Source organism: Vibrio sp. R10-SG3-ISO3 (assembly GCF_059834225.1).
In genome coordinates this window covers 57,672-113,646 of the sequence record NZ_JCBDHE010000041.1, presented here as the reverse complement: position 1 = coordinate 113,646, position 55,975 = coordinate 57,672, and the positions used below count along the sequence as shown (strand labels likewise).

Below are 55,975 nucleotides of genomic sequence, written 5' to 3'. Positions count from 1 at the left end.
CTTCATGATCGACAAACTCTTCATACACATCAAATCGATGGATGTCGTCAGGATTTTGCGTGACCTCAAAGCACAGGCAGCCCGGCTCATTTCGAGTGAGTCTACAGTGTGTCTCCAGTTCGGCCAATACGATACTACGATCTTCGAAGGGAATAATGATATGGCCGGAGAGTGTGACTTTGTTCATTGTGCGTCCTTGGTAGAAAGTGCCTTCAGCATACCGTGCCCATAGGTGAAATCATAGGGATGATAGCGATAAAAAACGCCCACTAAGAGCGCGTCTTAAGTGGGCGTTAAGTTCGTTAGTCGCGAGCCGGTGGACGGTGCTCACTCATAAATTGCGAGAGTTCCGCCTCGGTGACTTTTCCATCGCCATCGGCATCAATAGAGCTAAAATCACGGGCTAACGGCCCTTTGGCTTCATCAGTGGTGATGTAGCCATCGCTATTTGAATCGATATCGCTAAAACTTGGCGGCGGGCCCTTGCGATCCCCGTCATTTGCACAAGCGGTGGTGATTAACAGAGCGCCGAGTAGCGCGGTACCAATGGTGAGAGTTTTCATCGTATTTTCCTTGTTAACAATGATTGACACACAGCATTGGAGCCGTTGAGTGGGATTTGGTTCGTAGCTTTACATTTTCTTACATTTGACGCTCCCACCAGTGTGAACTGGCGGGAGGGGGAAAGATTAATGGCTGTGACTAAGGGCCTCTTTAAGTTGCTGACGTTCTTGGTCTGTCATATTGGTTTTGTTGAGAAAGGGCATATCGGCCGACTCGACCGTACGCGCTAGAATGCGCGGGCTCCAGCGCTCAATATCTTGCCAAGAGTCGAAGATTGCGCCACTAGGTGCGACGGTGAACACATCGTCAGTCGGTATGGCGCTGTGACATTGGGTGCAGCGCTGCTCAATGATCTGCGTCGCTATTTCGATATAGTGAGTACGATTGATATCATAAGCAAGGCCGGAAGTGCCTCCTTCCGACGCGCTCTGTTGATGCAGGGCTGAGTCCTGAGAAGTGGTCGTTTGCGTGGCCACACTGCTTGCGGTCGCCTCTGCACGCGAGGCTTTATTCGCTTGAACGGATCCCCAACTGACGAAAACCGCGAGAAGCAGCATGGCTATCGAGCTTGAAATGAGTACGCTTGGCTTCGATTTACCCGCATGCTTGAGGTTAAAGTAATGGCGTAAATACGCGCTGATCACCAAAATCAGCATCCCCACTAACCAACTCAGCGAGTGTTGGTAGATCATCGGGTAGTGATTACTGATCATGAGAAAAATCACGGGAAGGGTGAAGTAGTTATTATGGATAGAGCGGCGTTTACCCTCCAGTCCGGGAGTCGGATCGACCGCTTCACCCGCCGCTACTTGCGCCACCATTTTACGCTGGCCGGGAATGATTTTATGGAACACGTTGTTGACCATGATGGTACCCATCAATGCACCCATATGGATAAAGGCACCCCGACCACTAAAGATGTGGGTAAAGCCATAGAAGAATAGCGCACCAAGCGCGATAAGTGCGCCGCAAAATAGCCCAGCGTGACGCGAGAGGGGGGAGCGCATCAATGCTTCATAGACAACAACGCCGAGTGCAATGCCACCCAAGCCCAAACTTACGGCTTGGAGGCTAGTTAAACTCATGACTCTGGGATCAATGAGGTAGGCGGCGGCGTTAAAATAGTACATCCAAATCATTAACGCGGTGCCAGTGATCCATGTCGTGTAGGCTTCCCATTTAAACCAGTGCAAGTTGGTCGGCATGCTTTGAGGTCCAACTTGGTATTTTGCTACTTCGTAAAAACCGCCACCATGCACGGCCCATAAGTCGCCTTTGATACCTTTATCTTTCTTCCATTGCGGTGGATTTTCTAGGCTATTGTCAAGCCAAGTGAAATAGAAACTGGCGCCAATCCAGGCCACTCCACAGATTACATGAAACCATTTGATAAAGAGCGCAAACCATTCGTAGAGTTGTGGCCACATACTGATACATCCTTTTGATAAACTAAATTTCCGTGAACATAAGTGCGTTCGATGACACGCTCATCGCCTAGGGTGACAAGGGCGAAGAGTTGTTCATTCAAATCCTGACAGCGCGCTGTACGCTGCTTGAGCATGGGAAACGCGTTGAGATCTAACACAACAAAATCGGCTTCCGTGCCGACGTTGAAGTTGCCAATACAGTGATCCAGCCCCATCGCGACGGCGGCGCCCTGGGTACACAAATATAAGGACTCAAACGCATCGAGACTGATGCCTTGTAATTGACAGATTTTGTAGGCGTCACTTTGGTTTTTAAGCAAGCTCAAACTGGTTCCGCCGCCGACATCACTGGCAATCGAAATAGGAATACCTGCCTCTTTTGCTTGCTGATAGGGAAACAAACCGCTGCCCAAAAACAGGTTCGATGATGGACAAAATGAGATTGACGCGCCACTGCTCGCCAGCGCATGTTGTTCCCGCTCGCTAAGATGAATCGCGTGACCAAATAGGGCTCTATCACGAACCAAATGGTTGCGCTCATAGACGCTAAGGTAATCGCTGTCGTCTGGGTAAAGCGATTGAACCCAAGCGACTTCGTTAATGTTTTCGCTTAAATGAGTTTGAATGAAGGTATCGGGGTGCTCATTGGCCAGTTGTCCCGCCTTCGCTAACTGCTCCGGTGTGCTGGTCGGCGCAAAACGCGGCGTGATGGCATAAAGAGCACGGCCATTTTTGTGCCAGCGCTCAATCAAGGCTTTGCTATCACGATAGCTGCTCTCAGGCGTGTCTTGCAGTGCGTCAGGACAGAATCGGTCCATCATCACCTTGCCACAGACCATGCGCGCATCGTAGTCTTGCGCGGCGCTGAAAAAAGCGTTGACCGACTGCGGATGCACTGTGGCATAGACACTGGCTGTGGTGGTGCCGTGGGCAAACAACTGTTGCAGAAAAAAGTCGGCTTGCTGCTTGGCGTAATGGGTATCGCTAAAACGAAGCTCAGTGGGAAAGGTGTAGGTGTTGAGCCAATCTAACAGCTGTTTTCCATAACTGGCGATGATCTCAATCTGAGGGAAATGGACATGAGAGTCAATCATGCCAGGAATCAATAAACCGGAGTGAACCTTGACTCGTCCCTGTGTGAGGAGATCTTGGTTGGCAGAGTGGGCGAAGAAGGCGTTGGCATCACCCACATGAACGATTTTGCCCTCTTCGATGACCAATACGCCATCGCGCCAATACTCATAGTGCTTTTGGGGCTCAGATGTCGCTGTTGGAAAGTGCAACAAGCTGCCACGGTGAATCTGTCTAGCCATGATTAACTGCCTCGATAACTGGAGTAAGCGTAAGGAGAGAGCAGCAGCGGAATGTGGAGATGACGCGTGTCTGAAACGCTAAAGTGCACGTCCACATAGGGGAAAAAGGCGTTGGAAAACACGCGTTGGCAGTAGGGCGCGACTAGAAATCGCAGGGTATAACTGCCAGCTGCTAATGTGGTGTTTTCAAAACGGGCGCGGCCATCATCGTCGGTGTGCATGCGGGCGATGGGATCCTGTGCGCCAAGTGGATAGAGTTCCACTTCAATGTTTGCTGCGGGGTGACCACTGGCGGTGTCGAGGATATGGCAACTGAGCGTGTTCATAAATAAGCTTCCATTCTAATTTGACTGATTTTGATCTGTTCTTGCGCAGCTTCGCGCAGTTCCACTTCTCGGCTTCGACCAATCCGCGATTCAAGCAGTGCAAGCATCTCTTTGGCACTTTTGTTGGTCGCGCAGACGATGAAGATGAAGCCGAATTTCTCTCGGTAGCGCTGATTGAGTGTGAGCAATCGCTCTAGGGTCTCTCTATCGGCGCTGGCTACTTGCCTCTGCTCTTTTTCACTGAGTGCTCGGCCTTGCGCGTATTTCTTTTCTAGACTGGCGAGATCGCCGATCATTGGATGCCCGGCAAAGGCCTCAAGCCAATCTTTCTCTTCAAGCTGCTGGAAGGCACGGCTTGCGCTATGGCGCAGTGCTTCACCGTCTTGAAAGGGTGCCGATTCCATCACCAAGGCTTGCCAGCGCAAACTGGCGCAAATCTGACTGAGCGCGAAGCCATCGAGCTGCGCAATCGGGCGTTTACGTGAGGTATCACTTGTGGTTTTAGCTGTGGTCATGCGCATTCCTTTTGAGTTGGGAGGTCACGAGTTGACGAGCGTCGTTGGCCTCGCGCCAAAGCGATTCTGGGCTCGTTTCTATCGGCGAGGATGTGTGGCTGGCAAAGTAAGCATTGAGCTGCGCTGCGACCGAAATAGCCACTTGCATCGGCAGTTTGCCTTTGACATCAGGATGCCCAATCGGGCAGGTGAGGTGCTCAAGCGTGGCCGGGTCGGCCAGTTGCTCTTTCAGGCGATAGCTAAAGCGCTGCTTTTTCCCCTCAGAACCGATTAAACCAACGAAAGCAAACCTGTTGGCATCCAAGGCTTGGCGAGTAATGTCGAAATCGAGGGCGTGATCTTGCGTCATCACCACGATGTAAGCATGGCTAGGTAGCGATGTAAGGGTTTGCGTGACATCCTCGATTAGATGGGTATGAATGTGGGCATCTTTGAGCGGAGCTAACCACTCACTGCGGGTATCGGCAACATGCAGCTGGCAAGGCAGCTCAGTTAAGATCCGACACAGCGCTTGGCCGACATGCCCAGCCCCAAACACGACGACGTGTGGTGTTTGGGTAAGGAAATACTCGAACATCACTTGCACACCGCCGCCGCAACACTGGCCAAGATCGGCGGCGAGAGAAAAGCGTTCGATGGTAAGAGTCGATTGGGATGTTGCGAGCCCTTGACGCGCTTTTTCAATCACTTGGTATTCCAAGTTTCCACCACCAAGCGTGTCAAACTGGGCGCTCTCGGTGATCACCATCTTAGCGCCTTGATTACGAGGTACCGAGCCGACACTGGCAATCACGGTAGCGATGCAGTAAGCCACACCTTGTGTCTCCAGCTGCTGACAGGCACTGAGCCATGAGAGTGAGCGGGAATGGAGAAATGGCGAATTAGTCATGGCTGTGCTCCTTCGCTCGTTGCTCGAGCCAGGTCAGTTGGTCTTCGCATGCAGAGAGAATCGCCTCGCCGGTCGCAGGCGCATGCAGCAAGGCGGCGTGTTGGTGTTCGCTAATGGACGAGATCGCATCAAAAATGGCGCACCAAGCGCTGATGCCGTGCATAAATGGCGGTTCACCCACCGCTTTAGAGCGATAGATGCTAGTTTCTGGGTTGGGTTTGTCGAACAAATCGATGTGCAACTGTTTGGGGTAATCACCAATGGTGGGGATTTTGTAGTTCATTGGGCTGTTACTGAGTAAACGCCCATCGTCTGCCCAGAGCAATTCTTCACAGGTTAACCAGCCTAAACCTTGGATAAAGGCACCCTCAATTTGGCCTTTATCGATGGCCGGATTCAAGCTGTTGCCAACATCGTGGAGGATGTCGACGCGCTCGACGGTCATTTCACCGGTTAGCGTGTCGATCATCACTTCAGAACACGAGGCGCCAAGGGCAAAGTAGTAAAACGGTCGACCGCTCGCGCTGGCTCTGTCATAGCCGATTTTCGGCGTTTGATAGAAGCCGGTCGCGGAGAGGGAAACGCGGTTCATGTACGCCGCTTGTACCAGTTCCGCCCAACTGACTGGCGTTGTGGTACCGATCAATTGACCGCCTTCGATATCGATCTCTGCGACTTGATAATGGCTTTTAGCAAACTCAATCAGCCTTTGTTTGATCTCTGCCGCCGCGTTGTGCGCCGCCATGCCGTTGAGATCGGCGCCCGAAGAGGCGGCGGTCGGTGAGGTATTAGGCACTTTATCGGTGCGTGTTGAGGTGACCAGTATGGCGTCAAGTGAGACGCCCAGCGTTTGCGCGACGATTTGGCCTACTTTGGTGTGTAAACCTTGGCCCATCTCGGTGCCGCCGTGTGAGACCTGTACCGAACCGTCGGTGTAGACATGAATCAAGGCGCCAGCTTGATTGAGGTGCTTGGCAGTAAATGAAATTCCAAACTTCACCGGGGTAAGCGCCAAGCCTTTTTTCAAATATGGATGAGTGAGGTTCCATTGCGCAATCGCTTCTCGGCGCTGACGATAATCACAGCGCGCTTCGAGCGATGTGATCAGTTCTCGCATCTCTTGGTGTTGAGATACTTCCATGCCGTATGGCGTGGTGTGCTTATTCTCGTTATAGAGATTGTTAAGACGCACATCGAGCGGGTCTTGGCCGGTGGCAATCGCTAACTCTTGCATCGCTTTTTCTATAACGATCATCCCTTGCGGGCCGCCGAAACCACGAAACGCCGTATGAGACACAGTGTCGGTTTTTAAGCGATGACCCACGATGGTCGCTTCACCGAGTGAATAGGCGTTGTCTGCATGAAACATCGCGCGGTCGACAATCGCATCAGAGAGATCCGGTGAGTGGCCGCATAGGCCATGAATGGCAATATTGGCGCCTTGAATGATACCGTTGCGGTCGGCACTCAGTTGATAGCTTTGATAGAAAGGGTGGCGCTTGCCTGTTGCTGTCATATCGAGCGCGCGCGGCAAGCGCAGCTTGACCGCTTGTCGAGTGTAGTACGCACCCAATGAGGCTAAGCATGCCCATTGCGCCGCTTGGCTCTCCTTACCGCCAAATCCACCGCCCATGCGGCGCATATCAACGGTGACGCGGTTGAAATCGAGACCGAGCACTTCGGAAATGAGCTTTTGCACTTCAGAGGGGTGTTGAGTGGAACATTGAACAAAAATGCCACCCTCTTCAGTCAGGTGCGCCAAGCTGACTTGACCTTCAAGGTAAAAATGCTCTTGGCCGCCCACATGCAGTTCGCCATTAATCACCACATCCGCGTCTTGCTGCCAGTCGCGCGCTTTGCTTGGGCCCATTTGGTGCACCGGCAGAAGCGGCGCTTGGGCAACTGCGTCTTGGTGGTGGAGTATCACTCGGTCATCGACCTCATACTCCACTTCAGCGAGTGAAGCGGCTCGCCATGCTTGCTGGTGGCTACGTGCCACCACTAATGCGATGGGCTGACCGTGGAAATGAATGTGTTGGTCGATCGTCAGTAGTGGATCGCCGGGAAAAATCGCACCGATGTCCTTATGCGCAGGGAGGTCGCGCTCACTCAGCACGGCGACGACACCGTCCGCCGCGCGAACGCGCTCAACGTCCAAACGTGTGATTCGGCCTTTGCTGACGCTACTGGTGATCACCGCCGCATGCAAGCAACCCGTTGGCGTGGGGTAGTCGTCGACGAAACGGGCTTCGCCACTGACTTGTCGGTCGGCGCTTTCATGCTTGACGGAGCGGCCAACAATCTTGGATGGCTGTCTGTTTTGAGCCTCTTCAAGTACGGTTAATTTACGCATGGTGCACCAACCTCACATCAATGTGTTGTGTTTGCAGATAGAAACGTTTGAGCAGGTTTTGCACTAACTTAACTCGATATTGCGCGCTGCCACGGACATCGGACAGCGGCTGGATAACCTCAGGAACCTTCGCTTGCGCCGCATGGACGATAGACAGGCTCAGAGGACGCCCGACAAAGACTTTCTCTAGTTCGTGGAGGCGCACCGATTTTGCGGCGACTCCGCCAGCGGAAATGATGCAATTCTTGACGCGCTGGTCGCTATCTATCGTCATATTGATGCCTAGGGTGACCGTGGCGATGTCGTCTTCATAGCGTTTGCTTATCTTGTATATTGCATGATGTTGATTGGGCGCGAGTCTGGGTAGGTGAATCGCACTGATCCATTGATGGCCGCGCAATAGGGTTTCACGGTAGCCCGTGATGTAGTCCTCGGGGGCAAACAGCGTTTTCGTCACGCCATCATCCACTTCGATACGTCCGTTGAGGCTCATCAACAAAGGAGCAATATCGCCAATGGGTGAGGCGTGGCCTAAGCTACCGCCAAGCGTTGCGCGGTGGCGAATGGTTAAACTGCCCAGTCTTTCAATCACCTCATCGGCACTGGAGAAATGCTCGCGTGCAAAGGCGTGTACGCGGTCCATCGGCACCGCAGCACCGATACGCCAACCAGAGGTGGTCTCTGTGATGGTAAGAAGATCATCGACATTAGAGATGTCGATCAGTTTAGGTAGTGAGCGACCTTGTTGGGTGACTTCCAATGAGAGGTCTGTGCCACCGGCAATCAGTTTAGCGCTCGGCATTTGGGATTTGGCTTGCGCCAGTTCAAGGCGCGTTTTTGGTCTAGCGTAGTGGTGGCAAGCGGCGTCATCGACACTGGCGATCCAGGTTTTCACTGCGCTGGTGTCTTGCTCCAGCGGATCGTCGATTGACTGGCTTGCGATGGTGTTGGCGACCTCGATCAACGGGCCGTAGCCAGTACAGCGACACAAATTTCCTGCGAGGTAGTCACTCGGGTGTGACACTGTCTGTTTTTGCTTTGATAGTGCGTAAAGGGACATCACAATCCCAGGCGTGCAAAAACCGCACTGGGTGCCATTTTTGTCGACCACCGCTTGTTGCACCGGATGCAAGGCTTGCGCTTGTTTGAGGTGCTCGACGGTAATGATTTGCTTACCATGCAGCGCGTGAACGGGGGTGATACAGGCATTGATTTGTTTGTAGCTCAGTTCGCCGTTTGGGTCTGATTCCACCATTACAACAGTGCATGCGCCGCAATCACCGCTGGCACAGCCCTCTTTTGAGCCGGTCAGTTGTTTGTGTTCGCGTAGGTAGTTAAGCAACATGGTGTCGGCGTCGAGGGACGCAATCTTAACAACCTCACGATTGATCATGAGCTCCAACATAACTTCCTCTGTTCTTATTATCTTGTCCAACTGGTCAACTATTTAGGTAAAAAAAGGCTCGCACCCGTGAGCGAGATGCGAGCCTAGATAGGTTTAGTTAGGAATTTTTGCGTCGATACCTTCGACGTACCAGTTCACGCCCGCAAGCTCTTTGTCATTGAGTGTGTATCCCGCTGCAATGACTTCGTTGCCTTGGTTATCTTTCATCGGGCCGGTAAACGGATGGAACTCACCTGATTTGATCTTCGCCTCGGTTTCGGCAATGGCGTCTTTGATCTCAGCTGGCAGGTCTGGATTGATCGAGACAATTTGCAGCAACTCATCTTTTAGACCACCCCAATAGTCTTGTGGTGCCCAAGTGCCATCCATCGTTCCCTGTACCGTTTTAATGTAATGTGGTGCCCAGTTATCTCGTACCGAGAACATGTGGGCTTTCGGCGCGAAGTGGCTCATGTCGGAAGCTTGTCCAATCCCCATCACACCGCGTTTTTCCGCAGCAATCAGAGGCGCTGGGCTGTCGGTGTGTTGAATAATGATGTCTACGCCTTGGTCGATGAGCGCGTTCGCGGCGTCAGACTCTTTGCCCGGATCGTACCAAGTGTTGACCCAAACAATTTTCAGTTTCACATCGGGGTTGACACTTTTCGCACCAAGATAGACCGAGTTAATGTCGCGGATCACTTCCGGAATAGGGAAAGACGCGATGTAACCAAGGGTATTGCTCTTTGTCGCCATGCCCGCAGCAACGCCAGATACATAACGGCCTTCATAGGTACGAAGAGTGTAGGTGCCAAGGTTTTTCGCCATTTTGTAGCCCGTGGCGTGTTCAAAGGTGATGTTTGGGAAACGTTTGGCGACTTTCAGTGTTGGGTTCATAAAGCCAAACGAGGTGGTAAAGATGACATCGTTACCTGATTTCGCCAACTGAGTGATCACGCGCTCAGCGTCAGCCCCTTCGGGTACGTTTTCGACAAAGGTGGTTTTCACCTTTCCAGCGAAATGTTTTTCCATCTCAATGCGGCCTTGGTCGTGCTCATAGCTCCAGCCATGATCGCCGACGGGACCCACATAGACGAAGCCGACTTTGACTTCATCTTCTGCAAGCGTTGAAGCTGAGAGCAACGAGGTCACTGATAAGGCCACCGCTGTCATCCACTGATTCATTTTCATGAAATTCTCCGTTTTCATTTTTGGTTTGAGTAGTAAGAACCTAAGCTGAAACTGATTCTTATTTATCTGCATAGCAAAAACTTGACCAATTGGTCGTATTTTTAGCCGAAGGGTGAAAATAATCGCGCAACGCCCGTCAAATCTGGTGTGGGGTGAGGTTTACGTGCTTCTTAGTTTCGATGGATTTGAGTGATGCGCGTGGTGGATGAGGGTGGTGTGATTCATTGTTGTGCGAAATGATACCGCCCGTGCACCGTTTTAATGCACGGACGCTATTACCACAAACATAAAAACAATCAATGGCGTTTGGGATCAAACGGTTTACCAAGGCTCATTGGCGTTGCCAATTTTTGGCGTAACTCGTTGGAACTGAGTAATACCATCACAACGATAGTGGCGACGTAGGGGGTCATGGCTAATAAGTTGGGCGAGATGTCTAAACCGACCCCTTGCATCATTAAATGCATAATCGACGTCAAGCCGAACAAGTAGGCACCAAGCATCAAGCGGCCCACTTTCCATGAAGCGAAGACTACCAGAGCCAGCGCAATCCAGCCTCGACCTGCTGTCATGTTCTCCATCCACATTGGGGTATAGGCTAAAGACATGTAGGCGCCCGCCAGTCCTGCAAGTGCGCCGCCCAGTAGCGTGACAAGGTAGCGTACTTTGATCACTTCAATGCCAAGGGCATTGGCCGAATGCGGGTTCTCACCGACAGCGCGGATCACCAACCCAGCGCGCGTCCGACTGAGCACCCAAGCACTAATACCGACCAGAACAAAGCTGGCGTAAACCAATAGATCATGTTGAAAAAGCAGCGGCCCAAGAAAAGGCAGATCGCTAAGCAGCGGAATCGCTATCGGTTGAAAGCCTTCAAGGGTGGACCCCACTAAACTGCCGCCGAGGAAGGCGCTCAAACCAGTACCAAAAATAGTCAGTGCTAAGCCTGTCGCGACTTGATTGGCACTCAGGCTGAGTGTCAGTACACCAAAAATAAAGGCCATCGTCATACCTGCGACCATAGCAAGGAGAACGCCCATCGCGAGGCTGTCGGTGAAATACGCGCCGGCAAAGCCCGCCATGGCGCCCATTAGCATCATGCCTTCTTGGCCCAAATTCAGTACGCCGGTTTTTTCGCAAATCAGTTCACCAAGGGCGATGATGAGTAGCGGCGTCCCGGTTTTTAATGCTGCTATGAGCAGCGATTGGATAAGTAGTGCGTCCATTAGGCGGCTCCTTGGTGGTCAATTGGGTTAGTTTGAGTGCGGGCGAAAAGCGGTTTCACCATCACCAAGCGATAGTTGATCAAAAAGTCGCACGCAAGCAGGAAGAACAGCAAAGTACCTTGGAATAGGCCTGTCACCGCAGTAGGTAAGCCCAGCTCAATTTGCGCGAGATCGCTCCCCATATAGAGCACGCCCATAAACAAAGCCGCAATCACCACACTAATAGGATTTAAGCGCCCCAGATACGCAACGATGATCGCGGCGTACCCATAGCCTGGAGAGACAGACGGGATCAGTTGTCCAATGGGCCCAGTCACTTCCGCCGCCCCAGCAAAGCCCGCAAGCGCCCCCGCGAGAAGCATCACGCCCCAGACGAGTTTCTTTTCTGAGAAACCGGCGTATTTAGCCGCTGCCTTGGCCTCACCTAACACGCGCAATTGGTAGCCGGGTAAGGTGCGAAACAAGGCAAACCCCGCGAGCAGCGCGATGCCAATGGCAATGACGATCGCCATCGAAGCACGGCCGGATTCAAATAGCGGGCTTAGCATGACTGCATCGGCAAACATCACGGACTCTGGGAAACCAAACCCTTGCGGGTCTCTTAGCGGGCCATGTACCGCCCAGAGTAAAATATAGAGACCGACATAGTTGAGCATGATAGTGGTTAAAATGATGTTGGTGTGAAAACGTCGGTAGAGCAGGGTGGGGATGGCCGCCCAACCCGCGCCAGCTAACACACCAGCACCGATGGCGAGTACTAGATGAAGTGGACCTGATTGATCGGTGGCGCTGATGGCAACCGCACTTGCTGCTACTGCGCCAATCAGCAGTTGGCCTTCAGCGCCAATATTCCAAATATTGGCGCGATAGCAGAGCGCCAAACCGACCGCACAGAGCATTAACGGCGTGGATTTCACCAACAACTCGCCGAGGTTATAACTGTCCTCAAACGGCATAACGACAAACACTTCAAAGGCGCGCACCGGACTGACATCAAGCCAGACAAACAGCAGGCTCGATAGCGCAAGCGTCAGCGTTATCGCAATGAACGGCGATAGCCACATCATCCACTGCGAGCTTTCTAATCTGGGTTCCACTTTAACCATGACTCACCCCCTGCGATTCGCTGCTTGCGCCTTGGTGGGAGGATGGCGATAAAAAGCCACCCGCGATCCATTCACCTAGTTGGTCGATAGAGGTGTCGTCGGTCTTTATGGCCGGAGAGACATGCCCTTCATAGATGGCGGCGAGGCGATCACAGATCATAAAGAGTTCATCAATATCTTCTGATACCACCAACACCGCAGCTCCTTGGTCACGCAGCGCAATCAGTTGGCGATGAATGGCGCTGGCTGCGCCGATATCCACACCCCAGGTCGGGTGGGCGCAAATCAGTAACGTCGGGGATTGAGCGATTTCTCGTCCCATGATGAATTTTTGCAGATTGCCGCCCGAGAGGCTTTTTGCTTGCGATTGCTCATTGCGACACTTGACCTGATTATCTTGGATCAACTGCTTGGCGAGTTGTTTGAGTTTGGGAAACTGAATCAAGCTCTTGTGATTTAAGTGGGCGGCGTGAGTCAGTAGCGTGTTCTCTTCCAAGCTCATCTCTGGTACTGCGCCTTGGCCAAGCCGGTTAGCAGGTACATAGGCAAGACCGCGTTTGCGCCTTTGCCCGGCATCAAGATGCCCAATCGCTTCGTCTTGCCATTGGATGCTGCCCTTACTGGCTCGTGTATCTTCGCCGCTAAGCGCCGCTAGCAGTTCTTCTTGGCCGTTTCCCGCCACTCCGGCGAGGCCAAAAATCTCGCCTGCATTAAGGCGAAGAGCGACGTCTTTTAATGCGCAGCCAAACGGGTGAGAGGCCTCGAGTGACAAGCCTTTCGTGTGCAGGACAGGGGCGCCGCCCTGCACTTTGTCATAGTGCTCTGAGAGGGTCGCATGCTCTCCAACCATCATCCTGGCAATGCTGTTGGGCGTTTCTTGGCTTGGGTCACACTCACCGGTCACTTTTCCGCCGCGTAGAATGACGGCTCGGTGGCATAAGGCGGTCACCTCTTTGAGCTTGTGGCTGATGAATAAAATGGCGCAGCCTTCTAAGGCAAGTTGGTTGAGCACCGCAAACAATCCTTCGATCTCTTGCGGCGCAAGTACTGAAGTCGGTTCATCGAGGATCAATAGCTTCACGTTTTGAATCAAACAGCGCAATATTTCAACACGCTGTCGTTCACCGATACTCAGGCTATGGACGTAACGATCGGGGTCGACATGGAGCTGATATTGAAGACTTTTGTCGATGATCGTCTGTCTTAGGTTGTCAATGGTTGCCAGAAAGGCTTTATCCAATCCCAGCTCGATGTTTTCTAACACAGTGAGCGTTTCAAACACGGAAAAGTGTTGAAATACCATGCCGATCCCCATCTCTCTTGCTTGGGTCGGTGAGGCAATCGTGACTTCATGGTTGTTCCATAATATCGCACCGGATGTGGGCGTGTTTACGCCGTAAATCATCTTCACTAGGGTCGATTTCCCAGCGCCGTTTTCTCCAAGTAGCGCGAGAATCTCGCCGCTATGGAGTTTTAAATTCACTTTGTCATTTGCGACGACCCCTGGAAACACCTTTGACAGGTTCCAGAGTTCGAGAAGCGGTGCTGTCATGTTGAGCCAAGTCCTTTTGTTTTTTTTGAATAGTATTGATGGGCTAAATGCAAAAAGCTGACCAATTGTTCAAGCCAACGTTGGGCTAGGCTCGCGATCCATACGGTGACAATCGATGAACTAAATCAGTGCGTATGCCTGCTCTTGGTGCAGATTCACAGGCTTGACAAGGCAATGAAATCGGGTGATTACTGTAAAAAGAGTCAGCATAAAACAAGGAGTCATTTTGAACGTCCAACTTGGGAAGGAAAAGCGCGCATCCTCGGGCGAAATCCGCAGGCGCAACGAACAGTTGATCTTGCAAGCCGCCGCCGATGAGTTTGTTAAGCATGGTTACAAAGGCACGTCGATACAAGCCATTGCAGACAGAGTGTCGCTGCCTAAAGCGAACATCCTCTACTATTTTAAATCCAAGTCAGGACTGTATAAGGCGCTACTGGAAGATATTCTAAACCTTTGGAATGACGGCTTTTCTGAAGATGCCATTCAGCGCGATCCTCAAGAAGTATTGCGGCGATATATCGTAGGCAAAATGCGTTACAGCCGCAGCCATCCGCAAGAGTCGAAAATTTTCGCTCAAGAGATCATCCAAGGGGCCCCCAACATCCGTGCGGCGATCCAATTTCCGGTTGTGGAGTGGAGCAGTGGCAAGGCGACCGTGATCAGCGCCTGGGCCGAGCGGGGGCTCATTCGTGCGGTTGACCCGTACCATTTGCTGTTTCTTATCTGGGGCGCGACGCAATTTTATGCCGACTTTGAAAGTGAGATTGAACTCATTAAAGGAGCTCAGCTCTCCGATGACGAGTATCAGCAGGCGCAAGAGTTTGTGGTCGATATGGTCCTGCGCGGCCTAAAACCGGATCCGGTCAATAAAAACCAATAGGCAGATAAAAATCGAGCTCAAAGTGTTCACTTTTGTTGGTGAAATGGTTATCGAAATAGTGCACGTAAGCCGGGGTAGAACCGAGCTTAAACCCTGACTGTGGCAGCCAACGTTCCAACACTTGACTGATTTGTGGTAGCAACTCCCCATACACGCCGGTCAAGCGAAACACGGCGTGTAACCCACCTGGAATCACCAACTGATTGACCAAGCTGCGTACCTTGATCGGTTTATCGATTTCAATACACGCCACATAGCGGCACTCGTCCAATTCCACCCAAGCGGGGTTGGAGTGGTGCAGGCCAAATTGCACGCTGGCGTCCCGCTGCTCTGAAAGCGCCCATGCATTGAGTACCGTCCATGCCTTTTTGATGGAACGGTTGTAGCCAGTATGACGGATATAGGCCGCAAAGCGCTCAGGCACCTGCTTGATTTGAGGCTCTGGCAACCGCTTATTAGCGGTGCGATGGTAGCCTGCTGCAATTTCTGGGTCCTTTAAATAGGGTTTGTCACCCGCGCGTAGATCTTGCTGACGCCACTCCCCCGGGGAGGCAGAAAACGTCGCTTTGAACGCTCGGCTAAACGACGAGACCGATTGAAATCCACAGCGCGCGGCAATGTCTGCCACCGAGGAGCCTTGGTCAAACATCAACTGGTTGGCCGCATACTCCATGCGGGTGCGACGAATGTACTTGTGTAGCGATTCACCGACAACCTGTTTAAACACGCGATGAAAATGCTGTTCAGAATAGGCGGCGACGTTGGCAAGCGCTTTGCCGGGGAGATCGCGGCTGATGTCTTTGTGGATGTAATACAGCACATCGTTGATACGGGACAGGTGTTGGGCCATGGTTTGAGAAAAATCGCATAAATGGACATGTTGATAAGCATAAATGGACAGCGCAAAATGTGCAACGACAGGTAATATCGAACGCTATAACAGAATATTTCACTGCTCTCACTTGCCGTAAGTGAACAGCCTTTGATTAGGCGCAGCCAAGTGGTTGCGCTCCGAGTTTGAAACGCACAGGGTCCGATATGCACATTGCCAAGTCATTAGCCAACACGCCTTCTTCTTACATTCGCGAAATTCTTGCTGCTGCCTCAGACAAGAGTGTGATTTCGCTTGCGGGCGGTTTGCCCGATGAACAAACCTTTCCTATCGAATTGATGCGGCCGACGCTAGAGAGTTTGCACCTGCAACCTGACGTGTTTCAGTACGGTGCCACGGCAGGTTACGGGCCTTTGCTCGACTATTTAACCGATCACTACGATTTACCGTCCTCACACAGCGCGATGGTCACCACCGGATCGCAGCAAGGGCTGGATTTGATTGCGCGTGCCTACATTGACCCGCAAGACACAGTGGTGATGGAAGCACCAAGTTACCTCGGAGCGATGCAAGTCTTTGGGTTAGTGGAAGCGAATATCGTCACAGTGTCACAGACAGAGCAGGGGCCAGACTTGGCACAGCTTGAACAGGTTTTCCAAACTCAGCAACCGAAAATGTTCTACGCCGTACCGGATTTTCACAACCCAACTGGGGTGTGTTGGTCACTCGATACGCGTGAGCGCGTTGGTCAGTTGTGTGAACAGTATCAAGTCAGCTTGATTGAGGACGCGCCATATCGCGAGCTGCGTTTTGCGGGCACGGCACTGCCAATGGCGTCAACGTTCTGCCCGCAACACTCGATTGTGTTGCGCTCCTTCTCCAAAATCGCCTCACCGGGTCTGCGTGTAGGGGTTGTGACTGGCAATACCACCTTCTTAGCACCACTGATCAAAATTAAACAAGGCGCCGATTTGCACTCCAGCGTACCGATGCAAGCGGTACTGCTTGGTCTGTTGCAAAACCCTGCGTTCAGTCAGCACATTGAGACGATTCGCACCTTGTACCAAGCGCGTTATCAGAGTTTATACCGCTCTCTCAAAGCCTCACTGCCTGCTGGCTGTGATGTACGCCCAGTACAAGGCGGCATGTTCGTCTGGCTCACCTTACCGGAGTGCGACAGCTTTAAGCTCGCTACCCAACTGCTTGAAAATAAAGTGGCGGTGGTCCCAAGTAGCGTGTTTTACCCCGCCGGCGCAAAGGCATTCCCAGCGCTGAGACTTAACTTCACCAATGCAACCGAACAAGAGTTGACCATCGCCGTCGAGCGTTTGGTTGCTGGCCTCACTGATATTCTCAGTTAACCCCCACGTATGTCGCCTGATCTGACTGTGGCGGGTGACGTATCATCAAACATGACCCACTCATAAGATGATACGAGCCGACAGGCGACATGCACAAAAAACTGACCCTTCCCGAAAAAGTCTGCCCTATTTGCCATCGGCCGTTCCATTGGCGTAAAAAGTGGCAACGCTGTTGGGATGACGTGAAATATTGCTCTGCGCGCTGTCGCCGAAACAAGTTCCGTCGCGACCCATAAGTGGAAAGGCTGCTTAACAGCGTGTCATTTTAGCTTTTTTCGTTGAACGTTGAGACCGAAAAAAAAGCCCCGCTATCACTAGCGGGGCATTGTTTATCACAGCTGAATCCGTCGTTAACCGATCAGTGTTTTCGCGGTTTTCACCACGTTTTCTGTCGTGAAGCCGAACATTTTGAACAGTTCGCCCGCTGGCGCGGATTCACCGAAGGTGGTCATACCGATGATCTTGCCGCCAAAGCCAACATACTTGTACCAGAAGTCAGCAATACCCGCTTCGATAGCGATACGAGCGGTCACATCTGATGTCAGTACAGATTCGCGGTACGCAGCGTCTTGCTTGTCAAAGGCATCGGTTGATGGCATTGAAACAACACGCACTTTCTTACCTTCCGCGGTGAGCTCTGCCGCAGCGTTAACCGCCAGCTCAACTTCAGAGCCTGTTGCGATAAGGATAAGCTCTGGCTTGCCTTCACAATCTTTCAGGATGTAACCACCGCGAGCGATGTTCGCGACTTGCTCTTCGCTACGCTCTTGCTGTGCAAGGTTCTGACGAGAGAAGATGAGAGACGTTGGGCCGTCTTTGCGCTCGATCGCGAGTTTCCAAGCGACAGCGGATTCCACTTGGTCACATGGACGCCATGTGCTCATGTTTGGCGTGAGACGTAGCGAGGCCATTTGCTCAACCGGTTGGTGAGTCGGGCCATCTTCGCCAAGGCCGATAGAGTCGTGCGTGTACACTTGGATGTTCTGAACTTTCATCAGAGCCGCCATGCGCATTGCGTTACGTGCGTATTCCATGAACATTAGGAAAGTTGCGCCGTATGGGACGAAACCACCGTGCAGAGCGATACCGTTCATGATAGCTGTCATACCGAATTCACGTACACCGTAGTGGATGTAGTTACCCGACGCATCTTCCGCAGACACTGACTTAGAGCCAGACCACATGGTGAGGTTAGAAGGCGCAAGGTCAGCAGAGCCGCCAAGGAATTCTGGTAGCATAGCACCGAACGCTTCTAGCGCGTTTTGAGACGCTTTACGTGATGCAATGTTTGCAGGGTTCGCTTGAAGGTCAGCGATGATGGCGCTGGCTTTCTCTTCCCACTCGGCAGGTAGCTCACCGTTTACGCGGCGTTTGAATTCTGCTGCAAGCTCTGGATATGCTGCTTCATAAGCTGCAAGTTTCTCGTTCCACGCTGCTTCCTTAGCTGCGCCTGTCTCTGTCGCGTCCCATTGCGCGTAGACATCTTGCGGAATTTCAAAAGGACCGTGCTCCCAACCTAGCTGTTTACGTGTCGCTGCAATTTCTTCAGCGCCGAGTGGTGCACCGTGACAGTCGTGAGAACCCGACTTGTTCGGTGAGCCAAAACCGATGATGGTTTTTGTACAGATTAGAGTAGGACGAGGGTCCGCTTTCGCCGCGATGATAGCTGCGTTGATCGCTTCAGGATCGTGACCGTCTACCGCTGGGATGACGTGCCAGCCGTACGCTTCAAAACGCTTCGGCGTATCGTCAGAGAACCAACCTTCAACGTGACCATCGATAGAGATGCCGTTGTCATCCCAGAACGCGATCAGCTTACCAAGACCTAGCGTACCCGCTAGAGAACAGGCTTCGTGAGAGATGCCTTCCATCAGACAGCCATCACCCATGAATGCGTAGGTGAAGTGGTCAACGATGTCATGACCCGGTTTGTTGAATTGCGCTGCAAGCGTTTTTTCCGCTAGCGCCATACCGACTGCGTTAGTGATACCTTGGCCAAGTGGGCCAGTGGTGGTCTCGATGCCCGGTGCGTAGCCATACTCTGGGTGGCCAGGGGTTTTAGAGTGCAGTTGACGGAAGTTTTTCAGGTCGTCAATCGATAGCTCGTAGCCGCTTAGGTGCAACAATGAGTAAATCAGCATAGAGCCGTGGCCGTTTGAAAGCACAAAACGGTCGCGGTCAGCCCATTCTGGGTTTGAAGGGTTGTGGTTGAGGTGAGAGCGCCACAGTACCTCAGCGATGTCTGCCATACCCATAGGTGCGCCCGGGTGACCTGAATTGGCTTGTTGTACGCCGTCCATGCTCAGCGCACGAATGGCATTGGCTAAATATTTGCGATCCATAATAAATACCGACTATTAGATGGTTTCTTAAAAAAATGTGAAGAGGGGAACGCAAACGTTCCCCTTTTTAAATTCTGTTGATTAAAGTTTCGCTTCAATCATGGCTTCAAGTTTGCCTTGGTCGACAGCGAAGTTGCGGATACCTTCTGCCAACTTCTCAACCGCCATTGGGTCTTGGTTGTGCTCCCATAGGAATTCAGCGTGTGTCATTGGTGCTGGACGCTCAGCGGCGCCTTTAGAGTCAACCAGTTTCTCAACCACTTCACCTTCAGCTGATTCGAGCTCAGCAAGAAGAGCAGGTGCGATAGTGAGACGGTCACAGCCAGCGAGTTCTAGGATTTCGCCGATGTTACGGAAGCTTGCGCCCATAACGACGGTGTTGTAACCATACTCTTTGTAGTAGTTGTAGATCTTAGTAACAGAAAGTACGCCTGGATCTTCTTGAGCTTCGAAGTCACGACCTTCCTTCGCCTTGTACCAGTCCATAATGCGGCCAACGAATGGCGAGATGAGGAATACACCCGCTTCAGCACACGCACGAGCCTGAGCGAAAGAGAAGAGAAGCGTTAAGTTACAGTTGATGCCTTCTTTCTCGAGGATTTCTGCTGCGCGGATACCTTCCCAAGTAGAAGCCAGTTTGATCAGGATGCGATCGTTGGTGATGCCTGCATCGTTGTACATTTTCACCAGTTGGCGTGCTTTTGCGACACTGCCTTCGGTGTCGTAAGAGAGGCGAGCATCCACTTCGGTAGAGATACGGCCTGGAATGGTTTTTAGGATCTCTTTACCGATGTTAACAGCCAGCATGTCGCAGGTGTCTTGAACTTGTTGCGCTTTGTCGCTGCTTTGAGATTTTGCATAGGCAATCGCGTCATCGATAAGAGGGGCATACTCAGCAATTTGTGCCGCTTTAAGAATCAAAGATGGGTTCGTAGTGGCGTCTTCTGGTTGGTATTTTTTTATCGCTTCAAGTTCACCAGTGTCAGCGACGACAGTTGTCAGTTTACGAAGTTGTGCGAGTTTGTTGCTCATTTCGATCATCCTATTTCTTGGGTGTCCACATCCGTACCTAAGATGTGTGCGGTGCATTGGCAAGCGAGTGCGCGGATCGTCTTATGAATTTGATGCGTTAGTGTCATAAAAAGGCGAACCACGACCACAATGTTTCCAGCGTCTGAGCAGTTGTTGTGAACATTTGCTCTAACGTTGAGTAAATGATGGGTCCATAATTATCTGATCTGGGGTTAAAGTCAATGCTAGATCCTGATGTTCAGTGAGCTTTATCAAGCTTTATTTGTCTTGGCATGACGCCAAAAATTGATGAAACGTTTGCGCAGCCAAAGCTAGCAAGAACACTGGGTTGAACTGGGTCAAAATTCTTGTGAGAAAATGTATCGGCTGTGAGCAAATGTTGGCATTTGGTGAGAGGGTGACATATGCTACGAGCTTGAGCGTTTGTTACAGACGGATATCCATTCCATCTAACTCGGTAAGTCCTGATTGAATTACAAGGACAGTAAAGGTGAAGCATGAGTAAAACACAGCAAGAGGTCTCGGTTGATAGCACCGATTTATTGACAGAAATCTCGGTGGCTTACTATCAAGATGGGGCAACCCAGGAAGAAATATCCAAAAAATTTGCCGTCTCGCGTGCCAAAGTCGGGCGGATGTTAAAACAGGCCCGTGACGAGGGTATAGTTGAAATTACCGTCAAATATCATCCAGTGTTCAGCGCCAAAATTGAGCAACGCTTGATAGAGCGCTTTGGCGTGAAGCGCGCACTCGTCGCGCTCGATCAGCCCAGTGAAGAGTTGCAGCGCCAGCAAGTGGCGGGGTTGGTCTCGCGCTACATGGCGAGCACGTTACAAAATGGCACTGTGGTGACGGTCGGGCAAGGACGCAACGTCTCAGCGGTTGCCCACCATGTCGGTGTGATCCCACAACGCGAGGTGAAATTTGTTTGTGGGATTGGCGGTATACACCCGCGCGGTGGGATGTTTAATGCTGACCACATTTGCCGTCAGTTTGCCAAAAGTTATGGCGGCAGTTCAGAAACCCTCTACGCCCCCGCTTATGCAGAGAACCGCGAACAAAAACTGGCGTTTATGCAAAACGGTACGGTAAAACAGACGTTAGATCTCGCCCGCAAAGCTGATGTCGCCCTAGTGGGCATCGGTGACATGAGTGAAAACAGCTATATGGTCGATTTGGGCTGGTTCAGTGCCGAAGAAGTCGTTCAGGCGCGTATGCAGCAGGGGATCGTCGGGGATTTTGCTGGCTATGACTTTTTTGACATCCACGGCGTAAGTGCGACCACAGTGATGAGCGACAGGGTGATAGGGCTGGGCATAGAAGAATTTAGGCCCATTTCGCAGGTGATCGCCATAGCGGCAGAAAACAGTAAACCTTTGGCCCTGCTGGGTGCATTGCGAACCGGCGTTATCGACGTAATCGCGACCAGTGTTAGCAATGCTTTGACCGTATTGAACTTGGATGAACAAATGAACCCAGCGGGGAATTCAAACTAGCACCACCGCGTCAGGGCGCGGTGGTGTTTTACGTGTTTGCGAACTGGATTAAGCGGTCTTAAACCGTTTCATTTGCATGTCGAGGTATTGCGCCACTTCAGCCAGTTCAGTAGCGGAAATCGCAATGTGTTTGATGGTTTCGCTGTTATCTCGAGTGATGTTGGCGGTTTCAGTGATGTTTTCGCTCACAGAATTGGTGACCATGCACTGCTCTTCGACCGCCGCGGCAATTTGCAGATTCGAGTCTTCGAGTTCACCGATGGTGCCATGAATCGCATTGAGCTTACCGGAGGTGACCTGCGCTTGGGTATTGACGTGTGTGACTTTATCGTGGCTCGAATCGATGGACTTGCGAGCCGATTCTGCGCCAGATTGCAATTCGCGAATCATGGTTTCGATCTGGCCCGTCGCATCTTGAGTACGTTTGGCAAGTGTTCTTACCTCATCAGCCACGACAGCAAAACCACGTCCTTGCTCACCAGCACGAGCCGCTTCAATCGCTGCGTTCAGGGCGAGTAAGTTGGTTTGTTCGGCAACGCCGTGAATCACTTCCAATATCGAGCCGATGTTCATGGATTGATCATAAAGCGCGAGCACTTGCACAGAGCCAATGGACATGGCTTCATCCGCGCTTTCAATGGCCTGCAACGTTTTCTCAACGTCACCTAGGGTTTCACTGATGTCTTGACCCGCGCGCTGAGTGAAACTGGCTCCGTCTGTGGCGCTCTGCGATATTTCTGTCGTGCTGGTGGAAAGCTGCTGCACGGCTGAGGCAATTTGATCCATTTCGGCGCGCAGACGATCCGCGGACTGGTCTGTGGTGTGCGTGATCGCCTGCAACTCTTCTGACATGTGACCGACTTTGATACACGAGTCCGCGACCGTCGCAACAATATCGCGCAGTGATTCAATGGTGTTGCGCATGTTACGTAATAGCTGCGCAATTTCATCTTTACCTTTGACCTCGACCTCAATCGACAGGTCGCCCTCTGCCAGAGAAGTAGAAACCTCTTGCACCTTCATCAACCCTTGTCGAATCGCTCGCGTTATCACCACAGCTGCGGTCAGTGACACCAGAATGGCAAGCAGAGTAAGAATCACGATCATTTCAATGGTTTGTGCTTTGTGTTCACTTAACACCTCGGTGAGGGTGACTTGCTGGTCCATCGATTCAAGCTTGATCGCTTCGAGCTCATGAGAGATAGCTTCGCCTAGCTCAAGCATGCTCTTTTCTGCTTGGTGCTGAGTGTCTCGCAAGGTAATCACTTGCTCAAAGCCTTGTTCATAGGCTTGGCGCTGCACAATGAACTCAGCGAGCAGCGCCTTATCCTGGCTAGAGGTAATGAGATCAGCGAAACGTTTTTCAAGCGCTGGGATTTTAGTTTGAAAATAGGCTCGAATGGTCTCGATGGTTTCCGGTTTCTCTTTGTGAAGGTAATTGAGCACTTCAATATTAGCGAGTAAGAATTTCTCCATCACCATCGACGAGTAATACTCAATATCAGCGTCGCCGTTGCTGTGCGCAGATTCAATCATGGATTCGAGGTCGTATAGGGCCTTTTTCTCTAACGCCACCATGTCAACAAACACTTTCTGTTCCACTTGCTCGGTGGAGCGCTTAACCACATCAAACGCTTGGTGGAATTGTTTTGCCTCGTCGAGCACCGCATTGAGGTGCTTGGTACGCAGCGGATCATCGGTGAGCTTCAAATCATCTGAGATGATGCTGATCAATTTGTTGTAGCGTTGGTTGTAGATATCAAGTTGCTTGGGGGAGAGCGTGTTGGCGTATTGCAGGGCGCTTAAACGGACTTTGAGAAAATTGGCTTGTATCTCACCGGCCAGTGTCGTTTCTTTGGCAAGGTGACCGTACTGTTTGAAGTTTTGACTGACGCCTGTCATACCCTGATAGCTGTACCAGCCTGATATGGCGAAAAATATCAAACAAGTGGCAAACGCAAGCCTCAGTTTGTTTGCGATCGTCAGGTTGTTCATGCCGCTTCTCCGCATTAATCCGTTAAACCTCAATTAAGCGTATACGCAAATAGGAGAAGCGCCATGTTTGAACAAATAAAACTTTAGTTTAGAAACGAATTGCCACTAAATAGTGAGTGGGTTAGCACTCGATAGGCAGGTCAGGGCGACTTCCCCATTCCGTCCATGAACCGTCATAGACCTGCAGTTGGCGATGGCCTAGCTCATACGCCGCGAGGGCTAAAATGCAAGCGGTGACTCCAGAGCCACAGCTGAATATTAACGGTTGGTTGTTGTGGTGCGCGGCAAGGCGTGATGCAAATGCCGAAGCGAGAGCGTCACGATCTTTCATTTGCCCGTTGTCGATGAGTAAAGAAAAAGGCAAGCATTGAGAGTGTGGAATATGACCACTACGTATCCCTTCTCTGGGTTCCGGTACTTGGGCATCAAATCGGGCTTGTGAGCGGGCATCAAGTATAGTGGCGCTTTTTGCGTTAGCAAACTCTAGGACAGCATCCGCATGAATAAATCCAGCTTGGCTACGTTGGCCCTCGAAGTTACCCAACCCTTTGGGTGCGTTGTGGGTTGGTTGTGTCGCATAACTTTGCGCTATCCAAGCTGGTAGGCCGCCGTTAAGCACATAGACCTGCTCGTGGCCCATGCATTTTAGCATCCACCACGCTCGCGGCGATGCGAAAGTGCCCGTATTGTCGTACACCACAATCACACTGTCTTTATTTAAACCCAATGCTTGGGCTTGACGGTTAAAGGCGCTTTCACTAGGCATCATATGCGGTAAGCCATAACTTGGATCGTGAAAATCATCATCATAGTTAAAGCGCAGTGCCCCGGGGATCACTTCATCAAGCACTGGCGCAGGGGTATTGGGGATCTGGAATGAAATACTGGCATCCAATACCACCAGCTCTGGGCGATGAAGGTGCTCACGGAGCCAGTGGGCGTTAACGAGTGCTGACATTGACTTTCCTTATTCGTTTTCGGTGCTGATTTAGGTGCGCCTGTTAGATGTGATTTGAGCCTCGTCCAGACAGGCGGTTACTGCTGTGAGCCGCAGACCTGACAATCAGGTTGTTTCATGAGTGCCATTTCACGCCAGTTGAGCGTCAGGGCGTCAAACATGAGGAGTTTACCTTCACAAGGCTGACCAAAATGGGTGATGACTTTGATCGCCTCGAGTGCCTGCATCGCGCCGATAATTCCGACCACGGGAGACATAACGCCGGCCTCCACGCAGCTCAGCGCATTGGCGCCAAATAGCGCGCTCAGGCACTGGTAACACGGTTTACGCGCGTCTTGGTAAGTGAAAACGCTTACTTGTCCTTCCATGCGGATCGCTGCGCCAGAAACAAGTGGAACTTTATGAGTAAAACAAAGGCGGTTTAGCTGATTGCGTGTTTCTACGTTGTCACTGGCATCGATCACAAGAGAATGAACGCCGATCAGCTGGGAGAGACGAATGTCGTCCAAACGCGACTCGACGGTATGCACGACGACGTGCGGATTCAATTGGCGTAGAGACTTCGCCGCAGATTGGACCTTTTTCTTGCCAATGTCTTGGTCATGATGGAGCACTTGGCGCTGAAGGTTCGACAGCTCAACCTCATCATCGTCAACCAAGGTCAAGGTACCGATGCCTGCGGCGGCGAGATATTGACTGGCCGCGCAGCCAAGGCCCCCGGCGCCCAGAATGAGGACAGAGGCCTCTTTGAGCGCTTCTTGACCGTCAAAATCAAAATCGCGCAAGATAATTTGGCGATTGTAACGGAGCATTTCTTGATCAGATAACATCACCAAGTTCCCCCCTTATCAGTACAAGGTTGAATTAAAGAGCTGAATGTGAACGGTTTCGCCTTCTGCAACATTGCCCCGTTCGCGCTCCAAAATCACGAAACAGTTAGCAAGACTCATAGAACGAAAGGCGCCTGAGCTCTGATTACCTGTCGTTTCAACCACAAATTGCCCATTTTCGATGCGGTAGATACCACGTTGATAGTCTGTACGTCCCGGCGATTTTTTGAAGGCGGTTTTGGTTACGGCGGGAATCATTGGCGGCGCCTGCCACTGCGTGTGTCCGGCTAATTTCGCCAACATGGGTTGCACCAGCACGTATAGGGTCAAAACCGCAGAGACGGGGTTACCCGGCAGCCCACAAAACCACGCACTGGAGAGCTGACCAAACGCGAACGGTTTGCCCGGCTTGATCGCTAGCTTCCAAAAACCAATTTCGCCGAGCTGTTCGAGGATATCTTTGGTGTAGTCCGCTTCACCGACACTGACGCCCCCCGAGGTCACCACAACGTCAGCCAGTCTTTGTGCCTGTTCAAATGTTGACGCCAGCTTTTCAGGGCAGTCGGGTACTATGCCTAAATCAATCGGCTCACAGCCAAAATTTTCAATCAGCGGTTTGATGCCGTAGCGATTGCTGTCGTAGATTTGTCCGTCAACTAGAGGTTCGCCGAGTGGCCTCAATTCATCCCCTGTGGAGAAAAACGCCACGCGAGGTTTACGTACCACATCAACATGACTTACCCCCAGCGTCGCGATCATGGGAATATCGCGGGCCGTCAGTCTCGCCCCTTTGGGTAACACCACATCGCCTTGGCGAATATCATCTCCGGTCGGGCGAATATTGTTGTTGGGTTTGACATCGGTTTGCAGAAAGCGGATACCCTCTTCACTCACTTCGGTGTTTTCTTGCATGACCACGGCGTCGGCACCGTCAGGAATTTTTGCACCAGTCATGATGCGAATGCAGCTTCCTGCTGGCCATTCACCTTCAAACGGTTGACCTGCAAAAGATTTACCCGCCAGTGGCAAGATCGCTTGCTTGGACAGATCCGCACGCCTGATGGCATAGCCATCCATCGCAGAGTTATCAAAAGGGGACACATTAATAGGCGAGAGAATATCTTGTGCAAGGACAAAACCGATCGCGTCGGCGAGCGGTAAGCGTAGGGTGGTTTGAATCGGCTTAATCGGCGAAAGCATTTTTTCCATCGCTTCTTCAATGGGCATTAGGCCCGGTGCGTCACAGCATCCCATAGAGTAAATTCCGTTGTTTTGATTATTATTCACCCCAAATAACCACAGGCGTTTAGGGTTGACGTAATGGTTGACACTCTACCATACAAAAAGCAGCACAAATCAATCCCCCGTCAGTAAAATGTGGATGTAATTATTCAAAAATCCGAGTATCCTTGTCAGCCATCCGAAAGGGGTAATTATCCCGATTTGACGGCAGTTAGAGTATTAAGAGGAAGTCGAATGTCAGGTCTTAGCGAGTCTGCGAAGTTAGTAAAAGAGGCGCTAGAACGTCGCGGGTTAGAAACCCCGATGGTGCCCAACGAATTTAGCCGAGACGAAAAAAAGCAGAAGATCGAGCATCATATGCGTGAGATCCTCGCCCTGCTTGAGTTAGACCTAAGTGACGACAGTTTGGAAGAGACGCCGCATCGCATCGCCAAAATGTACGTGGATGAGATTTTCTCTGGCTTGGACTACGCTAACTTCCCTAAGATCACCGTGATTGAAAATAAGATGAACGTCAGTGAGATGGTCCGTGTTAAAGACATCACCGTGACGAGCACTTGTGAGCACCACTTAGTGACGATCGATGGTCGTGCAGCGGTGGCGTACATTCCGCGCGGTAAAATCATCGGTTTGTCCAAAATTAACCGCATCGTGCGTTTTTTTGCTCAGCGTCCACAGGTCCAAGAGCGAATGACTCAGCAGATCTTGGTGGCCTTGCAAACCTTATTGGAGTCGGACGATGTCGCGGTAACGATTGATGCCACTCACTATTGTGTCAAATCTCGCGGCGTGATGGACGCGACCAGCGAAACCACCACCACGGCGTTGGGGGGGATTTTCAAATCGAACCCCGCGACCCGACATGAGTTTTTACACGGTATTCGATAGATAAGTAAAAACCGCTTCTTGTGAAGCGGTTTTTCGTTTTACCCATTTTAAGCGTTACGAGCGCAGACCAAGCGCTTGTTACAGTCGCCACCGCGCGAACCCATATTGAAACAACAAGGACACCAGAGTGAACCTTTCATTTGACCAACTTAACCTCAAAACCGAACTCAAGCAGACCCTAGACTCAATGGGTTACACTGAGATGACGGCCATTCAGCAGCAGGCGTTGCCGCTTATTCTCGACGGGCAGGATGTCATTGGTCAGGGGAAGACGGGCTCTGGTAAAACCGCGACCTTTTCTCTTGGCGTGCTGAACAATCTGAATGTGGGTCGTTTTCGTGTTCAATCATTGGTGCTGTGTCCTACTCGAGAGCTGGCTGACCAAGTGGCGACCGAGATCCGCACGCTGGCGCGAGGCATTCACAATATCAAGGTACTGACGCTGTGTGGCGGCATGCCAATGGGCCCTCAAATTGGCTCATTAGAGCATGGCGCGCATATTTTGGTCGGTACACCGGGGCGTTTGTTGGATCACCTCAGCAAAGGTCGTATCAATCTTGATGAGCTGAACACTCTCGTTTTAGACGAAGCGGACCGCATGCTGGACATGGGTTTTGAAGAGGCCATTGATGCCATTTTGGCTGAGGCGCCAACAGATCGTCAAACCTTGCTGTTTAGTGCCACTTTCCCAACCAACATCGACAGCTTGGCGCACAAAGTGATGCGCGAGCCTAAGATCGTTAAAGTCGAGTCGACCCACCAAAGCAGCACCATTACTCAGCAGTTTTTCCAACTGGAGAGTACCGAGCAAAGAGACGATGCCCTTGAGGCATTGCTTCTGACGCATAAACCTGAGTCGTCAGTGGTGTTTTGCAACACCAAGCGAGAAGTGCAAAACGTGACGGATGAGTTGTCTCAGCGAGGTTTTAGCGTGGTCGAGTTACACGGCGATATGGAACAGCGTGAACGTGAACAAGCCCTGACTCGCTTTGCCAACAAGAGCATTTCTATCTTGGTTGCCACCGATGTGGCGGCGCGCGGATTGGATGTCGATAACCTTGATGCAGTCGTCAACTTTGAGCTGTCACGCGATCCTGAAGTGCATGTTCACCGAATTGGCCGTACCGGTCGTGCGGGCGCAAAAGGGATGGCATTGAGCTTTTTCAGTGAAAAAGAGCAGTACCGCGTGGCGCGAATTGAAGAGTACATGGACATAGAGATCACGCCAAATTCGGTGCCGGAAAAGCCGATGGAAAGACCCTATTACCCAGCGATGCAAACCATCCAAATCCTCGGCGGTAAGAAGCAAAAAGTGCGCGCTGGCGATATCTTAGGAGCGTTGACCAAACAAGCGGGCATTGATGGCAGTAAGATTGGCAAAATCAACATACTGCCTATGGTGTCGTATGTTGCGGTGACGCATGATGCCGTCAAAACGGCACTAAAACAGCTACAAACCGGCAAGATGAAAGGCCGCACCTTTAAAGCGCGTGTGATGAAATAATCGTCATTACACTCGATGGAAAAACAAAAATAGCCAGCGTCTTTGCTGGCTATTTTTATGGCGATTCAATCAACCTTCGAATAAATAGAGATAGTTCTCGTAGCCCTGTTTAGCCATCTCCTCAAGCGGAATAAATTTCATCGCCGCTGAGTTCATGCAGTAGCGTAACCCTGTTGGCGCCGGCCCATCTTTAAAGACGTGACCTAGGTGAGAGTCAGCGAATCGACTGCGTACTTCTGTTCTTGGATAGATGAGCTTAAAGTCGGTTTTAGTGACAATGTAACTCTCATCGATCGGCTTGGTAAAGCTCGGCCAGCCTGTGCCCGATTTATATTTATCGGTTGATGAAAACAGCGGTTCACCAGTGACGATGTCCACATAGATACCTGCTTGTTTGTTGTCCCAATATTCGTTGTCAAATGGGCGCTCAGTCCCTTCCTCTTGGGTTACGTAGTATTGCAGATCGGTTAGGCGAGCTTTGAGTTCGTCATCGCTCGGTTTTACGTAGGTTGTCACCTCTGATGTCGAGCCACTGGCTTGACCGGAACTTTGGTCGATCATCTCACGTAGCGTCACTGGGTTTTCGTTGCGGTCTTCACCAAAAATCGAGTCCAGATATTGGTCGCGTCCAGATGCGTAACGATAGTAGTTGTAACGCACTTTACTCTTTTTGTAGTAGTCCTGATGGTACTCCTCTGCAGGCCAGAAGGTATCAAACGCAATGAGCTCTACTTTCAGTGGTTTTTTAAACACGCCTAACATGTCCACCTCGGCGAGGAATTGGTTTGCAATATCTCGCTGTTGGGGGTTGTGATAGAAAATGGCGGGGCGATAGTGACGACCTCGGTCAACAAATGAGCCCTGGTCATCGGTAGGATCAATATGGCGCAGCAGCTGATCGAGCACTTGCTCATAGCTTACTTGAGAGGCATCAAAGGTCACCTGAATCACTTCGATATGCCCGGTTTTGCCTGAAGAGACTTGTTTATAGGTCGGATTGTCGAGCGTACCACCGGAATAGCCGGACACTACATCAATCACACCGTCCAACTTTTCCAGATCCGATTCCGTGCACCAGAAACATCCGCCTGCGAGCGTTGCGGTTTCTATCTGAGCGGTATTCTGAGCGGCGCTCGTTGAGGGGCTATCTTCCGCGCTTTGTGTATGACCAAGAAAAGACGTCGCCACTGCCGCAATGGCAATAAGGGCTAAGGTCACGTGACTGTTCAGTTTCATATCAACCTCGTTGAATTTGACTATCTCTACACAAGACAGAGCCAGTTACGAAAAACTTTCACATAAAATCGTCTCCCTATACTCCTATTCCACCCCCAACGATCAAACTCGCTCCCACAACCCACAACCCACAACCCACAACCAAAAAAAGGCAGCCACGCTGCCTTTCCATCATCCATAATCACTGACTATTAATGTTGCTTAACCCAGAGCCGGGAGCCAACCTGCAGTGATGAGCACTTGCGCGCCGACAATGATAAGTCCAGTCAGCCCACATATGTTCAGCGCTATGTTGCCACCAATGACTTGATAGCCCGCGCTTTGATGCGTTTGCCTTGAGCGCTTCACCATCCATACTGGTAGGAATATCGCCAATACCGCTAAGGCTATCGCCGCGTAACCGAGCGCCATAATAAAGCCTTCAGGATAGAAAAGGGCAAAGCCCATCGGCGGCAAGAAGGTCACGACGCCGATCACCCAACGATTAGGGCGGCGTGTCGATGTCGTAAGCGAATCGCCAAGGAACTCGAACAAGCCTAAACTGACACCGAGGAACGAAGTCAGCAGTGCAAGGTCAGCAAACAGGCCGATAGTTTGCGCCAAGTTAGATTGATGGACTTGTTCGCCCAAGGTGCGAATTAGCGCGCTCAGGCCTTGGTTGTCCATCAGCGTACTTTGACTGACAACGCCCAGAGTCACCAACTGCCAAAATAGGTAAATCATCAAGGGGATCGCAGAGCCAATCATAATTGCTCGGCGCAGTGAGATCGTGTGGCCGTCCAAGTAATTCACAATGGCGGGAATACTGCCGTGAAAACCGAATGAGGTGAAAATCACGGGAATAGCGGCGATGATCAAACCTTGCTCAATCGGGAGGCTCAGTAGGTAAGATTGTGTCACATTGGGTGCTAGGAAGGTCAGCACCAACGCCATCGCTAGCAGCTTCACGCTAAAGAGTACGCGATTGACTTTATCCACGGTGCTTGTGCCAATGGTCACCACGACAGCAACAATGAGAGTAAATACAATGGTGGCGACAGCAGGGGAGACCTCAATTGCTGCAATTTGCGCTATACGCTCACCAAACTGCGCGCCACCCCCTGCGATGTAAGCAGCGCAGAGTGCATAGAAGAGAAACATCATGGCAAAACTGGCGAGCCACTTGCCTCGCTTACCGAGAAATTGCTCGGCCAATGTGTGCAGTGTCGCTTTGGCGTCGGCGTGTTGATGTAACTCGACCATCAACAGTGCGGTGTAAGCCATCAGGGCCCACAACACGAGCATGATAAGTAGAGAGGTGGAAAATCCGATCCCAGCGGACGCAAGTGGCAGGGCCAGCATGCCCGCTCCTATGGTGGTACCAGCAATGATCAAAGTACTACCGAAAACCTTTGATTTAGACATGTATGAAATTCTTTACGTGTTATTGGTGTTTGGTTAGAGAATAATGGCGTTAATAAGGGCAGGGTTAGTGCTTTATTTAACTTGATGGCGATTATGTTGGAGCTTTCCCTTGAGATCAAGAGAAATGTACAGATAAAACTCCATTGTTGTACATTATTGTTTACAGTTGGCTGTGTAATGCCTATTCTGGCAGTCATGCAAACGTTTTGCACTGGATCTCAGTGCGCTATCGAGTGCCAAGGGGTTTTACTTTTCAAAAAAGTGTCATATAACAGACGTATAAAGGAGACCTGCTTGAGGCTCGAGCAGGGGAAATGAAGAATAAGGAGGTCCTATGAGTGACCAAGCAATCAACGAAGAGAATCTTGAACTCCTCGATGCGATGGAAATCGGGTTTGATTTATCGAACTACGATGAAGAAACCCTCGAACTCGCCAAAGAACTTTTTGGTCAGTAAGTGTTACCCAACCCTCTTTTAGAGAATAGCCAGTGCGGATGCGCTGGCTTTGTGTTTTATGAACTACCTCGCTCACCTACATATCGCGACCGCGTGTGAGTCAAACCTAATGGGAAACTTGCTCGGGGATTTTGTTAAAGGCAATCCCGAGGGGCGTTTTCATCCTTCAGTGGTGGATGGCATTAAGTTGCATCGATTTGTCGATTCGTACACCGATCGCCACCCATTAACCGCGCAGGCAAAGTTGCTTTTCGCCCGTGAAAAAAGGCGTTATGCGCCCATCGCGTTAGATATGTTCTGGGACCATGCGTTAGCCTGCCGCTTTGATGAGTATCATCCCGTCTCGCTTGAGCAATTCAGTCAATCTGCCATGCGCACCGTTCTACGCCAAGCTCAGCAGACAGAGCAGCCACTACCTGAACGTTTTATGCGTGTTGCTAACGCAATGCACCAAGGTCAATGGTTGAGCTCGTATCAAGAGCTCGACAACATCCGCTTTGCACTGAGCCGAATTGCTCAGCGCTCGCCTAGAATGACGCCATTGGGGCATTGCGGTGAGGATTTAAGCCGAGAATCTGCTCACTTAATGGCGATTTTCGACCAATTGTATTCAGACGTGCTCAACGCTGCGCAGAGTTTCTGATAGAATCGCCGACCCGACTCTATTTGGAATTGCACAATGTCTCTATTTACTCAACTTGGTCTTGATTCTTCGCTTGTCGCAGCGGTGGAACGTTTGGGTTTCGATACGCCCACAGCCATACAAGAGCAGGCCATTCCAAAAGTACTGCAAGGGGTCGATTTGTTGGCCGGTGCGCAAACTGGTACGGGGAAAACCGCCGCGTTTGGTTTGCCGATTATCCAACTTTTGAGCCAAGCGGCGTTAAAGCGCGATCCACAAAGCAACGATGTGTTGGCGCTGATCGTGGTGCCAACGCGTGAGTTAGCGCAGCAAGTGTACGACAACCTCAGCGCGTACAACCACACCAGTGAGTTGCACATTGTCACCGCCTATGGCGGCACAAGCATCAATGTACAAACGCGTCACCTCGCCAATGGCTGTGATATTTTGATCGCTACGCCTGGGCGCCTGCTTGATCACCTTTACTGTAAACACATCCAACTTAAGAAAACACGTTACTTGGTGTTGGATGAAGCGGATCGCATGTTGGATATGGGCTTTATGCCGGATATTCAACGCATTCTCAAAGCGACAAACCCGGAGCGTCAAACGCTGTTTTTCTCTGCCACTTTTGATAAACGCATTAAAACGCTGGCGCACAAAATGCTCAATGATCCGCAAGTCGTGCAAGTGTCTCCGGCCAACAGTACCGCTGAGAAAGTGGAGCAGATGGTCTATCCGGTCGACAAAAAACGCAAAGCGGAATTGTTGGCCTATTTGATTGGATCTAAAAACTGGCAGCAGGTGTTGGTCTTTACCAAAACCAAGCAGGGCAGTGATGCGTTGGCCAAAGAGTTAAAGTTAGATGGCATTAAGGCTGCTTCTATCAACGGTGATAAAAGCCAAGGGGCACGCCAACAAGCGCTAGACGATTTCAAATCAGGTAAAGTGCGTGCGTTGATTGCCACAGATGTCGCCGCGCGAGGCTTAGACATTGCGCAATTAGAGCAGGTGGTGAACTTCGATTTACCTTACAAAGCGGAAGACTATATCCACCGGATTGGCCGTACGGGCCGCGCGGGTCAAGCCGGGCTAGCGGTCTCTTTGATGGCAAAAGACGAAGAGTACCTGCTTGAGGCGATTGAGCGTTTGCTTGATCAGCGCTTACCACAAGAGTGGCTGGCGGGCTTCGAACCGAGTCTGATTGAAGAGATGGAACCTGATCGTGCGCCAAGGAAAAAAAGCCGTTCATCGGAAAAGCGTAAAATGAAAGCCAAGCTGAAAATTCATGCGGGACGCGGTAAGAAAAAGGGTTGATCACAGGCGTTAGGTCATAGTGTGGAGTGAATAAAGAATCCTTATCTAGACGATAAAAATAAGTCTCTTTTCTTTTGCCCATTTCCTATTGCACTGACCGACTCATGACCTTACTATCGCCCTGCTTCTTGATGATAGCCAATCCGAGTACATCACATTCTGTTTTGTGGCAAGGCGATAGAGCAACTATCCAAGAGTGACTTTGACTGCGCGTATTGCGCTTTATTGACGCTCCATTGTTCATCGATTTGCTTACCCCCCCAATAGGGCAGCGCGACGAGCAATGCCTAAATTGTTGGAGAAAGCTATCATGGCTAACACACACTCAGTACTCGGTTTTCAATCTTTTGCTTCCCCTGCGATGGCAGCGAGTGAAGCGCAATTCATCGAATCAACGGTGAGCCAATATGGCGCACCTTTGATGCTCCTCGATTGCGACATCATTCGTGAACGCTACCAAGCGCTAAGCCGTGCACTGCCGAATGTCACCTTGCACTTCGCACTTAAGCCACTGCCACACCCTGCTGTTGTTCGCACTCTGCTTGAAGAAGGGGCGAGTTTTGACCTTGCCACTACCGGCGAAGTGGAATTGGTGGCCGAGCAGGGCGTGCCTGCTGAGCGCACGATTCATACTCACCCAATCAAACGTGATGCCGATATCCGTGATGCCTTAGCGTACGGTTGCAACGTGTTTGTGGTCGACAACTTGAACGAATTGGCGAAGTTTAAGCCTTATCAAGATGAAGTTGAGCTGCTAGTGCGCTTGAGTTTTCGCAACAATGAAGCGTTTGCCGATTTGTCGAAGAAATTTGGTTGCACGCCAGAGCAAGCACTCGTGATCATTGAGACAGCGCAAATGTGGAATATTCGCATTAAAGGACTCTCTTTCCACGTGGGTTCACAAACGATGAACCCGCAGAAATACGTCGACGCGATTCACGCCTGCCGTGATGTCATGGACAAAGTGGTGGCGAAAGGGCTACCGGCACTGAGTACCTTAGATATCGGCGGAGGTTTCCCAGTGTGCTATACACAAAAAGTGATGCCGATTGATGAGTTTTGCCAACCGATCAACCAAGCGCTTGCTACCCTACCAGAAACAGTGCAGGTGATTGCTGAGCCAGGACGTTTTATTGTGGCAGAGGCAGTAACCAGTGTGGCATCGGTGATGGGCCAAGCGGAGCGTGAAGGTCAGATGTGGTACTACCTAGACGATGGTATCTATGGCTCGTTCAGTGGTCTCATGTTTGATGATGCGCCTTACCCCATGGCGGTACTGAAGCAAGGTGGCGAGATGATGCCAAGCGTACTGGCAGGTCCAACCTGTGACAGTATTGACGTGATTGCGGAAAACATCATGCTACCGATGCTCGAAGATGGTGACTTGGTGGTGGGCCGCATGATGGGTGCGTACACCAGTGCGACCGCGACCGACTTCAACTTTTTCAAACGTGCGACTACGGTGTTGATCAACGAGCATCGTGTACAAGACGAGCGTATGATTGGCTAATAGCCAGAGTGCGGCTTGAGCGGTACTCTAATCAAGACAACCATTATCGAAACATGAATACAACAAAGGGAGCGTCAGCTCCCTTTGATCATTTAAGGCTTTTAGTTTAGATACTTTAGACTGAACAAAGTGTTCTGATTAGGCGTATTGAGCGATCTGTCCTTCCCAGCGACGTTTTTGTGCGGCGAGATCCTGTTTCAACTGTTGATAGCGCAGTTTTAAGAGGGATTGCTCGTAGCGCTCAACCATGTTGCTTTTCTTCGCTTCGAGGACCTGCTTCTTCACCTCGTAGTAGTCGGTCATTTTGCTCATCAACTGCTCAAACTCTTTGTTGAGCGTATCGCTGATGAGGCTCGCATTTGGCATAGAGCGAATGTTAGATTTGGCGCGCTCTAGCGTCATTTTTGCGCGCGCTTTCTCTATCTTAATCTTTGGAGTTACGCGAAGTTTCTCTGCCAATCCTACCCATTCACAACTTTTTATCAGCCACTTAGTTGGATCGTACTGCCACCAATGAATACCATTGCGGTAGTCATTTTCAAAAATGTGGTGGTAGTTGTGGTAACCCTCGCCAAACGTGAAGAACGCGAGAATCCCGTTGTCACGTGCGGTGTTCTTGTCCGTGTAAGGTTGAGCGCCCCAGATGTGCGCCAATGAATTAATGAAGAAGGTGGAGTGGTGACTCAGCACCAAACGCACGACGCCCACCATCAACACCATGCCCCAAACATCGCCATATAGAAGGCCAAGGCCCACAGGAATACCAAGGTTGGTCACCAACGCGAGTAAGAGATAGTGTTTGTGTTGCCACATCACGATCTTATCTTTCTGTAAGTCGCGGCAGTTGGCGTAATCGGTGTAGATCTCTTGATTGTAGTTTCTTAGCATCCAGCCAATGTGAGAAAACCAAAACCCGCGTTTGGCCGAGTAGGGATCTTTGTCATTGTTGTCGACGTGTTTGTGGTGGACGCGATGGTCAGAACTCCAATGGAGGATACTGTTTTGCAGAGCAAAAGCACCACCGAGCGCAAACAGCAATCGGATAGACCAGTGACCTTGGTAGGTTTTGTGGGACCACAAGCGATGATAGCCTGCAGTAATGGAGAGATTACAAAACGAGTACGTCACCACCAGCCAGAACCAGTGTTGCCACTGATAACCAAACTCGATGCCATACCACGGAGCGGCAATCGCAGCGACTAAAAAGGTAGAAATAAACAGTAAAACATTGACCCAAATAAGAGGCGGCTTTTCCTTAATCGACATGATGCAAACCTTCAGCTAACACGTGTTCGCCAGAATAGTCAGCGTACACGTGTAAGTCAAACGAAAGTTGAAAGGACTGAGAGCTAAATCTGTAACAGAGTAATTCACTGTTTTGTTTGCAAAGTGAACCAAATAGGCCCGGATTTATTGCTTATCTTTGACAGGATGTTTGGCTTTTTGTTAAATGTTCAATAGTATGAATGTGTAATTCATCCTTACAGGAAGTAATAAGGAACTATAAATGGAAATAAAAGTAGCGGAATATAGCGACTTCGAGCGTATAGCAGGATTGCATGCAAAAAGTTGGCAACGCTTCTATTCTGGCATCCTATCTAAAGCGTATCTCGGAGAAGAGGTACAATCCGAACGTAAAATCATCTGGCAAACGCGCTTAACCAATCCACCGTTCAATCAAGCGGTGTATGTGATTGAGGAAGGTGGGCTATTGTGCGGCTTTGTGTGTGGTTTTGGTAATCATGATTTTGAGCGCGGCACTATCATTGATGCCCTTCATGTGGATGACTACTTTCGCGGCCGCGGTATTGGCCTGACACTACTCAAAGCGATTGCCGATTGGGCACGTCAATATTTCCCTGATAACGGCGTGTATCTTGAAGTACTCAAGGGGAATCAGCAGGCGATTGATTTCTATGAGCATATTGGTGGTCAGTTAGCACAAGAGAGGCTATGGAATGCCCCATGTGGTACTCAAGTTCCAGAACTGGTTTATACCTGGCCATCGCCCGACGTTTTATATCAACAAGTTGATAACTTATTGCAAAGGCGTTTAGTTACAAACTGATACACAATACGGTATCGCTCTGATACTTCTCGGACAGAAGCGATGTGAATTGTGTTTATGTTCATGATGAACCTATTTCATTTCATTAGCGGTTTATCATGAAAAAGACGTTAATCATCACTGCGCTCACCAGTGCGCTTTTTATTACAGGTTGCAACGATTCTTCTACGGCTGCCCAAGGTGGATCAGCGCCGTTAGTGGTCGTTGAACCTGTCACTGAAATTTCCTACCAAGAAAGCAAATCCTACATTGGCCGCGTGGAGGCGGTGGAAGACACCAACATCACGGCACAAGTGACAGGCTACCTTAAAGCGCGCCATTTTGACGAAGGGCAGATGGTGGCAAAAGGTCAGCTGCTTTTCACTATCGAACCTTCTTCATTTGAAGCGCAATTGGCGAGTGCTAAAGCAAGCTTGGCGCAGGCCAACGCCGCGCTGAAAAAAGCGCAACTCGATTTCGAACGCGGGAAAAACCTCTTGCCCAAAGGCAGCATCTCGCAGTCAGAATTTGACAATTTGAATGCCAACTTGCTTGGCGCGCAAGCACAAGTTGAAGCAGGCAAAGCGCAAGTCAACTTGGCTAAGGTCAATCTCTCGTATACCCAAATTCGCGCACCGTTTTCGGGCCGCATCAGCGAGAGCCACTTCAGCACCGGCGATCTGGTCTCTCCGCAAAGTGGTGTGCTGACAACGCTCGTCAGTCTTGACCCTGTCCACACCGCGTTTAGCGTCAGTGAACGTGAACGCTTAGCCCTCGGGATGGATTCAATCAAAGGCGATGGCCGTGAAGGGGCCCACTCTGTCGAAGTACAGGTGCTGCTTGAAAACGGTCAACCTTTCGACCACTTTGGCGAGCTGGACTATTTAGGGAATCGTATTGATCTCAACACAGGCACTATCGCGATGCGCGCGCGTGTGCCAAACCCTGATTATCGCTTGCTTCCCGGGCAACATGTTCGTGTTGAGTTGCGAGAGAAACAAGCAAAGCCGGCGGTAGTGGTTGCAAGACGTGCAGTACAAACCGACTTAGAAGGGCACTTTGTTATGATCCTAGCAAAGGGGAATATTGCTGAGCGCCGCAACGTGACGCTTGGTCAGCAAACACCGCAAGGGGTGATCATTCGAGATAGCGTGATGGCTGGCGAGCAAGTGATTACCCAAGGTCTGCAACGTGTCCGTAATGGCGTGCCTGTCCATGTTTCACCGCAAGATGAAACGTCGACAAATGCGACGCAATCGTAAGGGGGCAGGATGCTAAGTCGTTTCTTTATCCAGCGCCCTAAGTTCGCGCTGGTTATCTCGATCATATTAACCTTAGCTGGAGCGATTGCGTTAGCAATCTTGCCTGTTGCTGAGTACCCGAAAATTAGTCCTCCTTCGGTCAGCGTGAGCGCGTTTTACACTGGGGCGAGTGCCGAAGTCGTTGAGCAAGCCATTGCCGATCCGATAGAAACCTCGGTTAACGGCGTTGAGAACATGATCTACATGTCATCAAAAAGCGCTAACGATGGTTCGTACAGCCTCAATGTCACCTTCGACGTCGGGACCGATCCAGACATGGCGCAGGTAAATGTCCAAAACCGCGTCTCGCAGATTGAGTCAAAGCTACCCCAAGAAGTCCGTATGGTCGGAGTGACGGTGAAAAAGCGCTCGCCAGATTTGCTGATGGTGCTCAACTTCTACTCACCCGATGGCAAGTATGACGATCAGTTTTTGATCAACTACATCAACCTCAACGTCAAAGATCAGCTCGCGCGAGTGAAAGGCATCAGTGAAGTCAACGTTATCGGAGGAGGCGAATACGCAATGCGTGTTTGGCTCGATCCAGACAAGATGGCTAACCTGAAACTGACCACATCGGATGTCTACGCCGCGCTCAGTGAACAAAATGTGCAAGTGGCTGCCGGGCGAGTGGGCGCTGCTCCGTATAGCGAAACTCAGGAAGTGCAGTTCAACTTGGTCACCAAAGGCCGCTTGGAGAGCGTTGAAGAGTTTGAGCACGTGGTGCTGCGCGCCAACCATGATGGGTCGACTGTCTATCTGAAAGACGTGGCAAGAGTGGAACTGGGCAAAAAGTTTTACGACGGAAGCGGTCAGTTCCGTGGCCGCGATGCGTCGATTGTCGCGTTGTCACTGCAATCGGATGCCAATGCGCTAGAAAGTGGTCAAGCGGTGATGGATTTGCTTGAACGCATGAGCGCCAACTTCCCAGAAGGCATGGCGTATGAGACCAGTTATGACACCACAGTGTTTGTCGCTGAATCGATCAAAGGGGTGGTCAAAACCTTAATTGAGGCGATTTTGTTGGTGATTGCGGTGACCTACCTGTTCTTAGGCAGCGCGCGAGCCACCTTAATTCCCGTGTTTGCTATTCCAGTCTCCTTGATTGGTACTTTTGCCATCATGCAAGCGACGGGCTTTACGATTAACACCGTCACCTTGTTTGGTTTGATTCTGGCCATCGGTATTGTGGTTGATGACGCGATTTTGGTCATCGAAAACGTGGATACCACGATGGCGAAAGACCCGACCATTTCCCCGCGTAAAGCCACTTTGCTGGCGATGAAAGAGGTGACAGGGCCGATCATTACCTCGACGCTGGTGTTGCTGGCGGTGTTCTTACCTGTTGCTATGTTGCCGGGTATTACCGGCATTATGTACCGTCAGTTCGCGTTAACCATCTGTATCTCTGTGGTGATTTCATCCATCAACGCGCTGACCCTCTCGCCGGCACTCTGTTCTTTGGTGCTAAAACAAGGCGGAGGCAATACCGCCCGTTGGTTTAACGTCTTCAACCGCGGGTTAGATAAAGTGACGCATCGCTATGGTCAAATCGCGGGTTTCTTGGTGAAAAAGACCGTTTTATTGACTGGATTCTTTGTTGTGGCCGTGGTAACGGTCGGCTTTTTCGCTAAAACGACCTCTACCGCTTTTGTTCCCCAAGAGGACAAAGGGATCTTGTTGATCAATGTCCAGTTGCCTGACTCTGCGTCTTTGTCGAGGACAGAGGCGGTCACGGGTTCGCTGATTGATTTGGTCAGCCAGGAGCCGGGCGTAGATGGCGTGACGGTAGCGAATGGCTACTCCTTTATGACCGGTGCCGCAGCGTCAAACGGTGCATCTCTGTTTGTTAAACTGCATGATTGGGATACGCGCAATGCGCTCACAGGTGATCACAGCGCCAACGCGATCGCCCAGAGGATCAACGGTAAAGCAGCGATGACACTACCGCAGGCGGTTGTATTCGCAATGGGACCGCCTGCCGTGCCAGGCATGGGCGCCGCGTCTGGATTTGAGTTCGTCCTCGAAGATACGTTGGGACGCAGCCGAACCGATCTGGCGCTGGTCATGGGGCAGATGATTGCAGAGGCCAATCAGCAACCTGAGATCGCGTATACCTTCAGTACCTTTAGGGCGAACGTACCGCACTATTACGTCGATATTGATCGCGAAAAAGCGCAGCAATTGGGTGTACCGTTGTCGTCAGTATTCCAGACGCTGCAAGGCAACCTGGGTTCACTCTATGTCAACGACTTCACCATGTTCGGTAAAAACTTCCGCGTCACGATGCAAGCCGATGGCGAGCATCGCCGCGGCATGGACGATTTGCAGCGTTTCCATGTGCGCAGTCAGTCGGGAGAGATGGTGCCGCTGAGTACTTTGGTTAGCTACGAGCAGGTGTTTGAGCCCGATGTGGCATGGCGTTACAACATGTACCGCAGCGCCATTATTCAAGGACAACCGGCACCGGGTTACTCCAGTGGCGATGCGATTGCAGCGATGGAGCGAGTCGCTGCGGAAGTGTTACCACAAGGCTACCAATACGAGTGGACAGGCATGGCCTACCAAGAAGTCTTAGCCGGTAACCAAGCGATCTTCGCGTTCGCGCTGGCGTTGATTTTTATTTACTTATTCATGGTGGCGCAGTACGAAAGCTGGAGTATTCCACTGGCGATCATCTTGGTTGTGCCGGTTGCAACGCTCGGATCTTTCTTGGCGTTAAACCTTGCCGGAATGCCACTCAATCTTTATGCGCAAATCGGACTGGTGCTGCTGATTGCCTTGGCGGCGAAGAACGCCATTTTGATTGTCGAGTTCGCTAAGGTCGAGCGCGAAGAGAAAGAGTCACCGATCGATGAGGCGGCAGTTCAGGGCGGTAAGCTGCGTTTTCGCGCCGTTAATATGACCTCTTGGTCGTTTATCTTAGGGATCTTCCCATTGATCTTTGCCAATGGCGCGGGCCATATCAGTCAAAACTCGTTAGGTGTTTCTCTTATCGGCGGGCTGTTGTGTGTTCTACTCGCAGGTACTTTCTTAATCCCAGGTTTCTACGCTTTGGTGCAGAGGCAGAGGGAAAAAATACATGGTGGTCCGACGAAATTAATTCCGCTGGATGATGAATAACTTGTATTTTACATACGGTTGAATGCATAAAAAAACGCTCTGCCATGTGGCAGAGCGTTTTGCTTTGAATGAACTTATAACGAGTTAGGCTAATTACTTAGCTGTCGCCGCTTCAAGCTGCTTCAGTTTTCCTTGAAGCATCATAACGTTCTGGTTGAAGTTACCTGGGTTCAACACTTGGCTTGCTTGGAACGGGTACTGGTTGATTGTTGCCAAGAATGGTGCGATCTGCTGTTGTACCGGAACAAACAACCACATGTTATCTGCCATCCAACGTAGGTACAGACCAGATTCGTGTGGTGCTTTTTCAAATGGGTCAGCACGTAGGTGAACAATTGAAGGCCAGTTGGTTTGGAAACGTACGCCGTCAGCGATGTTACCTTCCATATGTGCAAACTGAACTTTAAAGTCATTCCAACGAACAGCATCTAAGTCACTGTTAGCTGAGAAGTAAAGTAGAGACTCACGAGGACCTTTCTCTTCTTTGCCTTCAAAGTAAGGTAGGAAGTTGTAGCCATCTAGGTGTACACGCCAGTTCTTACCGTTGTATTTCGCACCCTTATCTGATTTTAGTTTATCTACGACTTTGTCATCGCCAGCCGCTGCAAGTAGCGTTGGGATCCAGTCTTTGTGAGACATAATGTCGTTGATCTTGGTACCAGGTTCGATCACACCAGGCCAACGAACCAATTGAGGTACACGGAAACCACCTTCCCAAGTGGTACCTTTTTCACCGTGGAAGAAAGTTGCACCGCCGTCTGGCCATGTGCCTGTTTCCGCACCGTTGTCGGTTGAGTAGATAACGATCGTGTTGTCAGCAACACCCAGTTGATCGAGCTTATCTAGTAGCACACCAACGTGATCATCGTGCTCTAACATACCGTCAGCGTAGATAGAGATGCCTGATGCGCCTTGGTATTTCTCTTGTAGACGAGTCCAAACGTGCATACGTGTGGTGTTGTGCCAGATGAAGAAAGGTTTGTCCGCCTTCACTGCACGCTCCATGAAGTTCAATGATGCTTCTAGGAACTCTTCATCTGCCGTTTCCATACGCTTACGCGTCATTGGGCCTGTATCTTCAATCTTACCGTCAGCCGTTGACTTAATAACGCCACGTGGAGCGTATTTTGCGCGGAACTCAGGATCTTTCGGGTAGTAGTAGGTCTCTGGCTCTTCTTCTGCGTTTAGGTGGTAAAGGTTACCGAAGAATTCGTCAAAACCGTGCGCAGTAGGAAGGTGTTTGTCTTGGTCACCCATGTGGTTCTTACCGAACTGAGCAGTCATGTAGCCCTGTTCTTTAAGAAGATCTGCAATGGTTGGAGCCCAATCAGGAATACCGTGATCTGAACCTGGCATACCGATAGTCAGAAGACCAGTACGGAACGGTTCTTGACCTGTCAAGAAGGCAGCACGACCTGCAGTACAAGATTGCTGACCGTAGTGGTCAGTAAACAGTGCACCCTCGTTAGCGATACGGTCGATGTTTGGGGTTTCGTAACCCATCATGCCGTTGTTGTATGCACCGATGTTGAAGATACCAACATCGTCACCCCAGATCGCTAGGATGTTCGGTTTATCCGCAGCGACAGCCATGGTAGACGTAGCGATTGCCGCGACACCCATAGCCAGTTTGCTTAGATGGTTAGCCATAAGGACTCCAATAGTTATGTGAGTTGTGTAGAACAAAGACTTTGCTCTTATCGCCATACAATAGTAGCCAAATTTGTGAAAGTCTCTTTATAGTTAATATAACCTAAGGTTATGCGCACTTTTTAAGTTGCTGATTTAACGGCATTAAATGATTAATTGACCTTTCGTTCTGTAAAGTTAATGGCGAGATGTGAGAGCAGGTTCAATTATTTCGGTGATGAAGTGAAGTCGAATAACCTTAACGCGTATGATTTAAATAGATTTATTTGAGGTTGGAGAAACTATGTCCATAGGGATATCAGTAAGCAACAAACTGAGATGTTTTTTACAATGTTTGACCCATTTGGGACTCATGATGACTGGCGCTCTCTCATTTCCCTCCAACGCAGAGTTCCAGTACGTTGGCTCTGAGGCTTGTATCGATTGTCACCAAGAGCCTTATACTGCATGGCAGGGTTCTCACCATGATATGGCGATGCGCCATGCTAAATCCGATTCAGTGCTCGGTGATTTCCAAGATGCGAGCATGACGCACAATGGGAAAAAGTCTCGGTTCTACAAAAAAGACGAAGAATATTGGGTCACCTTGGAAGGACCAAACGGTGAAATGCAAGATCATCAGATTCTTTATACTTTCGGTTTTGACCCTCTGCAGCAGTACATGGTTGCCTTTGATGATGGCCGAGTACAACTGATTCCCTATGCATGGGATTCAAGACCTAAATCAGATGGTGGACAGCGCTGGTTTCATCTTTACCCAGATACGACGCCTACCGATGAGTTCTATTGGACCAATAGTGGCCAAAACTGGAACTTTATGTGCGCTGATTGTCACTCTACTAACCTCAAGAAAAATTATGACGCCGAGAGCAATCAATACAACACGACTTGGTCTGAGATCAATGTCGGCTGTGAAGCGTGCCACGGCCCGGGAAGTGTACACGTTGAGCAAGCAAAGCAGTATGCCAATCAGCCGCGCAGCGAATGGTCAAAGCACAGTGCCCACCTTGGCTTTGATCGTGATTTAGGCCAATCAGTCGCTAATTGGGTTTATCAAGAAGGGCATTCGACCTTACAGCCAGACGCAATCGTACCGACAGCGCAAGTGCAAACTTGTGCCCAGTGCCACAGTCGCCGAACCCAGTTAAATGAGACGGGCGATCATGTGAATGGCTCATTTTTTGACAAATACCGCTTAAGCTTGATCACACCAGAGCTTTATCACCATGATGGCCAAATTTACGATGAAGATTATGTATACGGGTCGTTCTTGCAGTCGGAGATGGCGAGAAAAGGTGTAACGTGCAGTAATTGTCATGAGCCACACAGTGCGACATTGAAAGTGGCGGAAGAGGCCGTTTGTGCACAATGCCACCTAGCTTCTGAGTATACCCCAGAGAAGCACACCTTCCATGCTGCAGGCAGTGAGGCGTCGAAATGCACGACGTGCCACATGCCCGAGACGACGTACATGCAGGTCGATCCACGGCGCGATCATAGTTGGCATGTGCCACGTGCGGATATCGCCAAACATATTGGTACACCCAATGTGTGCACTGCTTGTCACACAGATCAAAGTGCGCAGTGGGCGGACGAGCAAGTCGCTGCATGGTTCCCAGACTCTCCTTATCGAAATCAGCAACATTTTGCCGTGGCTTTTTACGCCGATGAGATTGGGCATCAAGGCAGCGCCGATGCACTTGCTTACAGCGCGCAAGATGCCTCGTTGGCGCCAATTATTCGCGCCTCTGCACTAGAGCGTATGGCGGGAAATCAGAGTCAAAATACGTTGATTTCGCTCGCGCGAGCAGTCAAACACGACAATGAGATGATTCGCCTTGGCGCCATTGAAGGGGCATCGGGGTACGAGTTTGCTGATCAGTGGAAAATACTCTCACCGCTGCTTAGTGATCGAGTCCTTGCCGTGCGAACCGAAACCGCCGCCGCGTTAGTCAGTGGCTATTTGTCGATGAGTGCGGAACAAAAAGCGCAATTGAAACCGGCGCTTGAGGAGTATATCGAGATTCAACGCTTTAACGCCGATCGCGGCTTTGGTCGTGTTAATCTTGGCAATGTGCACCGTCAGATGGGCGACAGTGGGCAGGCCGAACGTTTGTATCAGCAAGCCATCCAAATTGAGCCCTATTTTGAGAACAGTTACATCAACTTAGCCGATCTTTACCGCACTCAAGGCGACGAGAGTAAAGCACGTGAGGTGCTGCTGAGTGGTCTTACTGCGCAGCCGAACTCCTCGATCATCCCTTACAGCCTAGGGTTATCCTTGCTTCGCAGCGGCGATCGAGCAAAGGCCAATGATTATCTGGCCATGGCAGCCAAAGGCGCGCAAACCAATGCCCAATATTGGTATGTGTACGGTCTTGCCCTTGAGGGCAGTGATGTAATGGCGGCCAGTCAGGCGCTCAATCAAGCGTATCAAGTGGGCGGAAACCCTCAACATCTTTATGCCCAGTGTGAAGTGTTAGCGCGCAACCGACACAGCGCTGAGGTAGACGAAGCCCTCAAGGCGTGTCTGGGCACATTGGCGCAAGTGGTCCCCCCAGAGGTGGTGGGGCAACTGCGCGCGCGGCTTGGATTAACGCCTTAGTAAGGGGCGAAGTATGACAGGTATAACCAATAGTTATAGGGTAAATCGCTAGGATAGGGCAGATGCCATACGGTCTCATTGGAGACGAGCGAGTAGCAGCAACATTGCGGTTAAATAGAGTGGAGCACAAAATGAATCAAGCACAGCAGGCCATTGCCGCCCTGATTGAACAAACAGAGAAGAGTGTTATCGGGCAAAGCCACGTCGTACGCGCATTGGTGATTGGTTTATTGACCAATGGTCACATCTTGTTAGAAGGCTTACCGGGTACGGCGAAAACACGCTCGGTCAAATCGCTGGCGAACCTTCTTAATACACGCTTTGGCCGCATCCAATTTACGCCAGACTTGTTGCCTTCCGATGTGACGGGCACTGAGGTGTATCAAGAAATCGATGGCCATCACCAACTCCACTTCCAACCGGGTCCGATTTTCAATTCGATTGTTTTGGCTGATGAAGTGAACCGCGCGCCGGCAAAAGTGCAGGCGGCGCTCCTTGAGGCAATGGCCGAGGGCACGATCACGGTCGGCGATAAAACGCACACCTTACCTGAGCTATTTATGGTGCTCGCGACGCAAAACCCCGTCGAGCAAGAGGGGACCTACCCCTTACCAGAAGCGCAAATGGACCGCTTTATCATGAAAGTGACGGTCGACTATCCAGAAGACGAAGCGGAGCGAGACATTATCCGCCTTGTACGCAGCGAGGAGTTGGGTGCGGCCAATCGTGCGACCCCAGATTTAAATACAATTGAAGTCAAGCATGTGTTGGACGCGCGCAAACAACTGCCATCCATTACCGTCGGCGAGATGGTAGAAAATTATATCGTGGCACTGGTGATGGCAACGCGTAAACCCGAGCGCTACGGAGAAACAAACCTCGCTCAGTGGATCGAGGTGGGCGCGAGCCCACGTGCGTCAATTGCGCTTGATAAGTGCGCGCGCGCAAGCGCTTGGCTCGCAGGACGTGACCACGTCACGCCAGACGATGTGCGAAGCGTTGCACCTGCGGTGCTCGGTCACCGCTTTACCTTGACTTATGATGCGTTGGCCGATGGTGTTGATCATCAACGCGTGGTCAATGAACTGCTTGATTGTGTAGCGATTGGATGAGTAAGGGGCAGTGATGGCTAAGCCGACATTAGCACCGAAATCACAAGGGCTCGACCCAAGGCTCTACAGTGATTACGCCACGTTAGTACGCCTGCAAGCTCAAGCACAATCCTTCACGCTGCTGCCGCATTTAAAATCGGCCAGCGTATTGGCGGGGCGCAATACGTCACTGTTTCGTGGCCGTGGGCTCAACTTTGAAGAGCTGCGCCATTATCAGTTAGGCGATGACATTCGCAACTTGGATTGGAAAGTGACCCTGCGCACCGGTAAGCCTCATGTACGAAGCTATACCGAAGAGAAAGATCGTAACGTGATGATCTGCGTTGACCAACGCAGTTCGATGTATTTCTCTTCTGTGCAGGTGATGAAATCTGTGGTGGCCGCGGAAGTGGCTGCCTTGTGTGCTTGGCGCGTCCTTAAAGATGGCGATCGGGTCGGTTTTTCCCTCGCCTCTAGCCAGTCTATTGTGCACAGCAAATCTCAGCGCAGCCAAAATCAACTGCTTGGTCAGCTCAAACACCTGGTTAAGGCCAACCAAGCGCTCAATGTGGACAGTACCGATACTGCGTCCGTGAGCTTTTCCCATTGGATGGAGCAACTGCAACGCATGCGCTTAAAACAGACCACTATTATCATGATCAGTGACTGGCACGACTGCCAAGATCATGATGTTGATCGTCTTAAGCAGCTCCAACAACACAATGATGTGCTGGCGGTGATGGTCAGTGATCCCTTAGAGCAATCACTGCCGTCCCGATTGGCCACAATGAATTGGGTGGTTGGCGATGGCGAATACCAGTTGAATCTCGATAGTCGCAATAAGCTATCTCAAGCCAATGTAGAGTTGGAGCAAAGGATGAAGAATCAACGTCAATCGCTCAGTCGTTTGATGGCGTCGAAGACCTTGCCGTACATTGAATTGGCCACCGACGGTGAACACATTGCGCAGTTTCAGCGCCGTGTAGGAGGGCGAGGATGAGTATGACACATACGCCACCAAGCACCTACATTTTGCGTGATTTGCACGACGTCGCTGTGCCCGCGAGCATCAGCTGGTGGCCACAAACCTTGGGTTGGAAACTCGTCGCGCTGTTTATCCTGCTCGCTGCGCTGTATGGCGGCTACCGCTATGCGCGCTTTTGGTGGCGCAATCGCTACCGCCAAGAAGCGCTGAACGCCATTGCAAGGCTTGAACTGAACGACCCCCAGTTTGCTGCGCAGCTCTTTCACATCATTAAAGTGGTGCTGGTCTATCTAGATAGCCGCAACAGTCCGTTATTTGGCGCCCCCTTTACGGATAAGCTCAATGCCATTTGCTTGGATTCGCCGTTTGACGCCTCGCTTGCTGAGCGTTGGATGAATCATTTAGTTAATCCCGCTGCGCCACTTGGCGATCACGACAAACAAGCGCTGATTGCGCAATCGAAACAGTGGCTGAGTCGTCATCAGGAGCGCGCACGATGAATAGTTGGCAAGGTCTTTTATCCATTAGTGGCTTTGAGTTCTCTTATCCCGCTTGGTTTGTGGTGTTGCCGCTGCCACTGTTGATCTATTGGTGGGCACCGGCTTATCGCACCAAGCAGATGGCGACCAAAGTGCCGTTTTTTACCCTTTTGGTTGAATCGATGGGCGAGGCGCCAAGTCAAGGGGCAAGCCAGCTTAAACCGACTTGGTGGCAGCGTGCGACGTTGCTGCTCTCATGGGTGTTGGTGGTGATGGCACTCGCTAAACCGACAGTATTGGGCGAACCACAAGTAAGAGAAAGTATCGGCCGTGATGTGATGGTGGTGGTCGATTTATCCGGGTCGATGGCTGAAACCGACTTTACCAGTGCCTCAGGTCAAAAAGTCTCCCGTCTTGATGCCGCAAAAGAAGTTCTGGAAGAGTTCGCGCAATCGCGCCAAGGGGATCGACTAGGCTTGATTCTGTTTGGTGACGCAGCGTTTGTGCAAACACCGTTTACCGTTGACCATGACGTGTGGCTTGAACTCTTGTCGCAAACCGATGTGGCGATGGCAGGGCAGAGCACCCACCTTGGCGATGCGATGGGTTTGGCGATCAAAGTGTTTGAACAAAGTGACAGTAGCACGCAAACAGCAGACGAGGCTCGCGCACGCGAAAAAGTGGCGATCGTCCTCACCGACGGGAACGACACGGGCAGCTTTGTTGAACCCATCGATGCGGCAAAAGTCGCCAAAGCAAAAGGGGTTCGTATCCACGCTATTGCGATGGGCGATCCGCAAACGGTGGGTGAAACTGCGCTGGATATGGAGGTGATCGAACGGATCGCCAGTGAATCCGGTGGACGTGCGTTTGAAGCGCTTGACAGGGCGGCGCTTAGTGATGCCTATCAGATCATTTCAGACATCGAACCCGAACTGTTTGAAAGCCTGACCTATCGGCCGAAACAGAGCATTCATCATCAGCTCATCGCCGTGGTTGTGGTGATCTATTTACTCGCGTTTGCGCTGGCGACAAGCAAGCGCATTCATCGAGCGCGCCGCTCACAGTCAGGAGGTCAAGGTGTTCGATAGCCAGCTGTGGGTACAGTTTTTTACCCAGTTTCATTTTATTCGTCCTTTCTGGTTGTTGGCATTGGTTCCAATGTTGCTTTTGCTTTGGCTGCGTTGGCGTGAAGAGAGTCAACCGAGTTGGCAGGAAGTCTTACCAGCGCACCTTAGAAAGGCGTTAACCATTGGTGATACAGGGTGGCGCAAGCAGCTACCCCTCAAACTGTTGGTGATGATCGTCACTTTGGCGATTGTGGTGTGCGCAGGCCCTTCATGGCAGCGCGAGGCGTCGCCGTTTGGCGAAGATCGTGCAGCGATGCTGGTGGTGCTCGATAGCAGTGACACCATGCTGGAAACCGATGTCGCGCCAAGTCGACTAGAACGTGCAAAACATAAAATTCGTGACTTGTTAGCCCTTCGAAGTGGTGGCAGCACGGGACTGCTGGTCTTTGCGGGTAGTGGTCACACTGCAATGCCCCTGACGCAAGACGTCGCGGTGTTTGCGCCATTTTTAGCCGCGATCGAACCAAGCATCATGCCCGAATCGGGCAAGAACGCCGATACCGCGTTGGCGCTTATCGACGATCAGCTCAATCAGCAACCGGGCTCAACAGTGTTATTGGTGAGTGATGGCGTCACGCCGAGTGCTATTGATGCCTATCAACGCTTTTTTGCTGAGCGTCCTTACCAGCTCGTCATTCTGGCGGCGGGCAATGAGCAAGTGGCGAGCACCAGTCAGGCGAAATCCCCACTCGACCTTCAGTCACTCAATCAGTTGGCGGATGCTGTCGGTGGAAGAGTGGTTGAAATGAGCATTGATGAGAGCGACGTCGAGCGGATCAACCGTTACGTTGAGCGTAATATGCAAATGAACGGCGATTCGGCGATGCCTTGGCAAGATATGGGGTATTGGCTTTTGATTCCGGTGATGTTGCTGATGTTGTTGTGGTTTAGAAAAGGCTGGCTGGTCCAGTGGTGTTTGGCCCTAACATTGCTTGGCTCGGTAGGCTTGCCATCGCCAGTGCTGGCGCAAACTGTTTCGACGCATGCCGAATCACCCGTAAACGTTGAAGTACCGACGATGCTTGATGAGGCGGCGCAGTGGTGGTGGGATCTCTGGTTAACCCCAGATCAGCAAGGCCAGCGCTGGTTTAACCGCGGCGACTATTTACGTGCAGCCAAACATTATCAAAGCCCGTTGCATAAAGGCGTCGCCTATTACTACGCCGCTGAGTACAAGCTCGCCCACACGGCGTTTCTTTCGATGCAAAATGATCAGCGTGATGAATCGCACTATCTCGGTTTGTATAACGCCGCCAGTGCCTTGGCGCGTCAGCGGGAATATTTAGCCGCGCGCAACTTGCTCAATAGTTTGCTTGATGACGAGAATCTGCCCGAAGCGCTAAGAAAAGACGTGCTCAATAACCGCGATGTGTTGGCTGGGATCGTTGAGGAGATCAACCGCTTAAGCGAGAGCCAGACCAGTGTGTCGGATGGGTTGGAAGACTCGTATGAGTTGTCTGATAACCCTCAAACCGCCGATGGCGCCGAAGAGAATACCGTTGAAGAGCTGCTCAACAAAGAGAGCTTAAACGCCCGCGAGATTTTAGGCAGTGATGAGCTCGCGGATAAGTGGCTAAAACGAGTGGAAGCGGATCCCAAACGTTTCTTACGCACGAAATTTTATCTTCAGCAGCAATCGGCGCAGGGAGAGTCTCAATGAAATCCATCATGGTTTGGCTAACGTGTGCCTGTTTCGCCGCTTTAATGTCGACAAGCGTGCATGCCCAGACGTTTGGCGGTAAACAGCGCAGCGCACAAGTCGAAATCCGCGCTTGGCTAGGTGACGAACAAGCGCCAAGCGCAACGCCACAGTTTACAGTCAACGAACAGATTGTCATGACAATTGATGTCAGTACGCCGCGTTGGTTTACGGCAGGGACGAATATTCAAAACGTGGAGTTGGCAAATGTGATTGCGATGCAGCGTAACCCGAGAGCCACCAACTACACGGAGCGTCGTAATGGCGAAACCTGGTCACACCAACGTTGGGAGATCACGCTCTATCCTCAAGTGTCGGGAGATTATGTCGTACCACCGTTGGCTTTGGCTATCACTGTGTCGGCGGAAGATGGCAAGCCGTTGTCCGGGACGCTGCAAACGCCACCGTTACCTTTTCAGGTTATATTGCCTTCTGGTCTGAGAGACACGCAAAAGAGCTGGTTTAGCGCTAGTGCGGTTGAGGTTTCCCAACAGTGGCAACGCTCCAATGAAACGCTTCATGTCGGGGATAGCATCACGAGAACGGTAAGTATCACGGCCAATGATAGCCTCTCCGTTTTGCTGCCCGAACTTCTCGATGGGTCGCGATCGGATTTTTACCAAGCCTACTCACAACCCAGTGCCCTCGACGATACACAGCAGCGAGGTAACTATCGTTCAGAGCGTAAAGAAGAGGTAGTGTATGTCTTGCAGCGAGGTGGAACCTTAACCTTGCCCGATATCGAATTCCAGTGGTGGAACAGTGAGACGAAGCAACTTGAGCATATGACGATTGAGGGGCAGAGTTTTGTGATTAAACATACGCTCAGCTCTTGGCTTAAAGCCTACGCGCCTTGGTTGATTGCGCTGCTTGTTGTCTTGTTGAGCGTTACTGTGTTTGCTCTGCTAACGCTGCGTTACTATCGCACGCCCCCAACACCCACTTGGCTCGTGTTTAGACGTACGCTGAAAGCAAAAGAGTGGGGCGCCGCTAGAGCATTGATTTATCGCGAACACCGCGCACGAACGGGCCGACGCACACTGCTTTCTAGTCAGCCGCTTTCTGACGCGAAACAGGACGACGAGTGGCAGATGCAAAGCAGCGCTTTGCAAGCGGGGAGCGACGCGGTCAATGTCTATCAAGCGTTATGGCGCCTTATCCGTCAAAGCACAGGCCGTTTTAGTGCGAGATTCAATCGCGTCGCCTTGCCTAAAGCACTCCCTGATCTTGCTAAGAACAAGCGTGATTCTTGATGGAAACACGCTTTGTGTGGGTGATTTTCGCCATATAGACAGCATTTTGTGTGTTTTCATTTCGATACCGAGTGGTATTTTCGTTACAATAACGCCTTTCCTGCCCAGCCTGTATCGATATGAAAACCACAGAACTTAATCTTATCCCCATTTTTGTTGCGATCTTCGAAGAACAGAATTTATCTCGTGCGGCCACACGCTTGGATATCAGCCAACCTGCGGTGAGCAAAGCGTTGGCGCGCTTGCGAGATATTTACGACGAGCCCCTGTTCCATCGCAGTACCAGTGGGGTAGAGCCTACCAGTTTTGCCATTGATATCTATCCTGCGATGTCGGCCGCGCTAAAAAACTACACCTCGACGCTCTCAGCGTCGCGCGAATTTGACCCGAAAGTCACCAATCGCACCTTTTCGATAGCCTCTGTTTCTGTCCCGAGTTACCAGTTGTTGCCCTTGCTGCTCAAGCAGATCAGACAGCATGCACCCAATATCGCACTTGAGATTCACCCTCTCTTTACTGAAGACTACGAAAGTGATTTGCGTCTGCAACGCTATGATTTGATTATTGATATTGAGCCTAGAGACCGCACGAAACTCAAGTATGAGCAGCTATACAGTGAAGAGATGATCGTGGTTTGTGCGAAGGATCACCCGCGCATTGGCGATACCATTTCGATCGAAGGATTCTTGGAAGAGGAGCACGTGGTGGTCTCGCGCTGGCAAAGCCGCACTAGTTTGCTCGGTGAGCATATTACCGAACTGGCAAAGCGCAAGGTGGCGTACCGCGCGTCAGGCGCTTTTGAAATGCTGCCTGTTATCAGTGGCGGTGAGTACATTGGTATCTGGCCGTGTCGTGCGTTAAAAAGCTTTACTGAGCAATATCAGTTGAAGGCGATCCCATTACCTTTTAGTAACGCTGAGCAGAAACTCAGTATGATCTGGCACCCGAGCCGCACTCAAGAAAGCGGACACGAATGGCTAAGATCGCAGTTGAAACAGGCGGTGAAGGCGTTAGGGTATTAGTGCTTTATGCCAAATTTAAAAGGGCTTCAATGCAAGCCCTTTTCCTTAGAGTTCTTGAACGGTTACTTCTTCACTTCCGTTAGCACATGCCCAGTGGCGCCGCTCGGTAGGGTGATGCCTAAGTAGTTAGATAGCGTTGGTGCGATGTCGTAAGGCGTCACGTCGCGGTTGATGACTTGAGCTGGTACCTGATGGCCAGCAAAGATCACCGGAACGTGAGTGTCGTAACGCCAAGGTGAACCGTGGGTTGATGCGATGGTGAGGCCATCCATGTCGTTGATGTAAGTACGCGGTGCGAACACCAAGTACACATCACCAGAGCGATCTGGGTGGTAGTTGTTTTTCACCATATCAAAGACACGCGTATTGGGTAGGCGGTTCGCTGCTACGTCGCTTGATGTGACCGCATAAGCAACGCCTTCCACTTTGCGAACTTCTTCAGCAATAGCGGTTTGGACATCCGCCAGTGCGATTTTCTTCTTCGCAATCACGTCGTGATCAAGATAGATGTATGGTTGCGCGTAAAGGCGTACGGCTTCTTTACCTAAACCGAACTCGTTCTTTAATCTTGCTAACACGTTGTCATTGATGATGTTGTTAACATCAAAGTAGCTTGCTTGACGAAAACCGAGTTGGCTAGCGTTTGGTGACACTTCAGGCACACCGTGGTCAGCTGAAAGGATAATCAGTGTGTTCTCCAGACCAATGTGGTCATCGACGGTTTTAAATAGTTTTGCCAGAGTGCGATCTAAACGAATCAAGTTGTCTTCGGTTTCTAGGCTGTCAGGTCCGTACAGGTGGACTACGTAGTCGTTCGAAGAAAAACTCACCGCGAGATAATCGGTAAAGCTACTTTGTCCAAGGTGCTCTTGACGCAGCAGGGTTTGGGCAAAATCGCCCGTAATTTCATCACCTGCTGGACTCACTGTTAGCATGGTGGAGAAATATTTAAAGCTTGACGGCCCGTATGGGTGAGGGAAGGTGCGAGCGAACCCTGCCAAATCGAGTTTGTTCTCTTGGCTGATTTCATCCAGTGTGTATTGATCGCGCTCTAGGCTGAGCTCCCAGCGTTGACCACTATACTGGTTCGGGATCTGTTTTTCGTTCCAGCGTGACACCCAGTTTGGGTATTGATCGTAGTAGTAGTCACTGGTGACAAATTCAGACTGCGATTTAGAGAACCAAAATGCTTTCCCGGTGTGACCTGCTAAAGAAATCGCACCACGGTCTTTAATCGAGACAGAAAAAACTTTTGCTTGCCCGTTTGATGCTACAGTCAGTTCATCACTGAACGAGCTCGCGAGGATAGGCGCGGGAGATCGACCGTCCTGCAGCGCAGTTTTCTGTGTGGGATCTATTTCAGTGGATTTATCGACGCCAGCACCAGCAGAGAGCATGGAGTAGTTCGCGTCTTCGACGTTGTACACCAGTCGTTCTAATTGTCGATCATACCAAACATTACCTACCATACCGTGAACAGAAGGCGGTGCACCGGTCGCGAGTGACACGTGCCCCACAATCGTCTCCGTGTTGCCATGTTGGTAATGGGCGTTGGTATAATGTGTACCTTGATCCATCAGATAGCGGAAGCCACCCTCACCAAAGTTCTGTTTGTAGCGCTCTAAGAGGTCACCACGTAAACCATCAACGGTGACTTGTAACACCAATTTTGGCTTAGCCTCTTCGGCCAATACCGTAAACGGTGCAGAAATCAAAAGTGCACTGGCGGCACCAAGCCATACTGTTTTCATACCATTCCTTTTATCGTAGGGTTAATCTTTCGCCAATCTCAAACCCATGTCAGACATAATGATGGTTTGACTAGCGAAGTCGCG

General features: G+C 50.9%; 47 protein-coding genes (1 of these 47 running past the window's edge). 21 read left to right on the top strand and 26 right to left on the bottom strand.

Translation table 11 applies throughout. The features are described from left to right. The 13 genes from AC6R1A_RS11250 to AC6R1A_RS11190 form a co-directional block, all read right to left on the bottom strand. A partial coding sequence (locus AC6R1A_RS11250) for a putative quinol monooxygenase (protein WP_500646179.1) occupies window positions 1-187 on the bottom strand: 187 nt, incomplete at its 3' end. A gap of 115 nt (window positions 188-302) precedes the next feature. Further along, window positions 303-563 carry an EF-hand domain-containing protein gene (locus tag AC6R1A_RS11245; protein ID WP_500627243.1) on the bottom strand — a complete coding sequence of 87 codons (261 nt, stop codon included), beginning with the start codon at window positions 561-563 and terminating at the stop codon, window positions 303-305. Window positions 564-689: 126 nt separating this feature from the next. Further along, window positions 690-1,991, bottom strand: a complete 1,302-nt coding sequence (locus tag AC6R1A_RS11240) for a urate hydroxylase PuuD (protein WP_500638859.1) — start codon at window positions 1,989-1,991, stop codon at window positions 690-692. Beyond that, complete coding sequence (guaD, locus tag AC6R1A_RS11235; protein WP_500633088.1) at window positions 1,937-3,304, bottom strand: guanine deaminase; 1,368 nt, start codon at window positions 3,302-3,304, stop codon at window positions 1,937-1,939. Before guaD ends, AC6R1A_RS11240 begins: the two co-directional genes overlap by 55 nt. Window positions 3,305-3,306: 2 nt before the next feature. Further along, a complete protein-coding gene (gene uraH / locus AC6R1A_RS11230) occupies window positions 3,307-3,630 on the bottom strand; it encodes a hydroxyisourate hydrolase (protein WP_500633087.1) in 324 nt (107 codons plus the stop codon). After that, complete coding sequence (locus AC6R1A_RS11225; protein ID WP_500633086.1) at window positions 3,627-4,145, bottom strand: 2-oxo-4-hydroxy-4-carboxy-5-ureidoimidazoline decarboxylase; 519 nt, start codon at window positions 4,143-4,145, stop codon at window positions 3,627-3,629. The genes uraH and AC6R1A_RS11225 overlap by 4 nt, the downstream gene beginning before the upstream one ends. Further along, a complete protein-coding gene (gene xdhC, locus AC6R1A_RS11220; RefSeq protein ID WP_500633085.1) occupies window positions 4,132-5,034 on the bottom strand; it encodes a xanthine dehydrogenase accessory protein XdhC in 903 nt (300 codons plus the stop codon). The genes AC6R1A_RS11225 and xdhC overlap by 14 nt, the downstream gene beginning before the upstream one ends. Next, window positions 5,027-7,387 carry a xanthine dehydrogenase molybdopterin binding subunit gene (gene xdhB, locus AC6R1A_RS11215; RefSeq protein ID WP_500633084.1) on the bottom strand — a complete coding sequence of 787 codons (2,361 nt, stop codon included), beginning with the start codon at window positions 7,385-7,387 and terminating at the stop codon, window positions 5,027-5,029. Before xdhB ends, xdhC begins: the two co-directional genes overlap by 8 nt. After that, on the bottom strand, window positions 7,380-8,792 hold the full coding sequence (gene xdhA, locus AC6R1A_RS11210) for a xanthine dehydrogenase small subunit (RefSeq protein ID WP_500633083.1): 1,413 nt from the start codon (window positions 8,790-8,792) through the stop codon (window positions 7,380-7,382). The genes xdhB and xdhA overlap by 8 nt, the downstream gene beginning before the upstream one ends. Window positions 8,793-8,885: 93 nt before the next feature. Next, complete coding sequence (locus AC6R1A_RS11205) at window positions 8,886-9,962, bottom strand: BMP family ABC transporter substrate-binding protein (RefSeq protein WP_334551951.1); 1,077 nt, start codon at window positions 9,960-9,962, stop codon at window positions 8,886-8,888. A gap of 296 nt (window positions 9,963-10,258) precedes the next feature. Continuing rightward, window positions 10,259-11,188: an ABC transporter permease gene (locus AC6R1A_RS11200; RefSeq protein ID WP_500633082.1), complete on the bottom strand. Its 930-nt coding sequence runs from the start codon at window positions 11,186-11,188 to the stop codon at window positions 10,259-10,261. After that, entirely contained in the window at window positions 11,188-12,294 is a 1,107-nt protein-coding gene (locus AC6R1A_RS11195; protein WP_500633081.1) for an ABC transporter permease, read from the bottom strand. The genes AC6R1A_RS11200 and AC6R1A_RS11195 overlap by 1 nt, the downstream gene beginning before the upstream one ends. Continuing rightward, a complete protein-coding gene (locus AC6R1A_RS11190; protein WP_500630808.1) occupies window positions 12,287-13,846 on the bottom strand; it encodes an ABC transporter ATP-binding protein in 1,560 nt (519 codons plus the stop codon). The genes AC6R1A_RS11195 and AC6R1A_RS11190 overlap by 8 nt, the downstream gene beginning before the upstream one ends. Window positions 13,847-14,072: 226 nt before the next feature. Between AC6R1A_RS11190 and AC6R1A_RS11185 the strand changes: the two genes are divergently transcribed. Further along, window positions 14,073-14,729: a TetR/AcrR family transcriptional regulator gene (locus AC6R1A_RS11185; RefSeq protein WP_500633080.1), complete on the top strand. Its 657-nt coding sequence runs from the start codon at window positions 14,073-14,075 to the stop codon at window positions 14,727-14,729. On the opposite strand, the gene AC6R1A_RS11180 is transcribed toward AC6R1A_RS11185, so the two are convergent. After that, on the bottom strand, window positions 14,713-15,579 hold the full coding sequence (locus AC6R1A_RS11180; RefSeq protein ID WP_500633079.1) for an AraC family transcriptional regulator: 867 nt from the start codon (window positions 15,577-15,579) through the stop codon (window positions 14,713-14,715). The genes AC6R1A_RS11185 and AC6R1A_RS11180 overlap by 17 nt on opposite strands. A 188-nt stretch (window positions 15,580-15,767) precedes the next feature. Here AC6R1A_RS11180 and AC6R1A_RS11175 point away from each other — a divergent pair, with 188 nt between their 5' ends. Together AC6R1A_RS11175 and AC6R1A_RS11170 are read left to right on the top strand one after the other, a co-directional pair. Then, window positions 15,768-16,922, top strand: a complete 1,155-nt coding sequence (locus tag AC6R1A_RS11175) for an aminotransferase-like domain-containing protein (protein ID WP_500633078.1) — start codon at window positions 15,768-15,770, stop codon at window positions 16,920-16,922. 89 nt (window positions 16,923-17,011) lie between these two features. Then, the gene (locus AC6R1A_RS11170) at window positions 17,012-17,158 is read left to right on the top strand and encodes a DUF2256 domain-containing protein (RefSeq protein ID WP_500633077.1); all 147 of its coding nucleotides are present in this window, start codon (window positions 17,012-17,014) and stop codon (window positions 17,156-17,158) included. Window positions 17,159-17,272: 114 nt separating this feature from the next. Here the strand turns inward: AC6R1A_RS11170 and tkt are convergent, their stop codons facing one another. After that, entirely contained in the window at window positions 17,273-19,264 is a 1,992-nt protein-coding gene (gene tkt, locus AC6R1A_RS11165) for a transketolase (RefSeq protein WP_500633076.1), read from the bottom strand. 81 nt (window positions 19,265-19,345) lie between these two features. Then, complete coding sequence (gene tal / locus AC6R1A_RS11160; protein WP_500628224.1) at window positions 19,346-20,296, bottom strand: transaldolase; 951 nt, start codon at window positions 20,294-20,296, stop codon at window positions 19,346-19,348. Window positions 20,297-20,793: 497 nt separating this feature from the next. Here tal and AC6R1A_RS11155 point away from each other — a divergent pair, with 497 nt between their 5' ends. Further along, a complete protein-coding gene (locus AC6R1A_RS11155; protein ID WP_500628225.1) occupies window positions 20,794-21,792 on the top strand; it encodes a sugar-binding transcriptional regulator in 999 nt (332 codons plus the stop codon). A gap of 48 nt (window positions 21,793-21,840) precedes the next feature. Here AC6R1A_RS11155 and AC6R1A_RS11150 read toward each other — a convergent pair whose 3' ends face one another. The 4 genes from AC6R1A_RS11150 to moeA form a co-directional block, all read right to left on the bottom strand. Further along, entirely contained in the window at window positions 21,841-23,787 is a 1,947-nt protein-coding gene (locus AC6R1A_RS11150; protein ID WP_500633075.1) for a methyl-accepting chemotaxis protein, read from the bottom strand. A 121-nt stretch (window positions 23,788-23,908) separates the two neighbouring features. Beyond that, window positions 23,909-24,745: a sulfurtransferase gene (locus AC6R1A_RS11145; protein WP_500633074.1), complete on the bottom strand. Its 837-nt coding sequence runs from the start codon at window positions 24,743-24,745 to the stop codon at window positions 23,909-23,911. A 77-nt stretch (window positions 24,746-24,822) separates the two neighbouring features. Next, the gene (gene moeB, locus AC6R1A_RS11140; protein WP_500633073.1) at window positions 24,823-25,581 is read right to left on the bottom strand and encodes a molybdopterin-synthase adenylyltransferase MoeB; all 759 of its coding nucleotides are present in this window, start codon (window positions 25,579-25,581) and stop codon (window positions 24,823-24,825) included. Window positions 25,582-25,593: 12 nt separating this feature from the next. Further along, window positions 25,594-26,829 carry a molybdopterin molybdotransferase MoeA gene (gene moeA / locus AC6R1A_RS11135; RefSeq protein WP_500633091.1) on the bottom strand — a complete coding sequence of 412 codons (1,236 nt, stop codon included), beginning with the start codon at window positions 26,827-26,829 and terminating at the stop codon, window positions 25,594-25,596. A gap of 222 nt (window positions 26,830-27,051) precedes the next feature. Here moeA and folE point away from each other — a divergent pair, with 222 nt between their 5' ends. Together folE and dbpA are read left to right on the top strand one after the other, a co-directional pair. Continuing rightward, complete coding sequence (folE, locus tag AC6R1A_RS11130) at window positions 27,052-27,705, top strand: GTP cyclohydrolase I FolE (RefSeq protein WP_334551936.1); 654 nt, start codon at window positions 27,052-27,054, stop codon at window positions 27,703-27,705. 187 nt (window positions 27,706-27,892) lie between these two features. Continuing rightward, entirely contained in the window at window positions 27,893-29,209 is a 1,317-nt protein-coding gene (gene dbpA / locus AC6R1A_RS11125) for an ATP-dependent RNA helicase DbpA (protein ID WP_500633090.1), read from the top strand. A 69-nt stretch (window positions 29,210-29,278) separates the two neighbouring features. On the opposite strand, the gene msrB is transcribed toward dbpA, so the two are convergent. Further along, window positions 29,279-30,445 carry a peptide-methionine (R)-S-oxide reductase MsrB gene (gene msrB, locus AC6R1A_RS11120; RefSeq protein WP_500638814.1) on the bottom strand — a complete coding sequence of 389 codons (1,167 nt, stop codon included), beginning with the start codon at window positions 30,443-30,445 and terminating at the stop codon, window positions 29,279-29,281. A gap of 201 nt (window positions 30,446-30,646) precedes the next feature. Further along, window positions 30,647-31,849, bottom strand: a complete 1,203-nt coding sequence (locus AC6R1A_RS11115; protein WP_500633127.1) for an aromatic amino acid transport family protein — start codon at window positions 31,847-31,849, stop codon at window positions 30,647-30,649. A 334-nt stretch (window positions 31,850-32,183) separates the two neighbouring features. On the opposite strand from AC6R1A_RS11115, the gene AC6R1A_RS11110 reads away from it, so the two are divergent. The 4 genes from AC6R1A_RS11110 (at window position 32,184) to AC6R1A_RS11095 (ending at window position 35,755) form a co-directional block, all read left to right on the top strand. After that, a complete protein-coding gene (locus AC6R1A_RS11110) occupies window positions 32,184-32,306 on the top strand; it encodes a hypothetical protein (RefSeq protein WP_334551932.1) in 123 nt (40 codons plus the stop codon). Window positions 32,307-32,364: 58 nt separating this feature from the next. Next, a complete protein-coding gene (locus AC6R1A_RS11105) occupies window positions 32,365-32,949 on the top strand; it encodes an acyl carrier protein phosphodiesterase (protein WP_500633128.1) in 585 nt (194 codons plus the stop codon). Between the two features lie 36 nt (window positions 32,950-32,985). Continuing rightward, window positions 32,986-34,245 carry a DEAD/DEAH box helicase gene (locus tag AC6R1A_RS11100; protein WP_500633129.1) on the top strand — a complete coding sequence of 420 codons (1,260 nt, stop codon included), beginning with the start codon at window positions 32,986-32,988 and terminating at the stop codon, window positions 34,243-34,245. Between the two features lie 310 nt (window positions 34,246-34,555). Next, window positions 34,556-35,755, top strand: a complete 1,200-nt coding sequence (locus AC6R1A_RS11095) for a type III PLP-dependent enzyme (protein WP_500633130.1) — start codon at window positions 34,556-34,558, stop codon at window positions 35,753-35,755. A gap of 138 nt (window positions 35,756-35,893) precedes the next feature. Here the strand turns inward: AC6R1A_RS11095 and AC6R1A_RS11090 are convergent, their stop codons facing one another. Continuing rightward, a complete protein-coding gene (locus tag AC6R1A_RS11090; RefSeq protein ID WP_500633131.1) occupies window positions 35,894-37,021 on the bottom strand; it encodes an acyl-CoA desaturase in 1,128 nt (375 codons plus the stop codon). Window positions 37,022-37,262: 241 nt separating this feature from the next. Between AC6R1A_RS11090 and AC6R1A_RS11085 the strand changes: the two genes are divergently transcribed. The 3 genes from AC6R1A_RS11085 to AC6R1A_RS11075 all read left to right on the top strand — a co-directional run bounded on the left by AC6R1A_RS11085 (window position 37,263) and on the right by AC6R1A_RS11075 (window position 42,226). After that, window positions 37,263-37,823, top strand: a complete 561-nt coding sequence (locus tag AC6R1A_RS11085) for a GNAT family N-acetyltransferase (protein WP_487901456.1) — start codon at window positions 37,263-37,265, stop codon at window positions 37,821-37,823. 98 nt (window positions 37,824-37,921) lie between these two features. Further along, a complete protein-coding gene (locus AC6R1A_RS11080; RefSeq protein WP_500633132.1) occupies window positions 37,922-39,064 on the top strand; it encodes an efflux RND transporter periplasmic adaptor subunit in 1,143 nt (380 codons plus the stop codon). A 9-nt stretch (window positions 39,065-39,073) separates the two neighbouring features. Beyond that, window positions 39,074-42,226: an efflux RND transporter permease subunit gene (locus tag AC6R1A_RS11075; RefSeq protein ID WP_500633133.1), complete on the top strand. Its 3,153-nt coding sequence runs from the start codon at window positions 39,074-39,076 to the stop codon at window positions 42,224-42,226. Window positions 42,227-42,319: 93 nt separating this feature from the next. On the opposite strand, the gene AC6R1A_RS11070 is transcribed toward AC6R1A_RS11075, so the two are convergent. After that, window positions 42,320-43,876 (bottom strand): arylsulfatase, encoded by a 1,557-nt coding sequence (locus AC6R1A_RS11070; protein WP_487901459.1) that lies wholly within the window; start codon window positions 43,874-43,876, stop codon window positions 42,320-42,322. A gap of 352 nt (window positions 43,877-44,228) precedes the next feature. Here AC6R1A_RS11070 and AC6R1A_RS11065 point away from each other — a divergent pair, with 352 nt between their 5' ends. From AC6R1A_RS11065 to AC6R1A_RS11030, 8 genes are all read left to right on the top strand, one after another. Next, complete coding sequence (locus AC6R1A_RS11065; RefSeq protein ID WP_500633134.1) at window positions 44,229-46,481, top strand: multiheme c-type cytochrome; 2,253 nt, start codon at window positions 44,229-44,231, stop codon at window positions 46,479-46,481. Window positions 46,482-46,612: 131 nt separating this feature from the next. Then, window positions 46,613-47,593 (top strand): AAA family ATPase, encoded by a 981-nt coding sequence (locus AC6R1A_RS11060; protein WP_500631254.1) that lies wholly within the window; start codon window positions 46,613-46,615, stop codon window positions 47,591-47,593. Window positions 47,594-47,606: 13 nt separating this feature from the next. Beyond that, window positions 47,607-48,572 (top strand): DUF58 domain-containing protein, encoded by a 966-nt coding sequence (locus AC6R1A_RS11055; RefSeq protein ID WP_500631255.1) that lies wholly within the window; start codon window positions 47,607-47,609, stop codon window positions 48,570-48,572. Then, a complete protein-coding gene (locus AC6R1A_RS11050; RefSeq protein WP_500631256.1) occupies window positions 48,569-49,057 on the top strand; it encodes a DUF4381 domain-containing protein in 489 nt (162 codons plus the stop codon). The genes AC6R1A_RS11055 and AC6R1A_RS11050 overlap by 4 nt, the downstream gene beginning before the upstream one ends. Beyond that, the gene (locus AC6R1A_RS11045) at window positions 49,054-50,127 is read left to right on the top strand and encodes a vWA domain-containing protein (protein WP_500633135.1); all 1,074 of its coding nucleotides are present in this window, start codon (window positions 49,054-49,056) and stop codon (window positions 50,125-50,127) included. Before AC6R1A_RS11050 ends, AC6R1A_RS11045 begins: the two co-directional genes overlap by 4 nt. After that, window positions 50,117-51,826, top strand: coding sequence for a VWA domain-containing protein (locus AC6R1A_RS11040; RefSeq protein ID WP_500631258.1), 1,710 nt, complete (start codon window positions 50,117-50,119; stop codon window positions 51,824-51,826). The genes AC6R1A_RS11045 and AC6R1A_RS11040 overlap by 11 nt, the downstream gene beginning before the upstream one ends. Beyond that, a complete protein-coding gene (locus tag AC6R1A_RS11035; protein WP_500633136.1) occupies window positions 51,823-53,118 on the top strand; it encodes a BatD family protein in 1,296 nt (431 codons plus the stop codon). Before AC6R1A_RS11040 ends, AC6R1A_RS11035 begins: the two co-directional genes overlap by 4 nt. 119 nt (window positions 53,119-53,237) lie before the next feature. Continuing rightward, window positions 53,238-54,140 carry a LysR family transcriptional regulator gene (locus AC6R1A_RS11030; RefSeq protein ID WP_500631260.1) on the top strand — a complete coding sequence of 301 codons (903 nt, stop codon included), beginning with the start codon at window positions 53,238-53,240 and terminating at the stop codon, window positions 54,138-54,140. 62 nt (window positions 54,141-54,202) lie between these two features. Here the strand turns inward: AC6R1A_RS11030 and AC6R1A_RS11025 are convergent, their stop codons facing one another. Together AC6R1A_RS11025 and AC6R1A_RS11020 are read right to left on the bottom strand one after the other, a co-directional pair. Continuing rightward, window positions 54,203-55,891 carry an alkaline phosphatase family protein gene (locus AC6R1A_RS11025; protein WP_500631261.1) on the bottom strand — a complete coding sequence of 563 codons (1,689 nt, stop codon included), beginning with the start codon at window positions 55,889-55,891 and terminating at the stop codon, window positions 54,203-54,205. A gap of 21 nt (window positions 55,892-55,912) precedes the next feature. After that, on the bottom strand, window positions 55,913-55,975 hold the 3' portion of the coding sequence (locus tag AC6R1A_RS11020) for a formylglycine-generating enzyme family protein (protein ID WP_500631262.1). The gene runs 711 nt beyond the window's last position; 63 of the gene's 774 nt are visible here — the last part of the coding sequence; its start codon lies off the right edge, out of view — the gene reads right to left on this strand; it ends in the stop codon at window positions 55,913-55,915.

Coding starts and splice junctions, on each gene's coding strand:
- AC6R1A_RS11110 (WP_334551932.1), top strand. CDS start 32,184: ATGAGTGACCAAGCAATCAACGAAGAGAATCTTGAACTCCTCGATGCG.
- guaD (WP_500633088.1), bottom strand. CDS start 3,304: ATGGCTAGACAGATTCACCGTGGCAGCTTGTTGCACTTTCCAACAGCG.
- tkt (WP_500633076.1), bottom strand. CDS start 19,264: ATGGATCGCAAATATTTAGCCAATGCCATTCGTGCGCTGAGCATGGAC.
- msrB (WP_500638814.1), bottom strand. CDS start 30,445: ATGAAACTGAACAGTCACGTGACCTTAGCCCTTATTGCCATTGCGGCA.
- AC6R1A_RS11145 (WP_500633074.1), bottom strand. CDS start 24,745: ATGTCAGCACTCGTTAACGCCCACTGGCTCCGTGAGCACCTTCATCGC.
- AC6R1A_RS11175 (WP_500633078.1), top strand. CDS start 15,768: ATGCACATTGCCAAGTCATTAGCCAACACGCCTTCTTCTTACATTCGC.
- AC6R1A_RS11105 (WP_500633128.1), top strand. CDS start 32,365: ATGAACTACCTCGCTCACCTACATATCGCGACCGCGTGTGAGTCAAAC.
- AC6R1A_RS11100 (WP_500633129.1), top strand. CDS start 32,986: ATGTCTCTATTTACTCAACTTGGTCTTGATTCTTCGCTTGTCGCAGCG.
- xdhB (WP_500633084.1), bottom strand. CDS start 7,387: ATGCGTAAATTAACCGTACTTGAAGAGGCTCAAAACAGACAGCCATCC.
- AC6R1A_RS11225 (WP_500633086.1), bottom strand. CDS start 4,145: ATGACCACAGCTAAAACCACAAGTGATACCTCACGTAAACGCCCGATT.
- AC6R1A_RS11030 (WP_500631260.1), top strand. CDS start 53,238: ATGAAAACCACAGAACTTAATCTTATCCCCATTTTTGTTGCGATCTTC.
- AC6R1A_RS11080 (WP_500633132.1), top strand. CDS start 37,922: ATGAAAAAGACGTTAATCATCACTGCGCTCACCAGTGCGCTTTTTATT.
- AC6R1A_RS11200 (WP_500633082.1), bottom strand. CDS start 11,188: ATGGACGCACTACTTATCCAATCGCTGCTCATAGCAGCATTAAAAACC.
- AC6R1A_RS11025 (WP_500631261.1), bottom strand. CDS start 55,891: ATGAAAACAGTATGGCTTGGTGCCGCCAGTGCACTTTTGATTTCTGCA.
- folE (WP_334551936.1), top strand. CDS start 27,052: ATGTCAGGTCTTAGCGAGTCTGCGAAGTTAGTAAAAGAGGCGCTAGAA.
- AC6R1A_RS11065 (WP_500633134.1), top strand. CDS start 44,229: ATGATGACTGGCGCTCTCTCATTTCCCTCCAACGCAGAGTTCCAGTAC.
- AC6R1A_RS11085 (WP_487901456.1), top strand. CDS start 37,263: ATGGAAATAAAAGTAGCGGAATATAGCGACTTCGAGCGTATAGCAGGA.
- AC6R1A_RS11150 (WP_500633075.1), bottom strand. CDS start 23,787: ATGAACAACCTGACGATCGCAAACAAACTGAGGCTTGCGTTTGCCACT.
- AC6R1A_RS11190 (WP_500630808.1), bottom strand. CDS start 13,846: ATGACAGCACCGCTTCTCGAACTCTGGAACCTGTCAAAGGTGTTTCCA.
- AC6R1A_RS11170 (WP_500633077.1), top strand. CDS start 17,012: ATGCACAAAAAACTGACCCTTCCCGAAAAAGTCTGCCCTATTTGCCAT.
- AC6R1A_RS11045 (WP_500633135.1), top strand. CDS start 49,054: ATGAATAGTTGGCAAGGTCTTTTATCCATTAGTGGCTTTGAGTTCTCT.
- dbpA (WP_500633090.1), top strand. CDS start 27,893: ATGGGTTACACTGAGATGACGGCCATTCAGCAGCAGGCGTTGCCGCTT.
- AC6R1A_RS11070 (WP_487901459.1), bottom strand. CDS start 43,876: ATGGCTAACCATCTAAGCAAACTGGCTATGGGTGTCGCGGCAATCGCT.
- AC6R1A_RS11155 (WP_500628225.1), top strand. CDS start 20,794: ATGAGTAAAACACAGCAAGAGGTCTCGGTTGATAGCACCGATTTATTG.
- AC6R1A_RS11035 (WP_500633136.1), top strand. CDS start 51,823: ATGAAATCCATCATGGTTTGGCTAACGTGTGCCTGTTTCGCCGCTTTA.
- AC6R1A_RS11055 (WP_500631255.1), top strand. CDS start 47,607: ATGGCTAAGCCGACATTAGCACCGAAATCACAAGGGCTCGACCCAAGG.
- AC6R1A_RS11195 (WP_500633081.1), bottom strand. CDS start 12,294: ATGGTTAAAGTGGAACCCAGATTAGAAAGCTCGCAGTGGATGATGTGG.
- AC6R1A_RS11115 (WP_500633127.1), bottom strand. CDS start 31,849: ATGTCTAAATCAAAGGTTTTCGGTAGTACTTTGATCATTGCTGGTACC.
- AC6R1A_RS11240 (WP_500638859.1), bottom strand. CDS start 1,991: ATGTGGCCACAACTCTACGAATGGTTTGCGCTCTTTATCAAATGGTTT.
- AC6R1A_RS11205 (WP_334551951.1), bottom strand. CDS start 9,962: ATGAAAATGAATCAGTGGATGACAGCGGTGGCCTTATCAGTGACCTCG.
- AC6R1A_RS11090 (WP_500633131.1), bottom strand. CDS start 37,021: ATGTCGATTAAGGAAAAGCCGCCTCTTATTTGGGTCAATGTTTTACTG.
- AC6R1A_RS11095 (WP_500633130.1), top strand. CDS start 34,556: ATGGCTAACACACACTCAGTACTCGGTTTTCAATCTTTTGCTTCCCCT.
- xdhC (WP_500633085.1), bottom strand. CDS start 5,034: ATGACTAATTCGCCATTTCTCCATTCCCGCTCACTCTCATGGCTCAGT.
- uraH (WP_500633087.1), bottom strand. CDS start 3,630: ATGAACACGCTCAGTTGCCATATCCTCGACACCGCCAGTGGTCACCCC.
- AC6R1A_RS11060 (WP_500631254.1), top strand. CDS start 46,613: ATGAATCAAGCACAGCAGGCCATTGCCGCCCTGATTGAACAAACAGAG.
- tal (WP_500628224.1), bottom strand. CDS start 20,296: ATGAGCAACAAACTCGCACAACTTCGTAAACTGACAACTGTCGTCGCT.
- xdhA (WP_500633083.1), bottom strand. CDS start 8,792: ATGTTGGAGCTCATGATCAATCGTGAGGTTGTTAAGATTGCGTCCCTC.
- AC6R1A_RS11050 (WP_500631256.1), top strand. CDS start 48,569: ATGAGTATGACACATACGCCACCAAGCACCTACATTTTGCGTGATTTG.
- moeA (WP_500633091.1), bottom strand. CDS start 26,829: ATGGGATGCTGTGACGCACCGGGCCTAATGCCCATTGAAGAAGCGATG.
- AC6R1A_RS11075 (WP_500633133.1), top strand. CDS start 39,074: ATGCTAAGTCGTTTCTTTATCCAGCGCCCTAAGTTCGCGCTGGTTATC.
- AC6R1A_RS11180 (WP_500633079.1), bottom strand. CDS start 15,579: ATGGCCCAACACCTGTCCCGTATCAACGATGTGCTGTATTACATCCAC.
- AC6R1A_RS11245 (WP_500627243.1), bottom strand. CDS start 563: ATGAAAACTCTCACCATTGGTACCGCGCTACTCGGCGCTCTGTTAATC.